The sequence below is a fragment of the Bradyrhizobium sp. USDA3010 genome, from assembly GCF_056429065.1.
Window position 1 is genome coordinate 55966 of the sequence record NZ_JBWJZD010000017.1, and the last position, 57079, is coordinate 113044.

55 protein-coding genes (1 of these 55 cut by a window edge) are annotated in these 57079 nt (G+C 64.4%); 42 read left to right on the top strand and 13 right to left on the bottom strand.

Annotated elements, in window-relative coordinates:
- The first annotated feature begins 60 nt into the window (after positions 1–60).
- The 6 genes from AC066Y_RS24250 to AC066Y_RS24275 all read left to right on the top strand — a co-directional run bounded on the left by AC066Y_RS24250 (position 61) and on the right by AC066Y_RS24275 (position 4582).
- Complete coding sequence (locus tag AC066Y_RS24250; protein ID WP_478276071.1) at positions 61–828, top strand: TenA family transcriptional regulator; 768 nt, start codon at positions 61–63, stop codon at positions 826–828.
- Between the two features lie 20 nt (positions 829–848).
- Positions 849–1193, top strand: a complete 345-nt coding sequence (locus tag AC066Y_RS24255) for a 2Fe-2S iron-sulfur cluster-binding protein (RefSeq protein WP_092124472.1) — start codon at positions 849–851, stop codon at positions 1191–1193.
- A gap of 3 nt (positions 1194–1196) precedes the next feature.
- Complete coding sequence (locus AC066Y_RS24260) at positions 1197–1493, top strand: ferredoxin (protein ID WP_092124473.1); 297 nt, start codon at positions 1197–1199, stop codon at positions 1491–1493.
- 12 nt (positions 1494–1505) lie between these two features.
- On the top strand, positions 1506–1835 hold the full coding sequence (locus AC066Y_RS24265; protein WP_092124474.1) for a 2Fe-2S iron-sulfur cluster-binding protein: 330 nt from the start codon (positions 1506–1508) through the stop codon (positions 1833–1835).
- 127 nt (positions 1836–1962) lie between these two features.
- Positions 1963–2772: a GntR family transcriptional regulator gene (locus tag AC066Y_RS24270; protein ID WP_478276072.1), complete on the top strand. Its 810-nt coding sequence runs from the start codon at positions 1963–1965 to the stop codon at positions 2770–2772.
- Between the two features lie 178 nt (positions 2773–2950).
- The gene (locus AC066Y_RS24275) at positions 2951–4582 is read left to right on the top strand and encodes a GMC family oxidoreductase (protein ID WP_478276073.1); all 1632 of its coding nucleotides are present in this window, start codon (positions 2951–2953) and stop codon (positions 4580–4582) included.
- A 155-nt stretch (positions 4583–4737) separates the two neighbouring features.
- Here the strand turns inward: AC066Y_RS24275 and hemE are convergent, their stop codons facing one another.
- Positions 4738–5784 (bottom strand): uroporphyrinogen decarboxylase, encoded by a 1047-nt coding sequence (gene hemE / locus AC066Y_RS24280; protein WP_478276074.1) that lies wholly within the window; start codon positions 5782–5784, stop codon positions 4738–4740.
- Positions 5785–5905: 121 nt separating this feature from the next.
- Here hemE and AC066Y_RS24285 point away from each other — a divergent pair, with 121 nt between their 5' ends.
- Entirely contained in the window at positions 5906–6091 is a 186-nt protein-coding gene (locus tag AC066Y_RS24285) for a hypothetical protein (RefSeq protein WP_478276075.1), read from the top strand.
- A 156-nt stretch (positions 6092–6247) separates the two neighbouring features.
- Here the strand turns inward: AC066Y_RS24285 and AC066Y_RS24290 are convergent, their stop codons facing one another.
- Genes AC066Y_RS24290 through AC066Y_RS24300 form a run of 3 tightly spaced genes read right to left on the bottom strand, consistent with a single transcriptional unit; the run spans position 6248 to position 8648 of the window.
- Positions 6248–6538 carry a PilZ domain-containing protein gene (locus AC066Y_RS24290; RefSeq protein ID WP_478276076.1) on the bottom strand — a complete coding sequence of 97 codons (291 nt, stop codon included), beginning with the start codon at positions 6536–6538 and terminating at the stop codon, positions 6248–6250.
- Between the two features lie 36 nt (positions 6539–6574).
- Entirely contained in the window at positions 6575–8233 is a 1659-nt protein-coding gene (locus AC066Y_RS24295) for a pilus assembly protein TadG-related protein (protein ID WP_478276077.1), read from the bottom strand.
- A gap of 1 nt (position 8234) precedes the next feature.
- Positions 8235–8648 (bottom strand): TadE/TadG family type IV pilus assembly protein, encoded by a 414-nt coding sequence (locus AC066Y_RS24300; protein ID WP_229166077.1) that lies wholly within the window; start codon positions 8646–8648, stop codon positions 8235–8237.
- A 396-nt stretch (positions 8649–9044) separates the two neighbouring features.
- Here AC066Y_RS24300 and AC066Y_RS24305 point away from each other — a divergent pair, with 396 nt between their 5' ends.
- Entirely contained in the window at positions 9045–9932 is an 888-nt protein-coding gene (locus tag AC066Y_RS24305) for a LysR family transcriptional regulator (RefSeq protein ID WP_478276078.1), read from the top strand.
- A 30-nt stretch (positions 9933–9962) separates the two neighbouring features.
- Here AC066Y_RS24305 and AC066Y_RS24310 read toward each other — a convergent pair whose 3' ends face one another.
- Positions 9963–10178 (bottom strand): SlyX family protein, encoded by a 216-nt coding sequence (locus tag AC066Y_RS24310; protein ID WP_050401697.1) that lies wholly within the window; start codon positions 10176–10178, stop codon positions 9963–9965.
- Positions 10171–10923, bottom strand: a complete 753-nt coding sequence (gene trhO, locus AC066Y_RS24315; protein ID WP_478276079.1) for an oxygen-dependent tRNA uridine(34) hydroxylase TrhO — start codon at positions 10921–10923, stop codon at positions 10171–10173. The genes AC066Y_RS24310 and trhO overlap by 8 nt, the downstream gene beginning before the upstream one ends.
- 185 nt (positions 10924–11108) lie before the next feature.
- Between trhO and ggt the strand changes: the two genes are divergently transcribed.
- From ggt to AC066Y_RS24335, 4 genes are all read left to right on the top strand, one after another.
- The gene (gene ggt / locus AC066Y_RS24320) at positions 11109–12695 is read left to right on the top strand and encodes a gamma-glutamyltransferase (protein WP_478276080.1); all 1587 of its coding nucleotides are present in this window, start codon (positions 11109–11111) and stop codon (positions 12693–12695) included.
- 130 nt (positions 12696–12825) lie between these two features.
- Positions 12826–14034, top strand: a complete 1209-nt coding sequence (locus AC066Y_RS24325; protein ID WP_478276081.1) for an NAD(P)/FAD-dependent oxidoreductase — start codon at positions 12826–12828, stop codon at positions 14032–14034.
- Positions 14035–14098: 64 nt separating this feature from the next.
- On the top strand, positions 14099–14557 hold the full coding sequence (locus tag AC066Y_RS24330; RefSeq protein WP_173641166.1) for an FKBP-type peptidyl-prolyl cis-trans isomerase: 459 nt from the start codon (positions 14099–14101) through the stop codon (positions 14555–14557).
- A gap of 45 nt (positions 14558–14602) precedes the next feature.
- On the top strand, positions 14603–15592 hold the full coding sequence (locus AC066Y_RS24335; protein WP_478276082.1) for a D-2-hydroxyacid dehydrogenase family protein: 990 nt from the start codon (positions 14603–14605) through the stop codon (positions 15590–15592).
- Between the two features lie 58 nt (positions 15593–15650).
- Here the strand turns inward: AC066Y_RS24335 and AC066Y_RS24340 are convergent, their stop codons facing one another.
- Positions 15651–15866 (bottom strand): CsbD family protein, encoded by a 216-nt coding sequence (locus AC066Y_RS24340; protein WP_478276083.1) that lies wholly within the window; start codon positions 15864–15866, stop codon positions 15651–15653.
- Between the two features lie 130 nt (positions 15867–15996).
- Between AC066Y_RS24340 and AC066Y_RS24345 the strand changes: the two genes are divergently transcribed.
- Entirely contained in the window at positions 15997–16521 is a 525-nt protein-coding gene (locus tag AC066Y_RS24345; RefSeq protein WP_076866333.1) for a cupin domain-containing protein, read from the top strand.
- A 54-nt stretch (positions 16522–16575) separates the two neighbouring features.
- Entirely contained in the window at positions 16576–17313 is a 738-nt protein-coding gene (locus AC066Y_RS24350; RefSeq protein ID WP_478276084.1) for an enoyl-CoA hydratase/isomerase family protein, read from the top strand.
- 94 nt (positions 17314–17407) lie between these two features.
- Here the strand turns inward: AC066Y_RS24350 and AC066Y_RS24355 are convergent, their stop codons facing one another.
- Positions 17408–18934, bottom strand: coding sequence for an amidohydrolase family protein (locus AC066Y_RS24355; RefSeq protein ID WP_478276085.1), 1527 nt, complete (start codon positions 18932–18934; stop codon positions 17408–17410).
- 216 nt (positions 18935–19150) lie between these two features.
- Here AC066Y_RS24355 and AC066Y_RS24360 point away from each other — a divergent pair, with 216 nt between their 5' ends.
- Together AC066Y_RS24360 and AC066Y_RS24365 are read left to right on the top strand one after the other, a co-directional pair.
- Positions 19151–20167, top strand: a complete 1017-nt coding sequence (locus tag AC066Y_RS24360; protein ID WP_478276086.1) for an alpha/beta hydrolase — start codon at positions 19151–19153, stop codon at positions 20165–20167.
- Between the two features lie 120 nt (positions 20168–20287).
- On the top strand, positions 20288–20710 hold the full coding sequence (locus tag AC066Y_RS24365) for a VOC family protein (protein WP_478276151.1): 423 nt from the start codon (positions 20288–20290) through the stop codon (positions 20708–20710).
- A gap of 29 nt (positions 20711–20739) precedes the next feature.
- Here AC066Y_RS24365 and AC066Y_RS24370 read toward each other — a convergent pair whose 3' ends face one another.
- Both AC066Y_RS24370 and AC066Y_RS24375 read right to left on the bottom strand, forming a co-directional pair.
- The gene (locus AC066Y_RS24370) at positions 20740–22185 is read right to left on the bottom strand and encodes a sensor histidine kinase (RefSeq protein ID WP_478276152.1); all 1446 of its coding nucleotides are present in this window, start codon (positions 22183–22185) and stop codon (positions 20740–20742) included.
- Positions 22185–22856: a response regulator gene (locus AC066Y_RS24375; RefSeq protein WP_207835567.1), complete on the bottom strand. Its 672-nt coding sequence runs from the start codon at positions 22854–22856 to the stop codon at positions 22185–22187. Before AC066Y_RS24375 ends, AC066Y_RS24370 begins: the two co-directional genes overlap by 1 nt.
- Before the next feature lie 494 nt (positions 22857–23350).
- Between AC066Y_RS24375 and AC066Y_RS24380 the strand changes: the two genes are divergently transcribed.
- The gene (locus AC066Y_RS24380) at positions 23351–25093 is read left to right on the top strand and encodes a glycosyltransferase family 39 protein (protein WP_478276087.1); all 1743 of its coding nucleotides are present in this window, start codon (positions 23351–23353) and stop codon (positions 25091–25093) included.
- 504 nt (positions 25094–25597) lie between these two features.
- A complete protein-coding gene (locus tag AC066Y_RS24385) occupies positions 25598–25927 on the top strand; it encodes a hypothetical protein (protein WP_478276088.1) in 330 nt (109 codons plus the stop codon).
- A gap of 65 nt (positions 25928–25992) precedes the next feature.
- Here AC066Y_RS24385 and AC066Y_RS24390 read toward each other — a convergent pair whose 3' ends face one another.
- Positions 25993–27147, bottom strand: a complete 1155-nt coding sequence (locus AC066Y_RS24390) for a hypothetical protein (protein WP_478276089.1) — start codon at positions 27145–27147, stop codon at positions 25993–25995.
- Here AC066Y_RS24390 and AC066Y_RS24395 point away from each other — a divergent pair.
- Positions 27136–27273: a hypothetical protein gene (locus AC066Y_RS24395; protein WP_478276090.1), complete on the top strand. Its 138-nt coding sequence runs from the start codon at positions 27136–27138 to the stop codon at positions 27271–27273. The genes AC066Y_RS24390 and AC066Y_RS24395 overlap by 12 nt on opposite strands.
- On the opposite strand, the gene AC066Y_RS24400 is transcribed toward AC066Y_RS24395, so the two are convergent.
- Complete coding sequence (locus tag AC066Y_RS24400; protein ID WP_478276091.1) at positions 27270–27758, bottom strand: FecR family protein; 489 nt, start codon at positions 27756–27758, stop codon at positions 27270–27272. The two genes, AC066Y_RS24395 and AC066Y_RS24400, sit on opposite strands and share 4 nt — an antisense overlap.
- Before the next feature lie 333 nt (positions 27759–28091).
- Between AC066Y_RS24400 and AC066Y_RS24405 the strand changes: the two genes are divergently transcribed.
- Positions 28092–29396, top strand: a complete 1305-nt coding sequence (locus AC066Y_RS24405; protein WP_478276092.1) for a phospholipid carrier-dependent glycosyltransferase — start codon at positions 28092–28094, stop codon at positions 29394–29396.
- A gap of 59 nt (positions 29397–29455) precedes the next feature.
- Here the strand turns inward: AC066Y_RS24405 and AC066Y_RS24410 are convergent, their stop codons facing one another.
- Positions 29456–30088: an OmpA family protein gene (locus AC066Y_RS24410; RefSeq protein WP_478276093.1), complete on the bottom strand. Its 633-nt coding sequence runs from the start codon at positions 30086–30088 to the stop codon at positions 29456–29458.
- 162 nt (positions 30089–30250) lie between these two features.
- Here AC066Y_RS24410 and AC066Y_RS24415 point away from each other — a divergent pair, with 162 nt between their 5' ends.
- The 22 genes from AC066Y_RS24415 to AC066Y_RS24520 form a co-directional block, all read left to right on the top strand.
- Positions 30251–30493 (top strand): hypothetical protein, encoded by a 243-nt coding sequence (locus tag AC066Y_RS24415; RefSeq protein ID WP_478276094.1) that lies wholly within the window; start codon positions 30251–30253, stop codon positions 30491–30493.
- Between the two features lie 105 nt (positions 30494–30598).
- Positions 30599–31762 (top strand): winged helix-turn-helix domain-containing protein, encoded by a 1164-nt coding sequence (locus tag AC066Y_RS24420; RefSeq protein WP_478276095.1) that lies wholly within the window; start codon positions 30599–30601, stop codon positions 31760–31762.
- Positions 31763–31965: 203 nt separating this feature from the next.
- On the top strand, positions 31966–33291 hold the full coding sequence (locus tag AC066Y_RS24425; RefSeq protein WP_478276096.1) for an MFS transporter: 1326 nt from the start codon (positions 31966–31968) through the stop codon (positions 33289–33291).
- A gap of 311 nt (positions 33292–33602) precedes the next feature.
- Complete coding sequence (locus AC066Y_RS24430; protein ID WP_478276097.1) at positions 33603–34709, top strand: efflux RND transporter periplasmic adaptor subunit; 1107 nt, start codon at positions 33603–33605, stop codon at positions 34707–34709.
- A 57-nt stretch (positions 34710–34766) separates the two neighbouring features.
- A complete protein-coding gene (locus AC066Y_RS24435; RefSeq protein ID WP_478276098.1) occupies positions 34767–37904 on the top strand; it encodes an efflux RND transporter permease subunit in 3138 nt (1045 codons plus the stop codon).
- Between the two features lie 21 nt (positions 37905–37925).
- Positions 37926–38534 (top strand): TetR/AcrR family transcriptional regulator, encoded by a 609-nt coding sequence (locus AC066Y_RS24440; protein ID WP_478276099.1) that lies wholly within the window; start codon positions 37926–37928, stop codon positions 38532–38534.
- A gap of 162 nt (positions 38535–38696) precedes the next feature.
- A complete protein-coding gene (locus tag AC066Y_RS24445) occupies positions 38697–39320 on the top strand; it encodes a flavin reductase family protein (RefSeq protein WP_478276100.1) in 624 nt (207 codons plus the stop codon).
- 269 nt (positions 39321–39589) lie between these two features.
- Entirely contained in the window at positions 39590–40855 is a 1266-nt protein-coding gene (locus AC066Y_RS24450; RefSeq protein ID WP_478276101.1) for an SMP-30/gluconolactonase/LRE family protein, read from the top strand.
- A gap of 323 nt (positions 40856–41178) precedes the next feature.
- The gene (locus tag AC066Y_RS24455; RefSeq protein WP_478276102.1) at positions 41179–43446 is read left to right on the top strand and encodes an acyl-CoA dehydrogenase; all 2268 of its coding nucleotides are present in this window, start codon (positions 41179–41181) and stop codon (positions 43444–43446) included.
- Positions 43446–44729: an acetyl-CoA C-acetyltransferase gene (locus AC066Y_RS24460; protein ID WP_478276103.1), complete on the top strand. Its 1284-nt coding sequence runs from the start codon at positions 43446–43448 to the stop codon at positions 44727–44729. Before AC066Y_RS24455 ends, AC066Y_RS24460 begins: the two co-directional genes overlap by 1 nt.
- 2 nt (positions 44730–44731) lie before the next feature.
- Entirely contained in the window at positions 44732–46828 is a 2097-nt protein-coding gene (locus AC066Y_RS24465) for a 3-hydroxyacyl-CoA dehydrogenase NAD-binding domain-containing protein (RefSeq protein ID WP_478276104.1), read from the top strand.
- The gene (locus tag AC066Y_RS24470) at positions 46810–47271 is read left to right on the top strand and encodes an acyl-CoA thioesterase (RefSeq protein ID WP_478276153.1); all 462 of its coding nucleotides are present in this window, start codon (positions 46810–46812) and stop codon (positions 47269–47271) included. The genes AC066Y_RS24465 and AC066Y_RS24470 overlap by 19 nt, the downstream gene beginning before the upstream one ends.
- Positions 47272–47436: 165 nt before the next feature.
- Positions 47437–47631, top strand: a complete 195-nt coding sequence (locus tag AC066Y_RS24475) for a hypothetical protein (protein ID WP_478276105.1) — start codon at positions 47437–47439, stop codon at positions 47629–47631.
- Positions 47632–47710: 79 nt separating this feature from the next.
- On the top strand, positions 47711–48385 hold the full coding sequence (locus AC066Y_RS24480; protein ID WP_478276106.1) for an HAD family hydrolase: 675 nt from the start codon (positions 47711–47713) through the stop codon (positions 48383–48385).
- Positions 48386–48584: 199 nt separating this feature from the next.
- Positions 48585–49415 (top strand): DeoR/GlpR family DNA-binding transcription regulator, encoded by an 831-nt coding sequence (locus tag AC066Y_RS24485; RefSeq protein ID WP_092124510.1) that lies wholly within the window; start codon positions 48585–48587, stop codon positions 49413–49415.
- Between the two features lie 437 nt (positions 49416–49852).
- The gene (glpD, locus tag AC066Y_RS24490; protein WP_478276107.1) at positions 49853–51397 is read left to right on the top strand and encodes a glycerol-3-phosphate dehydrogenase; all 1545 of its coding nucleotides are present in this window, start codon (positions 49853–49855) and stop codon (positions 51395–51397) included.
- The gene (locus AC066Y_RS24495; RefSeq protein WP_478276108.1) at positions 51394–52533 is read left to right on the top strand and encodes an ABC transporter ATP-binding protein; all 1140 of its coding nucleotides are present in this window, start codon (positions 51394–51396) and stop codon (positions 52531–52533) included. Before glpD ends, AC066Y_RS24495 begins: the two co-directional genes overlap by 4 nt.
- A gap of 12 nt (positions 52534–52545) precedes the next feature.
- Entirely contained in the window at positions 52546–53631 is a 1086-nt protein-coding gene (locus AC066Y_RS24500; protein WP_176533190.1) for an ABC transporter ATP-binding protein, read from the top strand.
- On the top strand, positions 53631–54533 hold the full coding sequence (locus tag AC066Y_RS24505) for a carbohydrate ABC transporter permease (protein WP_478276109.1): 903 nt from the start codon (positions 53631–53633) through the stop codon (positions 54531–54533). Before AC066Y_RS24500 ends, AC066Y_RS24505 begins: the two co-directional genes overlap by 1 nt.
- Entirely contained in the window at positions 54533–55339 is an 807-nt protein-coding gene (locus AC066Y_RS24510) for a carbohydrate ABC transporter permease (protein WP_342729106.1), read from the top strand. The genes AC066Y_RS24505 and AC066Y_RS24510 overlap by 1 nt, the downstream gene beginning before the upstream one ends.
- Positions 55340–55531: 192 nt before the next feature.
- Positions 55532–55858, top strand: coding sequence for a DUF2160 domain-containing protein (locus tag AC066Y_RS24515; protein WP_097672938.1), 327 nt, complete (start codon positions 55532–55534; stop codon positions 55856–55858).
- A 109-nt stretch (positions 55859–55967) separates the two neighbouring features.
- Positions 55968–57079 carry the 5' portion of an ABC transporter substrate-binding protein gene (locus AC066Y_RS24520; protein WP_478276154.1) on the top strand. The gene runs 631 nt beyond the window's last position, so only the first 1112 of its 1743 coding nucleotides appear in the window; the start codon lies at positions 55968–55970; its stop codon lies off the right edge, out of view.

Below are 57079 nucleotides of genomic sequence, written 5' to 3' on the forward strand. Positions count from 1 at the left end.
CCGAAACGGACTGATGGTCGTTGCCGGACGGCGATTTCTTCACGGCACAGGAGCGCCACGATGCAAAAGCTGATGGATCACGTGGAATTTCGAGCGGCCCTCGAAAATGCCATCAAGGGAAAGAGCGCCAACAAGGCTCCGTTCAGCGTCGCCTGGGCGAGCGGCAAGCTCAGCCGCGCGCATCTCGCGCGCTGGGCCGAGAACCACTACCACTATGTCGGTCCGTTCGCCGACTATCTCGGCTACATCTATGCGCGGATGCCGGAGCAGTATCAGGAAGCCAAGGACTTCCTGCTCGCCAATATGTACGAGGAGGAGATCGGGGGCGACCGTCACACCGATCTGCTGGTCCGCTTCGCGGAGGCCTGCGGCACGACCGCGGCGCGCATCAAGAACCCCGACAACATGACGCCGACGACGCGCGGGCTGCAGAGCTGGTGTTATGCGGTCGCGATGCGCGAGGATCCGATCGTCGCGGTGGCCGGCCTCGTGGTCGGCCTGGAGTCGCAGGTGCCCTCGATCTATCGCAAGCAGACGCCGACCCTGCGCGAGAAGTACAAATTCACCGACGAGGAAGTCGAGTTCTTCGACCTTCACATCGTGTCGGACGAGATTCACGGCGAGCGCGGCTACCAGATCGTGCTCGAGCACGCCGATACGGTCGAGCTGCAGCAGCGTTGCCTCAAGATCTGCGAGATCGGTGCACAGATGCGGTTGCTCTACACGACCGCGCTGTACCACGACTATGTCGCAAGCGACATTCCGCTGGCGGAGCTCGATCTTGCGAGCGGCGTCTCCGCTGAGGAACGCGTGCTGTTGCAGGCCTGAGCGCGGGGAGCAGCGGCGCGATGCCCAACGTCATCTTTCACCGCAACGGCGAGACCTTTGTCGGCGAGGTCAAGGAGAACACCAATCTCGTCGTCCGCGCCGGCATCCGCCAGTTTCCCTATCCCAACTTCCTTTACGGCTGCGGGATGGGGAAGTGCGGGAAGTGCGCGTCGCTGATCATCAAGGGCGGCGAGCACCTGCCGGAGCCGAACTGGAAGGAAAAGAAGCGCCTCGGTGCCAGGATCGAGCAGGGATATCGTCTCGCCTGCCAGCTCTGGCTCACGCATGACGTTGAACTGTCGCAGGAGGCAGCCCCGCTGGTCGACGTCGTCGCGCCGGCCGGCGCCGCGGTTGGGAGGACGTGATCGATGTATGTGATACTGACGAGCAAGCCGGGGCAGTTTCGCACCGAGATCGCTGACGGACTGCGGCCGCTCGCGGCCTACGACTACCTGTTCTACGGCATCAGGAAGGCGACGTTCGTGATCGCCGAGCTGGTCGAGGAGACCAAGGTCAGGGTGATCGACGAGGCCTGGTCGCCGCCGATCGTGAACGAGGTGCCCTCGAAATTCCTCGAGAAGTTCGAGACCCCCGAGCGGGCGCTGCACGAACTCGAGCACCTCATCACATTCGGTCACATGGACACCAAGCTGCGCAAGCGCTGAGCGGATGGCGGGATGATCGAAGTCACGTTTCTGACCAATGGCGGGAAAACCGTCACCGCGGCGGAGAACAGCAATCTGCTGCGCGTCTCGCTGCGCGAGCAGGGCGGCATTCCGTTCAAGTGCGGCGGCGGCCTGTGTGGAACCTGCAAATGCCTGATCGAGAAAGGCATCGAGAACACCGATGCGATCAAGCCGAAGGAGCGGAAGCACCTCACCGACGCGCAGTTCGCCGCCGGCTATCGGATGGCGTGCCAGACCTTTCTCACCGGCAGCGTGAGCGTGTCGTGGGTGCCGAAAGCCGCGGTGCCGGCGGCGCGACCTGTAGCTGTTGACGGCGAATGAGCGCGGCTTGATGGCATGCAGCCGGCGGTCTAAATACGCAGCAGCGGTCATTCGGCCAGGACTCTGGCAGCTCGTTGGACCTCCGGTGTCCATGCATTGAGCGAAGCGCGGCCGGACAGGTCGGTTCATGGCAGGCAAGCTCGGAAGCTCCAAACGTCTCGGCGACGACTACCTCTCCCTCCACGGCAGGGTGATCGAGGAGCTGCGGCAGGCGATCCTGAGCCGGCGGCTGAAGCCCGGCGAGCGGCTGGTCGAGGGCCGCCTCGCCGACGAGCTCGGTGTTTCCCGCAACCCCGTGCGCGAGGCGATCCGCGTGCTGGAGTCGGAGGGGCTCGTCGAGGTGACCGCGCGGCGCGGTGCCTCCGTCATCACGATGAGCGACGAGGAAGCGCGCGAGACGGTCGAAGTCCGCGCGCTGCTCGAGGGACAAAACGCGCGCCTGGCTGCGCGTCGCCGCGAAGAGAGCATCATCAAGCGGATCGCGGCGGTGTTGAAGCAGGGCAACGAGGCGGTCGCGGGACGGCGCTACGACCTGTTGTCGGATCTCAACCAGCAATTCCACCACGAATTGGCGGAGGCCGGCCGCAACCGCGTGCTCGCCGATCTGCTGAAGCGGCTGCGCGAACGCACGGCGATGCTGTTCTCACCCACCGATCCGGTGCGCCAGGCGCGGACCTGGGATGAGCACGCAGCGATCCTGCGCGCCATCATCGCCGGCGACGAGCGCGCCGCCGCCACGCTTGCCGCCGAGCACGTGATGCGGGCCGGTGCCGATTTTCTCTCGAGCCTCCATGTGCCCGATGAGGAGACCTCGCTGGAGGCGGCGTCAGCGAAATACGGCCTGCCGTCCGGCTCCCGCGTGGATCAGGCGGTGACCAAGCCGACGCGCCGGAACCAGCAGCGCGCCGGTACGCGACGGCGCAAAGCGGAGAGCTGAACGCGCCCGTCGCGTTGATGGCTTGTGGCCCGCCGATCCCGCGGTGAAAGGTCCGGTGGTACCGCTCCGGATCGCCAGCTAACTTTCTTGACCGTATCTGCCACGCTCGCTACGTCTCTTCCCAATGCTGGGCAGGGGCGCAACCCTGCCGGCCGCGCCGCATGGCCGGGGGAAACCAATGAACAACAACAAGGATGGCGCGTCGCCGAACGACGTCGCCGAATTTGATTACGTGATCGTCGGCGCCGGCTCGGCCGGCTGCGTGCTCGCCAACCGCCTGAGCGCCGACGGCAAGCACTCGGTGCTGCTGGTCGAGGCCGGGCCGAAGGACACCAACATCTGGATCCATGTCCCGCTCGGCTACGGCAAGCTGTTCAAGGAAAAATCCGTCAACTGGATGTACCAGACCGAGCCTGAGCCCGGCCTGAACGGGCGGCAGGTGTTCCAGCCGCGCGGCAAGGTGCTCGGCGGCTCCAGCTCGATCAACGGCCTGCTCTATGTGCGCGGCCAGCACGAGGACTATGACCGCTGGCGGCAGCGCGGCAATGCCGGCTGGGGTTATGACGACGTCTTGCCCTATTTCAGGAAGGCGGAGGATCAGCAGCGCGGCGGCGACAAATATCACGGCGCGGGCGGTCCGCTGCCGGTGTCGGACTGGCGGCACCACGATCCGCTGTCGGAAGCCTTCGTGCATGCCGCGGCCGAGGTGGGCATCCCGACCAATCCGGATTTCAACGGCGCGACCCAGGAGGGCGCGGGCTTCTTCCAGACCACGACGCGGCGCGGCCGGCGCGCCTCGACGGCGCGGTCCTATCTGCGGCCGGCGCTGACGCGTGGCAACCTGCATGTCGAGACCTCGGCGCTGGCGCAGCGCGTCCTGTTCGATGGCAAGCGCGCGAGCGGCGTCGCGTACAAGCAGAACGGGCAGTTGCGCACGGCCAAGGCGCGCAAGGAGGTGCTGGTGTCGAGCGGCGCGTACAATTCGCCGCAATTGCTGCAGCTGTCCGGCGTCGGCCCCGCCGATCTGCTGCGGCAGCATGGCATCGAGGTTCTGCTCGATGCGCCCGGCGTGGGTAACGACCTGCAGGATCACATGCAGGTGCGCATCGTCACGCGCTGCGCCCAGACTGTCACGCTGAACGACGTCATCAATCATCCGGTGCGCCGCGTGATGGCCGGCCTGCGCTACGCGGCGCTGCGCAAGGGACCGCTGACGATCGCCGCCGGCACCTCCGGCGCGTTCTTCAAGACCAGTCCGCGGCTGGCGTCGCCGGACATCCAGATCCACTTCCTGCCGTTCTCGACCGACAAGATGGGCGAGAAGCTGCATCCGTTCTCGGGCTTCACGGCTTCGGTCTGCCAGCTGCGCCCGGAGAGCCGCGGCTCGCTGAAGATCCGGAGCGCGGACCCGAGCGTGCCGCCGGAAATCCGCATCAACTATCTGGCGACCGAGACCGATCGCCGCGCCTTCATCGACGGCATCCGCATCCTGCGCAAGATCCTGGCCGCGCCGGCGCTGAAATCATACTCGGTCGGGGAAGTCGATCCCGGCGCCAAGGTGGTGAGCGACGACGATTTGCTCGATTTCTGCCGCCGCACCGGCAGCACCGTCTATCATCCGACCTCGACCTGCCGGATGGGCAACGATGCGCTCGCGGTCGTCGACCAGCGGCTCAAGGTGCGCGGGGTCGAGGGGCTGCGCGTGGTCGATGCTTCCGTGATGCCGGATCTGATGTCGGGCAATACCAACGCGCCGACGATCATGATCGCGGAGAAGGCGTCGGATATGATTTTGGAGGATGCTCGGTAACATCTCGACCCGTCATCCTGAGGAGCCGCGAAGCGGCGTCTCGAAGGATGCACGGCCCCGCATTATTCGTGCGGAGAAAGCGGGGCCGTCGACCCTTCGAGACGCGCGCAAGGCGCGCTCCTCAGGGTGACGGTGATGGAGTGGGCTACAGGGCGTTAGCCGTTATGCGCGCGGACCCGTGCGACCATCTGCTCGACATGGGCGATCGGCGTCTCCGGCAGGATGCCGTGGCCGAGGTTGAAGATCAGCCGCCCCTTGCCGAAGTTCTCCAGCACATCGTCGACCGCGCGGTCGAGCGCGGCGCCGCCGGCAATCAGGGCCAACGGATCGAGATTGCCCTGCACGGCGACGCGGCTCTGCACGCGCTCGCGGATCATCGACGGCTCGGTGGCCCAGTCGATCGAGACGGCATCGACGCCGGTTTGCTCGACATAGGCCGGCAGCATGCCCGCCGCGCCGCGCGGAAAGCCGATGATCCGGGCACCGGGGACCTGCTTGCGCACCCCGGCAACGATGCGCCGGGTCGGCTCGATCGACCAGCGGGCGAACTCGCGTGGCGGCAGCACGCCGGCCCAGGTGTCGAAGATCTGCAGGCAATCGGCGCCGGCCTTGAGCTGCCCGACGAGGTAGTGGATCGAGTTCTCGACCAGGACGTCGATGATCCCGGCGAACGCGTCCGGATGGCGGTAGGCGAGCATCCGCGCGGGGGCCTGGTCCGGCGTGCCCTGTCCGGCCACCATGTAGGTCGCGACCGTCCATGGCGCGCCGCAGAAGCCGATCAGCGTAATGTTTGGCGCAAGCTCGCGCCGGACGCGGCGCAGCGCCTCGAACACCGGCTCGAGCTTGTCGAAATTGGCCCGGGTGGCCAGCGTCGCGATCTCGCCGGGCGTTGCCAGCGGATCGAGCCGCGGCCCTTCGCCGGCCTCGAAGCGCACCGAACGGCCGAGCGCGTAGGGGATCACCAGGATATCGGAGAAGATGATGGCGGCGTCGAAGTTGAACCTGCGGATCGGCTGCAGCGTGATCTCGGTTGCGAATTCGGGCGTGAAGCAGAGATCGAGGAAGCCGCCCGCCTTGGCGCGCAGCTCGCGGTATTCCGGCAGATAGCGGCCGGCCTGCCGCATCATCCAGAGCGGCGGCACGGCTTGCCGGTGGCCCGACAGGAGGTCGATGAGCGGCTTTGTGGTGGGATCCTGGGGCACGCGAAAGTTCCTGATCACGGTCAAAATTTGGCCCCTGATACACGCTGCGGCGCAATGGGCCAAGGCGGTTCTGGAACCCCGGTTTGCGCGGGTGCGTTGTCCCCCGGAATGGAGGGACGACATGGACCAGAAATTCGATCCTGCTGCTCATGACAAGCACGCCGAGAAGCCGCACGAGGCACGGGCTGCCGACCGCAAGGCGCGCTCCCGATTGAAGGAGGGGCTGGAGGATACCTTCCCGGCCTCCGATCCGGTCAGCGCCACGCAACCCGCGCCGTCGAAGCACGACGGCAATCGGGACAATTAGCTGTTATATCCCAGCAATCGCTAACCACGATGCGAAATGGGTTCAGCCGTGCGAGGAGCGGCTCACTGCGGAGCGGTGGTTCGAAGCGCACCGCGCCCGCGTCGTGGGGCGCGATCGTCGCGGCAGGAATCGCCGAATCGTGATGCGCTGGACCGGCTAGACCGGACCACCTTCGGGGCGCGGCACCCGGTCAAACTCGAAGGTCACGCCGAGCCGGCGCTGCAGCCGCCAGACCAGAATGCAGTGCCGCCGGATCGGTTCGCTCTCGATCTCGAGATCGAATGCGAACGGAATTGCGGCATCGCTTTCCACGGCCAGCCCCGCGCCGCCGGTCGAGATGTTGAGCACAAGGCATCCGACGCTGGCGTTGCGGAAGAGGATCGTGCCGCGCTTCATCAGGACGGTTCGTTGGCTGTCGATCTTGTATCTTTTTATTGTTGTACTCACGCCAGTCTCCTACCCCGATGTGATGCCCGAACGCCCCTAGTTCACCAGCACCGCACCGTCGCAGCGGATGCCCAGCACCCAGACGTCGACCTGGCCGAGCCCGATGCCGAGCGCCGAGAGCAGGGACGCCAGCACCTGATCGATCGGACTCGTCACGGCGTTGAGAATGCTCATGACCAGCGCGCCCAAGCCCGGGATCGGAATGCCAGCGATGTTGAGCGTGAGGTTACCGAGCAGGCTTGCCGTCAGCGATGACAGGAAATTGGTCGTCGTCACCGTCTTCTTCGTCCCCGACTGGATCTCGCTGTAGCTGAAGTTGACGTTGGTCGGCGTGGTGTTGCCCATGCCGGCATGAGCGAGGCCGGTGACGGGGATGCCCAACACAGTGACCAGCGTTGCCGGCGGCGGATTGGGCTTGGTCGTGAAGTTGGTCATGTCGGCGACCGTGACTTTGCCGATCCAGGCGTCGACGATCCCCGGCGTCACGCCGATCGTCACCTGCGAGGTGTTGATGTTCGGATGACCGCAGGACACCGCATTGAGCGTCGCGGTCCCCGAGGCGACCTCGACATAGACCGGCAGATTGATCGAAGCGATGCTGCCCGAGCCGAGCACATTGATGGTCGCCAGGATCCTGGTCTGCGCGGTGTGGACGCTCACGCCCTGGGTACCCATTGCGATCCAGCTCGAGCCGACCGGTCGCTCGCCGACCGTTGCGATCACGGATACGGCGGCAAGGCCTGGCAGACCGAAATCGATCGAGGTTGCGATCTGATTGCTGCCGTTGGCGATCTGCGCCATTGTGTCGATGAGGTCGAATACCGAAACGCTGGCGCCGACCTTCGGTTTCTGGCCCACCGTCAGGTTGGCGAAGGGACCGAGATCGATCAGGGTGCCCGGCGAAATCTTGGTTGAGGAGCCGGTGACGGCCTGGGAGATCGTCGACAGTGCGGTGGTCGCGGCGCCCGCGCCGTTGGTGATCTGCTGTGTGGTCAGCGCGGCCGCCATGATATCGCCGACCTTGAGGTTGCTGCTCAAGAGGTCGCCATAGGTGACGCCGGTCAGGTTGACCCGGGTTGCCAGCGCCGACAGGAAGTCGAGGGCGTCGATCTTGGCGCTGATCAGCGAATTGTAGTCCATCACCGAGAGCGACAGCGTGGTGCCGAGCATGGAGCCGAGCAGCGCGTTGAGCGCCCCGCCGTTGACGGAGAGCAACCTCGACCCGATCGCGAACGAGGCCATTTCGGTCGACGTCGCGGTGGCGGTCGTCGTGATGTTGAAGCTGCTCGCGCCGGTCAGATAGCGCGCGAAGTAAAGCGGGGTCTTGGTCGTCAACGTGACGCGCGCGGCGTTCGGAATGCTGACCGCCGGGGTCACGAAACGGGCCTGCGGCGCGATGGCGCTGTTTGCGGTGTAGGTCCCCGTCTCGACCTTGACCAGCGCGCTGGCCGGATAGTTGTTCTGCGTCACCGTCGCGGAGGCGGCGTTGACCGGATTGCTCAGATTGGCGGCAGCGACGATCGCGGCGAGGTCGGCGGTGCTCTGGGTCTTGCGCCGGTCGGCGAAGATCGTGCCGAGATCGATGGCAAGCCCGGCGCACCCGATCAGGAGCGTCATCAGGCCGGCCGACATCATCGCGAAGTTGCCTCGTTCGTCGGCGCCGAAGCGCCGCATCAGCATGAGGATGCCGCTCATGCTAGAATCCCCCGTACTGGATCGCAGCGGAGCGGACGATGGTGCTCGCCGGAGCGGGGACGAAAGGCAGCTTGTAGATGAAGTTGCCGGCCGCGTTGTAGTTGACGGTCACGACGTAGACGTTGGCGTTCAATGGGGACGGTGCGGCATTGACGGTGAGATTGCTGGCTACCAGCAGCGGGTAGGTCGATGCGTTGGCGGTGACGTAGCTCGTCGCGAGGCTGTTGCGTTCAGTGTCGGTCATTCCGGCGATCGACGACCGCGCCGCTTCGGCGGCGAGTTGCTGGACGCCATGCACCATCGCGAGATACGAACCGAATACAATGATGCCGAAAATGAAGGCGAGAAACAGCGGCAGCATCAGCGCAAATTCGACAGCAGAAGCGCCGCTTCGACACCGAAATAACCTGGTCATGGCATACCTCGAAACGCAAACTGGGGCGCCACGTTGCGAGGCTTTGATTAAGGAAAACTATGAAAACGCTTCCGCGAATCAGTGACCTCAATCCAGATGAATGGCAGCGTTCAAACTTATTGGGTGGGCGACACGTTATGGGGCGATCAGGATTTTTGATGCTGTGTCCGCAGAAACCCGGGGTCTGATTGGGTTGAGGTGCTGCGTGTGTGTGCAGATGCAGTCGTCCGATACCGTAGCACTACGTGGCAATGCACGTAACAATACATAAGGCCTGCAATTGCAGTGGCAGCGCGACAAATTGAAACTAAACGAAAGTGCAACCAAATGTTAGTATAGCTGAATCACATACTGGAGAACGTAATTGCGTCCCGTGCTGAGATTGGAGGGCTCGCGATGCACAGACCACGTCAGCATTTGAATATTCCGACAGAGATCGTTCGCACCGTCGTTGCGATCGCAGAGACGGGAAGTCTATCGAAGGCCGGCGAGCGTCTCGGCCTCAGTCAGCCGGCGATCAGTTCGCAGGTCAAGCGACTGCAGAGCCTGGTCGGCGGCGCGCTCTTCGTCAGAACGGCGAACGGCACCACGACGACGGAGCTCGGCAAGGTTGCCGTGCAGCAGGCAAGGCGAATCCTCGAAGCGAACGACCAATTGCTTCGGCTCGGCGGCAATCACGAAGGACCGCAGCCGCTGCGGCTCGGAATAAGCACGATGCTCGCCGAGGAATTCCTCAAACTGCATCCGGCCGACGCACTCGCCGACGTGCTGGTTCACGCCGACATGTCGCCGATCGTCATCAGAGGATTGATCGACGGCTACATCGACATTGCCTTCGTCTACAGCAACCCTTCGCTGGAGAACGAACACGAGGTGACGATCGCCGCCGAGGCCGAAGAGCGCTCGGTTTGGGTACGGTCACGCGATTTTGTTCTGCGGCCGGGCGCCCCGATCCCGATCCTGGCGTGGCCGGGTGACGACTGGATGATCCGGACGCTCGCCAAGCACAACATCTCGTACAAGATCGTGTTCAGGAGCCCGAACCACCAGCTGCGACTCGAAGCCGCACGGGCCGGATACGGCCTGACGGCATGCCCCGAGCGGATGATCCCGTCCTCGCTGATCTCGGCGAAGGACTATTATCTGCCGGAGCTTCCGTTGCAGAAGCGCCTGCTATGTGTTCGCCAGGGCCTCGAGGGAAGCCGCGCGACGGCGATGGTGCAGCGGTTGTCCAGCCTGTTCTTCAGCGGCGCAAAGCCGATGCGTCAGGTGAGCAACATGTAATCCGGCGCCACCGGGCTCCGGCGATACCGATCAGTAGTGCGGCGGGCGCTCGTTGGCGGGGCCCGGCGCCTGGCGTTCGGCTTCCTGAAGCCGATCGCGCAACTCGGCGAGCTGGCGTGTCAGCGCGTCGATCTGCTTCCATTGTGCCGTGATGGTCTGGTTCAGTGTCTCGATGGCTTCATCCTGGTAGGTCAGGCGGACCTCCAGCGCATCGATCCGTTCGCTCAGCTTTGCCGCGTCATTCATGCACGGCGTCCTCGTGCCTACGTTCACGCAGGCCGTGGCCGAGCGCGACCCGTTCGTCGAATACAAAGCAGTCGCCGCGCCAGCGGCTGTCCTGCCGCGGCGTTTGCTCGAGATATTTCAGGATGCCGCCCTTGAGGTGATAGACCTCGCTGAAGCCTTGCGCGAGCAGATAGGCGCTCGCCTTCTCGCAGCGGATGCCGCCGGTGCAGAACATTGCAATCCTGCGGTGCTTCGCGGGATCGAGCTGACGCGCGGCAAATTCCTTGAATTGTCCAAAGCTCGCGATCTTGGGATCGACCGCGCCTTCGAAACTGCCCATCGCGACCTCGAACGCGTTGCGGGTGTCGAGCACCATGATGTCAGGCGAGGCGATGAGTTCGTTCCAGTCGCCGGCGTCGACATAGGTGCCGACTTGCCGCGCCGGATCGACCGTGGTGTCGCCGAGCGTCACGATCTCCTTCTTCAGCCGCACCTTGAGCCGCTGGAACGGCATCTGCGCGGCTTCGGAGAATTTCAGCTCGAGATTGTCGAGGCGGCCGCCGAACAGCGGCCCGTGCCTGAGCTCAGCGACGAAACCATCGACGGCTTCGTCGCTGCCGGCGATGGTGCCGTTGATGCCCTCATGTGCGAGCAGCACGCTGCCCTTGAGATCAAGCCCGGTGCAGAGCGCGCGCAGCGGCTCGCGCAGTGCGCGGAAGTCGGGCAGCGCGGCGAACTGGTAGAAGGCGGCGACCTTGAGGGGCATGGCCGGGGTGTTTATCAGGCCCGCCAGACCGGCGAAACCCCGCAAAGCCATGCATTATCGGGGTAATTCCTCTGGCATACCATGCATTGCCCTGCCGGGGACGAATGTGCCATGTACTTCGTATCCCCTTGGCATCCACCTGCCGCAGCAGCATCAGACCCTCACGATCAAGCGAGCTCTCCGTTATGAGGAATTTCCACTTCGCCGGCCGTTCCACGGTCCACGCCCAGAACGCGATGGTTGCAACGTCGCATCCGGAGGCGGCGCTGGTGGCCATCGACGTGATGCGCGCGGGCGGAACGGCCGCCGACGCTGCGGTTGCGGCCTGTGCGCTGCTCGGCGTCATTGAGCCGCAATCGACCGGCATCGGCGGCGACTGCTTTGCGCTGATCCAGCCGAAGGGCGAGGGCAAGATCACGGCCTATAACGGCAGCGGCCGGGCGCCGATGGCGGCCACCGCCGAGTGGTACCTCGAACGCAAGATCCATTCGGTGCCGCTGACCTCGGCGCATGCCGTCAGCATTCCCGGCGCGATCGACGCCTGGGACGTGATCCTCAGGGATCACGGCAAGTTCGGCTTCGACCGGTTGCTGCAGCCCGCGATCAAGGCCGCCGAGGAGGGCTATGTCGTCGCTCCGCGCATCGCCTTCGACTGGAAGAACGGTTTTGAGAAGCTGAAGAACGGCACCAACACCGAGCGCTATCTGCTGCCGCACGGCAAGCCCGCGGTCGCCGGCGACGTGATCCGCCAGCCCGAGCTCGGCAAGACGCTGCGCGCCATCGCGCAAAAGGGCCGCGACGCCTTCTATAGCGGCGAGATCGCCGCCGACATGGTCGACACGCTGCGCGGTATCGGCGGCCTGCACACGCTGGAGGACTTTGCGGCGCATTCGACCGAGACGACCTCGCCGATCGGCACGATGTACAAGGGCTATGACGTCTGGCAGTGCCCGCCGAACGGCCCCGGCATCACCATGCTGGTGATGCTCAACATCCTGTCGCGCTTCGACCTGACCAAGTTCAAGCCGCTCAGCATCGAGCGCTTCCACCTCGAGGCCGAGGCGGCACGCATCGCCTACATGATGCGCGAGCAGTACATCGGCGATCCCCAGCACGCGCATGTCGATGTCGCCGGTATCCTCTCCAAGGAGTTCGCCGACGAGCACATCAAGAACATCCGGATGGACCGGCTGCTCGAATTGCCGAACGTTGCGCCGCCGATGAATCCCTCGACCGTCTACATCACGGTGGTCGACAAGGACCGCAACGTCTGCTCCTTCATCAACTCGATCGCGCATTCGTTCGGCTCGGCGATCGTCTCCAACAAGACCGGCGTCCTGCTGCAGAACCGCGCCGGCGGCTTCCGCATCCAGCCCGGCCATCCGAACTGCATCGCGCCGGGCAAGCGTCCGCTGCACACCATCATCCCGGCGCTGGCCACAAAAAACGGCCGCGCGGTGATGCCGTATGGCGTGATGGGCGGGCAGTATCAGCCGGTCGGCCAGACCCGCGTGCTGACCAACATGCTCGACTATGGCTGCGACATTCAGGAGGCGATCGACATGCCGCGCGGCCTGCATTACGAGGGCGTCTACCAGCTCGAGGACAGCGTGCCGGCGGAGATCGTCGAAGGCCTGAAGCAGATCGGCCACAAGACCACCAGCGTGGTCGCGCCGCTCGGCGGCGGCCAGGGCATCTGGATCGATTGGGACAAGGGCACGCTGACCGGCGGCTCCGATCCGCGCAAGGACGGCTGCGCGCTCGGCTACTGAATGTCGCAGGTCGCAGGGCCGGATATGCGCTGCAGGAACAAGCTGTTCTCGCAGAGATTGGTGCTGGAAGCCCTTTCCCGCGAGGACCGTCATCAGCTCCCTCGATTCAGATGATACTGACCAGGCCGACTTGCGCGGCGGCGTCTCGCCGTGGTTTGTCGCCGCAACGCCACCATCGCGTCCCACGCTATCGGAGAATCTCGGCTGCGATGCGCTTATCGTCGGCGCCGGCATCACCGGCTCGCTGGTCGCCGAGCGCCTGACCCGTCAGGGGCTAGACGTCGTCATTGTTGATCGAGAGCGTCCGGGCCGGGGCAGCACTGTAGCCAGCACCGCGATGTTGTTGTGGGAGATCGACCGCCCGCTTGTCGAACTGACCGCGATGTATGGCTTCGATCGGGCTGCGCGCGCCTATCGGGCCAGCATCGATGCCGTGACCGGTCTGATCTCGCTGGTTCGTGAGCACAAGCTGCCCGGAGAGATCAGAAAGAAGCGCTCGCTCTATCTGGCGGCCGGCAGCTCCGTAGCCGACTTACTCGACGAGCATCGGCTCCGCCGCCGCGCCGGCCTGCCCGGCGACTTCCTCGATCATCGACAACTGCTCGAGAGCTACCGGATAGCGCGCGCAGGCGCGATCGTCTCGCCCGGCGCGGCAGATGCGGATCCGCTCCAACTTGCCTACGGACTGCTTCACCTCGCACGCGCGCGCGGTGCGCGGCAGTTCGATGCGGAGGCCATAGCGTTCGATCCGGCCGGCGAAGCGGTGACCGTGGGATTCGAGAACGGTCGCGAAATTGCCGCGAGGGCCGTCGTGCTGGCGACCGGCTATGTGATGCCGGATATCGTTCGGTCGACGGTCCAGGCCGTGTCCTCGAGCTGGGCGATTGCGACTACGCCGCAGCCACAGAACATCTGGAAGGATGGCGCGCTGATCTGGGAGAACGCCAAGGATTATCTTTACGCCCGGACGACGCCAGCGGGCCGCATCATCATCGGGGGCGAGGACAGCGATGAGATCATCGCGCCTGATGCCCGCGACCGCTTGATCCGGGAGAAGGCGCGGCGGCTCGTGCAACGTCTCGCCGCGCTCTGGCCGTTCGCCGCAACGGAGATCGAATACCGCTGGGCCGGCACGTTCGACACCACCAGCGACGGGCTGCCGCTGATCGGTCCGGTGCCCGGCGCGAAGCGTGTCTATGCGGCGTATGGCTATGGCGGCAACGGCATCACCTTTTCCTATCTGGCGGCACAACTGATCGGCGATCTCATCGCAGGCAGCAGCTCGCCGTTGCTCGACGATTTTGCGCTGGACCGCGATGGCGGCATGGCCGGTCATTGAAAAAGCGGCTAGGGATTTCGCCCGCGCTGGGCTAGAGACGGCCGTCCTTCACGAGAGGTGCAAGATGCGATCTTCCCGACGCACGATCATCACGACTGCGTTCGCCGGCCTTGCGGCGGCAGTCTCCACGTCCGTTGCCGGCAGGACGGCAATGGCCCAAACCGCAGGAAAGCCCATGACCACAGCTTCAGGCCTTCAGATCATCGACAGCAAGGTCGGCACCGGCGCCTCGCCGAAGACCGGCCAAACCTGCGTCATGCACTATACCGGCTGGCTCTACGAGAACGGCCAGAAGGGCAAGAAGTTCGACTCCTCGGTCGACCGCAACGAGCCGTTCGAGTTTCCGATCGGCCAGGGTCACGTGATCAAGGGCTGGGACGAGGGTGTCGCCACCATGAAGGTCGGCGGCAAGCGCACGCTGATCATCCCGCCGAACCTCGGCTACGGCGCGCGCGGCGCCGGCGGGGTGATCCCGCCGAATGCCACGCTGATGTTCGACGTCGAGCTGCTTGGCGTAAAATGACCTGAAGGCCGTCAGGTAACCGGCCGTAACAAGAGGGGCGCAGCGATGAAGATATCGATCCTCGACGATTATTTCGACACGCTGCGCACCCTCGATTGCTTCCGCAAGCTCGGCGGCTACGACGTCACGATCTGGAACGATCATGTCCAGGACGTCGATGCGCTAGCCGAACGGCTGAGCGACACCGATGCGCTGGTGCTGATCCGCGAGCGCACCCAGATCCGCACCCCGCTGCTTGAACGTCTGCCGAAGTTGAAGCTGATCAGCCAGCGCAGCGTCTATCCGCACATCGACATCGACACCTGCACGCGGCTCGGCATCATCGTGTCGTCGGGCCAGCATGCCGACACGCCGTCCTACGCCACCGCCGAATTCACCTGGGGCCTGATCCTCGCGGCGATGCGCGCGATCCCGCAGCAGATGGCGGCGCTGAAAGCGGGCAAATGGCAGATCGGCGTCGGCCATACGTTGCGCGGCAAGACACTCGGCATCTACGGCTATGGGCGCATCGGCGCGGTGGTCGCGGGCTATGGCAGGGCGTTCGGTATGAACGTGCTGGTCTGGGCGCGCGAGGCGGCGCTGGCGAAGGCGCGCGCCGATGGCTATGAGACCGCGGCCAGCAAGGCCGATTTCTTTGCCCGCTGCGACGTGCTGTCGCTTCACATGCGGCTGGTCGACGCAACGCGCGGCATCGTCAAGGCGGAAGACCTCGCGCGAATGAAAGACACCGCGCTGATCGTCAACACCAGCCGCGCGCCGCTGATCGAGCCGGGCGCGCTGGTCAACGCGCTGCGCGCCGGCCGGCCCGGCATGGCCGCGGTCGACGTCTACGAGAAGGAGCCGCTGCGCGACACGTCGGATCCGCTGCTCAACATGGACAATGTGGTCTGCACGCCGCATCTCGGCTACGTCTCGCGCGACGAATACGAGATCCAGTTCACCGACATTTTCGATCAGATCGTCGCCTACAATGCGGGTACGCCGACGAATGTCGTCAATCCCGACGTACTGACGCATTCGCGCCCGCGCGACTGACCAACCTCGCTCATGCCCAAACCGCCGGCTCGATGGGACCGGCCGTCTCGTCTCTCGTTCAGCGAGGCCAGTGAGCCGCTGCGGTCACCCTGTCGACGGCGTGCCTGACGATGCTCTTGACGCCGCCGAGCGCCTTCTGTCCCTTGCCCTTGGCTTCCAGGATCGCGCCTCTGCCCTGCATCGCCGGAGAACCGGTGATCTTGCCGAGACGCCGTTTGAATCTGCCAATCGCCTCATTGGCCGTGCCCTTGATCTTGTCGGTCGTGCTACCCATGAAATAACTCCTTCGGAATACGCTAATACAACGCGCCGGCACATGGCGATGTTCCGATTTTGCGCTCGCCTGCAGGGCCGCTTTTCGGTAGCGTTCCACGCACGAAACTTGAGCAACGAAAGCAAGAACGATGAGCGGTTCCCACGATCACACCCATTCCCACGACCACGATCATCACCATCACGACGACGAGCGCTGGAAGCACGACGGCGTCCGCGTGATTCCCGGCAATCAGCTCGATCCCAACGTGCCGTCGACCGCCGGCATGGACCGCAAGGCCGCGATCAATTTCGCCCGGGTCGGCGCGCAGAAATTGTGGGCGGGTACCGTCAGCATCAAGCCGGACGCCAAGACCGGCGCGCATCATCACGGCCATCTCGAAAGCATCATCTATGTCGTGAAGGGCAAGGCGCGGATGCGCTGGGGCGAGAAGCTGCAATTCACCGCCGAAGCCGGTCCCGGCGATTTCATCTTCGTGCCGCCCTACGTGCCGCATCAGGAGATCAATGCCAGTCCCGACGAGGTGCTGGAATGCGTGCTGGTGCGTTCCGACGGCGAGGCGGTCGCGATCAATCTCGACATCGAGCCGGTCGAGAAGCCGGAGAACGTGCTCTGGGTCGATCCGGTGCACCGGCATCCCGACGAGAAGAAATAGCGTCGCGGCGCAGCCGCCTCGAAAGACAATAACAGCAAAAGCAGGGAGGCCAGCATGTCGCTCGTTCGTTACGAGAGCGCCGACCACGTCGCGACCATCACGATGGCACGCAGCGAGAAGCACAATGCGCTCAACAACGCGTTGTGTACCGAGCTGCGTGACGCCTGGCTGCGGTTTCGGGACAGCGACGATCGTGTCGCAGTGCTGGCTTCGGCGGAGGAAAAGTACTTCTCAGTCGGCGCCGATGTTGGTGATCTCCCCGCCAACATGTGGCACGCCGTGCCCGGCCTCGGCGTCGAGCTGGACAAGCCGGTGATTGCCGCGACATCCGGCTGGGTCGTGGGTGGCGCCTTCGTGCTGGTCCAGATGGCCGATCTGTGTGTGGCGTCGGAGACGACACGCTTCATTTACCCCGAGGGAAAGATCGGCACCACTGCGGGCGGCGTCTCATCGGTGATGGCGCGGATGCCGCACAAGATCGCGATGGAGTTTCTGCTGGTCGGCGACGAGATGTCGGCGGAACGCGCCTTCCAGATCGGTTTCGTCAACAAGGTCACGCCGAAAGGTCAGCACCTCGCGCTGGCGCGGGAGATGGCTGCGAAGATCGCCGGCAATGCACCGCTGGTGGTCCGCGCGCTGAAGAAGCTCGCCCGCGAGGCGATGCCGAAGGGACCCCTTGAAACAGTCGCCGACGCGCGGCGGCTGCTCGATGAGGTCAGGGACAGCGAGGATCTCAGGGAAGGCGTGAAGGCATTCGCCGAGAAGCGCAAGCCGAAGTTTACGGGGAAGTAGCCCCGTCATTGCGAGGAGCGAAGCGACGAAGCAATCCATCCGATGCGCGGCGCGATGGATTGCGTCGCTCGCTCGCAATGACGGCGTCTGAAGACTACGCAAACACCCGGTGATCGATCGCCCCGTTCGGCACCACGTAGCCGTAGCGCGTATTCGACGGCTCCGCGCCTGCCTTCTCATACTGCGTCTTCATCATCGCAAAGCGGTCGCCCTTGATGTCCAGCATCGCGCGCTTCGGCTGGATGTTGTAGAGCCGGGCATTGTTGTCGCCGAAGACCGCCGTCTTCACCGGGCCGTCGGCGGGCCCGAGCGGCGCATAGCCGAACTTCTTCTGCATCACTTCGGGGATTTCGAGCCGCCGCAGGCCCTCGATCTGCCATTGCGGCGCGCCGGTCCACAGCGCGTCGGTGCCCCAGCAGACGTGGTCGGCGCCGAGGCCCTTGATCAGGGTCCCCATCAGCGCGGCGCAGACATTTGGCTCGGCGACCAGCGTGGTCGCGAACAATTGCCCGACATCGCCGTAGACATTGCTGACGCCGTACTGCGCAGGGATGTCGGCGAGGTCGGAGGTCCAGGCGATCCGGCCGGTGCGCTCGAATTCGGCCAGCGCGACCTTGGGATCGCCCCCGACATGGCGATAGGCCGAGTGGTAGATCACGAAGTTGAGCTGCGGCCAGTCCTTGGCCGCCTGGCCGACATCGGCAACGTCGGCGAAGCCGCGCAAATTCGGATACTGCTTCTCGATCCCGGGTGGAAACAGTCCCTTGTGCACGCATACATTCTTGATGCCCGCCTTCACCATCTTCTCATAGCCCTTGTAGGCGACCTTCTCGTCGTCCAGCCGCCACGGATAGCGGCTGATCTCCTTGTGGGTGTTGTCGCCGATCGTGTAGCCCTTGCAGGATTCCGGCCTCAAGGCCAGCGCAGCATCGAGCTCGTCGAGCCAGCCGGGCTGGCCGGGCGTGAAGATCGCGTGACAGAACACGCGGCGCGAGCCGGCCTCGTCGTTGATCTTCTTGCGCGCATCGGCCATCTGCTCGTTGGTCAGGAACCAGTCCTGCTCGATATCCGACGGCGCCGAGGAGATCAGCGCGATCTTGGTGTCGGAATCGAGAAACATCTCCTTCTTGTAGTTGTTGAACTTCAGATCCTCGATGGTCTGCTCGTGATCGTTGAGCTCCTTGTTCCAGCCGGCCTTGCCGACCGCCTTGCGCATTTCCACGAAGCCCATGATGCGGGTGTCGTCGCGCAGGAAATGCGTGTGCATGTCCATGATGAACTGGTCTTTCAATCCGTTGGCGCGCTCTTGCGCCATCGCAGGCGTTGCCGCCTCGGCCGGCGTCACGTCGAACAACGGTCCGTAGACCTGGTTCATCGCGACAAAGGAAGCGGCCATGCCGGCTGCGGTCTGGAAGAACCGGCGGCGATCGAGGCCCTGCTTGCCGCCGAGATCGTCGGCCATCGCCAGCAGACGTGCCTCGACCTCGCGCTGCCGCTCGTTCTGCGGGTCGGGATAGAACTCGTCGCTGGAGACGATCTGGGTCGGGATCGGCGTCTGGTACTGGCACAGTTCGGAGGGCATCAAGGCGGCAAGTTCTTCGTCAGTGAGATTGCTGCTCATTCTTCGCTCCCGCATCTCGCCGGATTTTTCCGGTCGGACCGCGGCGGAGACTAGGACCAAGTCCGTCCGTCGTCCGCGCCGATTGCCGGAAACCGCGTTCACAAAATCGTGCATCGCATCTGCGGCCGCGAGATGCGCCCGCTGCGCAACCGGTCATGCGTGCTGCTATGCTCGATCGCACCGGATCGGACGAAGAAATCCGGAAGGGAGCGCACCATGACGCCAGCAGATCATTCGCGGCGCACCGTCATCAAAGGCATCGGCGTTGCGACAGCAGCCGGTGCGCTCGGCGCGGCGCCGGCGCAGGCCGCGACCGCAGTTCCTGCTGAGGGAGAAATATGGAGCAACGAATACTGGGCGAAGAAGGGTGACATCCCGCTGTGGATGTTCCGCAAGCGGGTCGGTGCGCCGAAGCCGGGCGAGCCGGCGCGGCCTGTGGTGTTCTTCGTGCACGGCTCGTCGGTGACGTCGAGGGTGTTCGACCTCACGGTGCCCGGCAAGGGCGAGTATTCGCTGCTCAATGTCTTTGCGCGCTACGGCTTCGATTGCTGGACCATGGATCACGAGAACTACGGCAAGTCGGGCCGCACCTCAGGCAATGCGGATATCGCGAGCGGCGTCGAGGATCTGAAGGCCGCGGTCGAGGTGATCGCGCGCGAGACCGGCGAGCGGCGATATCACTTCATCGGCGAATCCTCCGGCGCGCTGCGGGCAGGTGCCTTCGCGATGGCCGCGCCCGAGCGTATCGATCGCCTGGTGTTCGCCGCCTTCACCTACAAGGGCGAGGGCTCGCCGACACTGGCGAAGCGCGCCGAGCAACTCGCCTACTACCGCAGCCACAACATGCGCACGCGCGACCGCGACATGATCCGCTCGATCGCGACCCGCGACAGGCCGGGCACGTCGGACCCCGCGGTGGTGGAAGTGTTGGCCGATGTCGAGATGCAGTTCGGCGACCAGATCCCGACCGGCACCTATCTCGACATGACCGCCAATCTGCCGGTGGTGCATCCGGAGAAGGTGCTGGCGCCGGTGCTGCTGGTCCGCGGCGAGTATGACGGGATCGCGGCGGTCCCCGATCTCGAGGAGTTCTTCAACAAGCTGCCGAATGGCGACCGGCAGTTCATCATCCTGCCCGGCACCGCCCATTCGGTGGCGCTGGCCATCAATCGTGAGCTGTTCTGGCATGTGACACGGGCATTTCTGATCATGCCGACGCCGATCGTGACCTGAAGCAGCCTGCGGCAGGACGCCGCAAGAAAAATCTGCGCGGCGATGTCGGAATCCGGATATGCGGTTCGTCCTCGGGGCACAACCCCGCCAACAGGAGTTCTTCGCGTGGCCAATCCCAAAATGATCTTCGTCAACCTGCCGGTCAGCAACCTTGCCCATGCCACCGCCTTCTATGAGGCGATCGGCGCGACCAAGAATCCGCAATTCTCCGACGAGACTGCCTCCTGCATGGTGATCTCCGACACCATTTTCGTCATGCTGCTGACCCACGACAAGTTCCGGCAGTTCACGCCGAAGAAGATCGCCGACGCCAAGACCACGAGCGAAGTGCTGGTCTGTCTCTCCGCCGACAACCGCGACGCAGTCGACGGCTACGTGACCAAGGCGAAGGGCGCGGGCGGCACGGCCGATCCGTCGCCGAAGCAGGATTTCGGCTTCATGTACGGCCGCAGCTTCGAGGATCCCGATGGGCACATCTGGGAAGTGATGTGGATGGACCTCGAGGCCGCAACGAAGGCGCAGGCCGCGGCGGCCACCGCCTGAGCCGCCGCACGATGCATTAAGACAGCACCTCAGGCTGCGGAGATGCCGTCCGGCCGGACTTCGGTCATGGCCTGGGCGGCTCTTCTCCCCTGAGGCAGGTCGGCTTGCCGGCAGCCCGGGACCGGAAAGTTCAGTTCGACCGTGGTGCCGCCTCCAGGCGTCTCGCAGAGGGAAACGGTGCCGCCATGGGTGGTCATCACCTGGGAGACGATCGAAAGCCCCAGCCCCGTTCCTTCCGTGCGGGTGTTGCCGCGCTTGAAGGGCTCCAGCAGCAGCTCGGGCTGACCGAGTTGGAGTCCCGATCCGTAGTCAATCACGCTCAACCGCGCTGGTGCTCCGACCTCGATGAGAACGGAGCCACCTGCGCTGCCATGCGTCACGGCGTTTCGGATCAGGTTCGAGAGCGCGACGGCGATCGCGGTTTCCGAGCCACGCACCCAGACAGGGTGACGAGGCTCGGTAAACTCGATATCGCTTCCGTTCTTCAGCGCCATCGGCACGTGTTCGGCCGCAACCCTGCGCGCCAGCGCCGCAAGATCCATCTCGATCAGTTCGGCAGGTTCCGCAGAGATGCGCGCGAGCTGGAGCAGCATGGTGACGATCGACGACAGCTTCTGGTTCTCGGCTATCAGCCTGGCGCGCAACGGAGCGTCCTCGACCTGCTCGAGTATGGTGCGCGCATTGGTCAAGGGCGTACGAAGTTCGTGTGCCGCATTCGACAGGAAATTTCGTTGCGATTTCGACGCGACGTCTATTCGCGATAGCGCGCGATTGAAAGCCGCGACGAGGGGCAAGAGCTCGGCTGGTGCATCCTGTTCCGGCAGTCGGCGGCCGTCCGAAACGCCATCGATCATCTCGGCGGCCGCTGCTACGGCCCGGACGGGGCGCGCAATGAGCGTCGGCACGAAGACCATCGCGGTAAACGCCGTCGCCGCCAGGACCAGGATGATAGGGAGCGCAACGATCGTCGCATCGGTGAGCATTCCGGTCGTCAGTTGCGCGGCCGTATAGGCCACGCCGCCGGTCTCAATCCACACCTCACCCACAGGCGTATTTCTGACCGCCGACATCTTCTTCAGATTCGTGGTTTCGCCGTCAAACGCGTAGGCGAGGAAACTCGTTCCGTCACGCGATGTCTGGGTCTTTTGTGGACGCCACTTCGGGATCGGGCCGTAGCTGACCTCTCCACTCTTGTCGGACACGACATACCAGAATGTCGGGAAATTGCGGGTGATCTCGTCCAGCCTCGAGGTCCGTTTGAGAGCCAGCTGCCCGGTCTCGTTGCGGATGACAGCTTCCTTCAATGCATCGGCGACGTCGGCGGCGGCCCAGGTGCCGTCATCGTCGCCGCCAAATCGGATCAGCAGCGCCGCTGCACAGAGCAGCATGATGGTCGTCACGGCGCCGATCAGCGTCGCGGACAGCACCGCGATTGAGCGATGGACCCGCTTGAGCCTTTGCCACTTCAAAATCATCATTCGCCACTCAGCAGATATCCGAGGCCACGGACCGGTTTGATGACGACCTTGCAGTTGGCCGCGCGGAGGCGACGGCGCAGCCGCGAAACGTGAGCCTCGATCGCGTTTGATTGAATCTCGTCGTCAAAGCTGTAAGCGGCAACTTCAAGGGTCTCGCGCAGGACGACGCGCCCAATGCGCCGGACCATCGCTTCCAGAATCGCCAGTTCACGCCGGGGGACAACAATGGGCGCGTGATCGACGCAGACCTCGCGATTGAGGACGTCGTAGCTCAGATTGCCGATGCGAACGATCGCCCCTCGATCCAGAAAGAGACGTCGCAGCACCGCCTTGGCTCGCGCGATCAGCTCGATCGGTTCGAATGGCTTGGCCACGTAGTCGTCCGCCCCGCCGTCGAGGGCGCGCGCAATATCAAGGGGGTCATCAAGCGCCGTCAGCACGATCGTCGCGGGGCTGGGCTTCTGCTGCTTCAGGTCGCGCAGCAAGGCCAGACCGTCGCCATCCGGCAGCCCACGGTCGATCACCACGAGTTCAAAGCTTCGCACGGCGACTGCGGCGCGACCCTCCTCAAGCGTCGTGACCATGTCGGATGCGCCGAAGGCCGTAGCCAAGGTATCCCGCAGCCATGGCCCAAGCTGAGGGTCATCCTCCACGACCAGAACTCGCACCGCATTCTCCCAAGCATAAACCCCGGCTTCTACCATTACGGACGGATTACAATAAGATTACGGCTGGCAAGAAAACTGCGGTGTCCACACGAATGCGTTGATGTGATTGGCATTTTTTGTGGCTCGATCGGCCATCCGCGAATGACCGTGGTGATCGGATCGACCCCTGATCGGGGCCGGTCCGAAAGACTCAATCAGGGGCACCGCACACGTCAATGCTCCAGAGCCGATCAGCGTCATGACAGCGAGCGAGCTTTCGCATGCGCATCCCCTCTCGGCGATTTCCCCGCCAGAGACGTCGATCAACATGACCGGCGAATGGCGGTGCTTCGGCGCGCGCAAGATTACGTTGACTGAGGCATGAACGGACCCACGTCAGGCTATCGTAATGGTCGCTGTGAAAAGCATGGCGGACAACGCGGCTCGCATCGCGCTTTCCGATCTCCGTCCCCAGGCTTCCGAACAATATGCCGGTCGATTTTGCGTTCTCAGCGATGGCCAAGCGGTCAGATCGCAGCCCGGCGTCATGGCGCCGTCCGTTCAATCGATGGCTGGAGGGAATAGAGGCAGGGTGGTCGGCGCCGCTGCTGCTCGCCTGCTTCGTCGGCATCTGGACGGTGTACCTGTCAGTCGCCTATCACGGCGCCGGCCTGCATCCGGACGTGCTTGAGACCTGGACGTATGGCAGGCATTTCGCATGGGGTTATCCCAAGCATCCGCCGTTGATGGGGTGGACGACGGGTGCGTGGACCTCGGTCTTTCCGCTCACCGACTGGTCGCTGCAACTGATGGCGATGACAAATGCAGCGTTGGCGTTGTGGTTCGTCGACCTCATTGCAAGAAGGTTCGTGACCGGGCACAAGCGCCTGATCGTGCTGCTCCTGCTGATGCTGACCCCGGCATACCAGTTTCATGCGCAGCGCTTCAACGCCAACGCCGTGTTGCTCGCGGTCTGGCCGCTCGCAACCTACTGCTTCCTGCGCGCCTTTGAAACAAGGGCGCCGCTCTGGGCGATTGCTGCGGGGGGCACGGCGTCGCTTGCAATGCTGGGCAAGTATTACTCCTTCTTCCTGATCGCCAGCTTCGCGTTGTCGGCAATCATCCATCCCTCGCGGCGAGCCTATTTCACGTCCAGTTCGCCCTGGATCTCCACTGCTGTCGGGCTGATTGCGCTATCTCCGCATCTGCACTGGCTGGCGACGACAGGCGCGGAGCCTGTCCATTATGCCGCGACGCATGTGGGAGCCGATTTCCCCCACTCGCTGCGGGATGCCGTCAATTTCCTGTTGGGCCTTGCCGCGGCGACAAGCGTGTCCGCCGTGACGTGGGCGATGATCGCCGGGTATCGGATCAAGCGCCTTCCGCGGGATCTCGCTGCGGCGGATCCCAATCTGAAGCTCATCGGCCACGTCGCGATCGGCACGATCGCTCTTCCTTTCATCACGTCCATATCGCTCGGCACCGACCTGCCGTCGCTATGGGCGCTTCAGGGATTGTTCCTGCTCGCCGTGCCGGTCGTGTGCAGCACGCGCTATCCGATCGAGCGGTTCTATACGGTCAATGCAGCGCTCCTGGTTGCCGGAATAGCAATCGTCGCCGCCGTGATGGCGGCCCCAGCCCACGCGCTCTACCGCAACAGCTACGGCTATGAGGAAGGGCGAAACGTCTATCACCAGGCCGCAGACAAGCTCACCCGCCTGTGGCACGAGCAGATGGGCACGCCGCTGTCGATCGTCGGCGGCAACGATAGCCTCGGGGTTGCGGTGGCCTTCTACAGCGCCGATCACCCGCATTATGGCGACCCTTTCGCCTACCAATATTCATTGGCACTGCCTCGCGAGGTGACACTGGAGCGCGGCTGGGCAGCGCTCTGTTTCGATGACCAGGACGATTGCCTTGAATGGACCGGGCGAATGGCGGCTCACGCCGGAAGCTATGTCAAACGCGAGTTTTCCGTTCAATCGAGCCTGTTCGGAATTCCAGGCATCAAGCGAAACCTCGTTGCATTCCTGGTGGCGCCGCTTCGTGAGCCGGACGATGCACCGTCAAGCCTCGTCAACGATGCCGGTCAGGGCGGAGGACATGTTTCTCCGCAAACAGATCCGCCACTCCGCACGGAGCCGGATGTCGCGCTGCCGGAGAATCAGCCGCTCGGAAATGCGCCGCAGACGACCGATCCAGGAGCCAACATGCTGGTGGATCATGGAGCAGCAACGCTCTTCGTCGTGCTGCGTTGATCCGGCTTATTCCCGGAATGCCGCCGTGATGATCGCGTCCGTAATCTTGCGGTAATCGGCTCCCGCTTTATCGGCGGCGGGGTCAAGGGCGTCATATCACGAAGGATAGCGGTCCATGCTTATCAGGTTGGTTTGCATCAGCCTCGGCGTTTGCGGAATCATCGGTGCCACCGCGGTCGCGCAGACATCTCCATCAATGACCGGTTCAACTCACCCGGCAACCGCAACGCGGCCGTCGATCGGTCGCGCCGACAAGATCAACCTCAACACTGCTCCTGTCAGCGAGCTAGTGAAGCTTCCGCACCTTAGCGTGCGCGGCGTCACTGCGATTACCGAGGCGAGAGCAAAGTCAAAGTTCAAGGATTGGAATGATTTCGTGGCCCGACGGGTTGTGCCGCGATTCGTCAGGAGCGAGCTCAAGGAGCTCGTCACGTTCTAGAGGGGCTCTGTCGATCGCCGCCTAAAGGCGGCGCGGTTGTTGAACGCGAACAAGGATATGCTTCAATGAAACGAGTAGCTGTTTTTGCGACCGTGGCGGTGATCGTCACGGGATGTCTTGCGTCGACAGAAGCCACGGCACGTGGCCGGCGGGGAGATGCGGTGGCCGTCGGCATCGTCGGCGGCTTGGCCGTGGGCGCCCTGTTAGGCTCCACCATGGCTGCCGGTGCGGCTCCAGCCTATGTCTACGAGAGGGACTATTATTCGCCGGCCCCTGTCGTCCACTACCATCGTCACGTGTACGAATACGGCGACGAATATCCGGGCGGATATGACTACGGTTATCGATCCGGGTACCGGGAAGGCTACTCGGATGGCTATTGGGATAACGATTGAATGGAGACCGGCGTCGTCGCTGATCCGGTCGCTCGACGGTGCGGGTCCGGATCAGCGGCCCAGTCCTAATAACTGATCCGCAGCCCCACGCCGCCGTGAAGCGTGTTGCTGACCGGCTGCGGTCCGGCGGTGCCGTTGAGGAAGAGGTCGGCGATCCAGCCCTTGGTGATGCGGAAGCCGACGCGGCCGCCATATTCGAACCAGCCCTGGTTGCCAATCGTCGGCACGATGGTGCCATCGCCGGTGACGGTGGCGACGATGCCGGAATGGGTGGCGAAGGATTGCACCCACCCGCCATTGATGTTGGTTTCGATGTTCGATCCGAACAGATGCGTCCACTGGCCGCCGATCTTGACCAGGCTGGTGCGATCGGTGCCGTCGGCGATGGTCGCATCGAACGGGTTGAAGGCAATTGCGGGATCGCTGTAGCCCTTGACCCGCTGCCAGAGCTGCCAGACCTCGATCGAAGCCGCGACCTCGTCGCGCGCCGACAGCCGGTTGATCCAGCCCGCCCGTCCATAGACGCCGTAATTCTCGCTCGAGGTCTCGCCGGTGACCGACACCGGGCCGAGGCTGGTCGCGTAGCTGCGGGTGTAGCGCACTTTCTCCGACGGCGAGAGGATGGTGCCGATATCGAAGAACGGCCGCGACGAGCCCCAGTCGACGAAGTCGTAGCGCAGCGCGAAGGCGCCGATCGGCGCGCTGGTGACGTTGTAGCCGCCCTCACCATATTGCGTGTAGGCGATGCCGGCGAGTAGCGACAAATTCGGCGTGATGGTCTTGCGGCCATGGATACCGGCCGAGAAAGAGCCGGCGGAGCCGAAGGCACTGATGCAGTCGTCGCAATTGACCTGCTCGTTGACGCCGAGCAGCACCGATCCGAGCACGCGGTTGGTGATCATCTGGTTGAAGCGCTGGTCGGCGAGGTTGTTGATCGAACTGCCGCTCGACGGCGCGCCGGTGATCGGTGTCGGCGACGGGCTGGGCGTCGGTGTCGGCGTGGGCACAGGCGTGGGGGTCGGCGTTGGCGATGGTGTGGCAGTCGGTGTCGGCGTTGGGGTCGATGTACAGTTCGACGACGCTGACAGCGTATCGGGATTCGTACAGTTCGGCGTCGGACTCTGCGCCTGAGCCGGCGCAGCGCCCGCCTGCAGCATCGTGAGCGACAGTGCCATGGTCAGGACCGCCGACAGGACCAGGTGATGGATATGCCGCACCATGCTCACCGTCCGCACAGCATGCCGGTCGGGTCGTCCGCGACCGGCGGCGTCACCGGCGACGCGTCCGCGAACTGGGTGACGGTGCAGAGCCCCGCGGCCTGGGTGCAGGTCGCAGCGAAGGTCTAGGGCGGGTTGTTGGTCTTCTGGATCGTGGTGCGGCCGCCGCCCGAGGTGATGATCGCGGTGTCGCCGGGCTGCGTCAGATCGATGCATTGCCGGTTCGAGGTACACACCGTCGATGCGCCTTCCTGCAACACCACGGTGGTCTTGCCGCGCTGTGAGAGGATATCGAGCACCGTGCCGCGAACGCCGATGGTCGCAAGCGGCGTCGTGATCGTGTAGGCGGCCTTCTCCGAATGGCCGGTGACGAAGCGAAACGCTCCCGAGGTCAGGCGGATCGCAACATCGCGATAGTGATGCTCGTCGTCGAACACGGTGCGATCGAGCTTGAGCGAGGCATTCGGTCCGAGCGACAGGTTGGTGCTGTCGGCCATCACCAGCCGCGCGGCGCTCTCGAGGCCGGTGCGCACCGTCTCATCGCGCAGCAGCGCGTCGCCCACATTGATCGGCGTGGTCGCGGCCGCAACGCGGACGACCTCGTTCTTCACCATGGCCGCTTCGCCGACACGTGTTTGCGCCTGAACGGGAGTCAGTGCGACCGCAAGACCGAGTGCAAGTAAGGAGAAAAAGCTGTGGCGCGAATTCATTGCAATACCAATCGACTTAACCCTCTCATCGTACCGGATCGCAGACGCAGCTGATATTGTATAATTGTCACAAGCCGTGTTGAGTTGCGCCGGATGGTGAGTGTCGATGGATTCGAAAATGCTCGCGGCTGCGGACATCAACGTGAGATTTGATCACACTCGTCACATACATCACACTCGTGGCCGTCGTAGCTCACACTTCGCTCACACTGGTTCCCCTCGCAGCGTGCTCGCCCTTTGATCATCGCATCCGAATCTCCTTCTGTTCTGCGGCGTCCAGTCGCGCGCACGGCGATCGTCGCGGCCATCATCTTCGTCGTCGCCCATGTCGTGCTGCTGCTCGGGATCACCACGCCGGACAAGCTCTATTTCGATGAGGTGCATTACGTGCCGGCGGCGCGCCAGATGCTGTTGCCGGTGATCGAGGGCCCGATCCTCAACCCGATGCATCCGCCGCTCGCCAAGGAGATCATCGCGCTGTCGATCAAGGCATTCGGCGACGTGCCGCTCGGATGGCGCTATCCCGCGGCGCTGTTCGGTGCGCTCGTGCTGGTCGCCGTCTATCTCGGTGCCCTCGCGCTGTTCGCCTCGCAGGAGCGCGCGATCGCAGCGGTGCTGCTCGCCTTCTTCAACCAGATGCTGTTCGTGCAGTCGCGGATCGCGATGCTGGATATTTTCGCGCTTGCCTTCTGTCTGTTCGCGATCGCGGCCTTCATCCATGGCTTCAGGCAGAAGCGGCCGCAGGCTGCCTTCGCGCTGACGGGAATTTTCGCGGGGCTTGCCTGTGCCTGTAAATGGAGCGGGCTGTTCATGCTCGCGACCTGCATCGCGATCGTCGCGGCGATCCGCCTGATGCAGGGCTGGCGCACCCGCTTCGCCGACGCCAATGCCGAGGACTGGTACCGGCCGGACCTGTGGCCGGATTTCCGTGTTCCCCACTTCATCGTCTGTTTCGTGCTGATCCCGTCGGCCGTCTACCTCGCGAGCTTCGTGCCGCTGTACGGCTTCTCGTTCACCGACCTCGTCGAGGCACAACGCCGCATCTTTGCCGACAACACCACGACCGCGATCGCGGGCCATACCTATATGAGCGCATGGCCGTCCTGGCCGTTCCTGATGCGACCGGTCTGGTATCTGTTCGAGAAGGCCGGCGATGACAGGTTCGCCGCGGTCGTGTTTCTCGGCAATCCGCTGATATTGTGGCCGGCGCTGATCGCGCTGATCGTCGCGCTACGCGACTGGATCGTGACCCGCAGCCGCGATGCGTTTCTGGTGCTGGCGTTCTATCTCGGCCCGTATCTCGCCTGGGCGCTGCTGCCGCGCACGCTTGGCTTCATCTATTACTACCTGCCGGCTGCGACCACCGCGAGCTTCGTGCTGGTCTACGCCCTGACGCGGAAGGGGGCGCCGCGCTGGCTGTTGTGGGCCTTCGTGGCGGTGGGATGCGCGGGCTTCATCGCGATGCTGCCGATCACGGTTGCCGCTATCGGGACGTCGATGGCGACCTTCAATCGGCTGATGCTGTTCCAGAGCTGGATTTGAATCTCTCGGAACAAGCGATCCGCCGGCCGGCGCGGCAAGCGGATCGGAAGTTGGGGAGATTACTGCGACGCCGTCTTGGTATCCATGTTGACGACCTGCGCGCGGCGGTTGGTCGGGTCCATCGGCGCGCTCGGATCCTTCGGCCGGGTCTTGCCGTAGCCGACGGTCACGAGATCAGAGCCGTTCAGGCCGTAATGCTCGACCAGATAGTTCTTGATGGTGTCGGCGCGGCGCTCTGAGAGATCCTGGTTATAGGCCTCGCTGCCGATCGCGTCGGTGTGGCCGGCGACGATGAAGGTCGAGCCCTTCATGCTGGCGTCCGACAGCGCCTTGCCGAGCTCCAGCACCGCCTGGGTCGAGCCCTTGGCGATGTCAGCCGAGTTGTAGTCGAAGTGAATCTCCAGATCGATCTTCGGCTTGTTGGCGGCGATGTCGGCGATCTCCTGGCGTTCGCCCAATGACAGCGAACGGGTCTGCCGGTTGCGAACGGTGTTGAGGAAGCTCGCCTCCTTGGCCGACGCGGCCGGGTCGACCTGCGTGCCGGCGGAGAGGCCGCGGGTGGCCGACTTCGGCTTCAGCGCATTGAGGATCTGGGCGGCCGGAACGGTGTCGCTGCCGGCCAGTGCGACGCCCGCCGTCATCGACAGCGCAGCGCCGATCGTCAATAGAGACAGAGAAAGGGAGCGGGTCATGGATTTCGTCCTTAAATGTCAGGCCAGCCAATCCGGCTGTTGTCGTTTTGATGCTGGGAACCTAGGACCGGTTCAACGCACGGAATGTGATCTGGATCACAGTTGAATATACCGGGCCCTGTCCCTTACCAGCTAGGGGCAAACGACGGAGAGGAGAGCACCTTGGCCCACGTCAATCGCGTCCTCCGCTCGATCAACGACGAAGGCGCTTCGCGTTGCGTCGATATCTTCGTTCGCCCGGAAGGGACCATCGGCTTCGAGGAATATCGGCGGGACGTGGAAGATGGCCGCGGCTGGTTTCCGGTTGGCGGTCATTCGTCCCGGGTCTTTCATGAGGAAGGCGCCGCGCTCGAGGCGGCGATGGCGGACGTGCCCTGGTTGCGGCGGGCCGTTGGATCGCAGTAGCCGGTCCGAAGCGCCCCACACGTCCAGGTGCGGATGATCATGCGCGGCTGATTTGCGCCGCTCGGCTCTCCACAGCTGCGCGAATCTCACTACATTGCCTGGGCAATGCCCCGCGCCGCCGAACCCTTATCCCTGAACAATGCCGCCGCCCGCCATATCTGGCTGCGCGCGCAACGGCTCGATACAACGGCGCCGTTCGGGGACGGGGCGTCAGCCGTGGCCGCCGCCGTCGACCATCTCGGCTATGTGCAGATCGACACCATCAACGTGATCGAGCGCTGCCACCACCACATCCTGTTCACCCGCATCCCGGACTATCGCCGCGCCGATCTCAAGCAGGCGCAGAGCCAGGACAAGAGCGTGTTCGAATACTGGACGCACGCGCTGTCCTACATTCCGTCCAAGGACATCGGCATCTTCCTGCCGGCGATGAAAGCGCACAAGCGCGACGGCCACAAATGGTTCTCGTCGGTTACCCCGGCTGACATGCGCAAGGTGCTGCGGCTGTTGCGGGCCGGTCCGCTGACCATCCGCGACATCGATGACGACGTGCTGACCGAGAAGGAGCATCTCTGGCAGAGCCGCAAACCCTCGAAGCGTGCGCTGCAACTCGCCTTCTATGGCGGCGTGGTCACGATCAGCGAGCGCGCCGGCATGCTGAAGACCTATGAGCTGATGACCAGGCATTTCGGCTGGGACAAGCCGCCGAAGCCCGCACCGGCCTCGGCCAGAACAGCCTATCTGCTCGACCGCGCGCTGCGCTCGCAGGGCATCGTTAGCCTGGACTCGATCTGCCACCTGGACGCGCCGAGCAAGAAGGCGGTGCGCAGCCTGATCGAGGCGAGGGTGCGCCGCAAGGAGCTTATGCGGATCGCGCTCGATGGCGCCGGCAAGCAGGAGCATTGGGCGCGGCCCGAGGTGTTGGAGGAGACCGGCGAGGGCGATCCTGCCCTGGTTCACATCCTCTCGCCGTTCGATCCGCTGATCATCCTGCGCAAGCGCACCGAGCTGTTCTTCGGCTATGGCCACAGGTTCGAGGCCTATGTGCCGAAGGAGAAGCGCCTGTTCGGCTATTTCGCGCTGCCGGTGCTGGTCGGCGACGATATCGTTGCCGCCCTCGACCTGAAGACCGACCGGCAGAACCGGAAGCTCCTGATGCAGAAATGGAGCTGGGTCGGCAACGGCAAGAAGCAGGCGGGTCGCAAGGAGCTGAAGCGCCGGATCGAGGAGGAGCTCGACCGCTTCGAGCGTTTCCAGCTGGCGGACTAGGGCTGGCTCGCCGTCATTGCGAGCGCAGCGAAGCAATCCATCGCGCCACAAGCGGAGAAGTGGATTGCTTCGCTGCGCTCGCAATGACGCCGTGGAAAACGCCCCGGGGTCCCGTCTGGCCTGTGTGCTATGAGTTTTTGCCATTGCTCAATGCGGGGCCACCCAATAATCCTCAAGGCAAGCAATAGCTTTGGGGGGAACAGATGAGCCAGACCGCAACCGTCGCGCCCGATCGCGGCGCCCGCAGCGAGATCGAGACGTCCACGATCCGCGCGATCTCCTGGCGGCTGATCCCGTTCCTGATCCTGGCCTACTTCTTCTCCTATCTCGACCGCGTCAATCTCGGCTTCGCCGCGCTGACCATGAACAGCGAGCTGAAGTTCTCGCCGGTGGTGTTCTCGTTCGGCGCCGGCATCTTCTTCATCGGCTATTTCATCTTCGAGGTGCCGAGCAATCTGGCGCTGGAGCGATTCGGCGCCAGCAAGTGGATCGCCCGCATCATGGTGAGCTGGGGCATCCTCTCGGCCCTGATGGCGGCGGTCTATGACGAGCACAGCTTCTACGCATTGCGCTTCTTCCTCGGTGTTGCCGAGGCAGGCTTCTTCCCCGGCATCATCCTCTATCTCACCTACTGGTATCCGGCCGAGTATCGCGCGCGTTTCCTCGCCGCCTTCGCGCTCGCGGTGCCGATTTCGACCGTGATCGGCGCGCCGATCTCCGGCCTGTTGCTCGGGCTCGACGGCGTGATGGGGCTGAAGGGCTGGCAGTGGCTGTTCGTGATCGAGGGCATCCCCTCGGTGCTGCTCGGCATTGTCACCTGGTTCTATCTCACCGACCGGCCGGAGAAGGCCGATTGGCTCTCGGCCGAGCAGAAGGCCTGGCTGAAGGCGAAGCTCGATGCCGAGGTCGCGGCCAAGCAGGCGGCGCAGCACTTCACGCTCGGCCAGGCGTTGTCCTCGCCGAAGGTGCTGGCGCTGAGCGCGATCTATTTCGGCTTCGTCGCCTCGCTCTACGGCATGCAGTTCTGGCTGCCGCAGATCGTCAAGGCGTTCGGCCTCACCAACGCGCAGACCGGATTCGTCACCGCGATCCCCTATGCGTTCGGCACCGTCGCGATGATCCTGTGGGCGCGCCGGTCCGACGCCGTGCGGGAGCGCGTGTTTCATGTCGGCGCGCCGCTCTTGCTCACGGCGCTGGCGCTCGCCGTCTCCAGCTACATCACCGATCCGGCCATGACCATGGTCGTGCTGACGGTCGCCGCGATCGGCGTGTTCTGCACCTTCGCGGTGTTCTGGACGCTGCCGACCGCCTGGCTGTCAGGCACCGCCGCCGCCGGCGCGATCGCGCTGATCAACTCGATCGGCAACCTCGCCGGTTTCGGCGGGCCCTATCTGATCGGCTGGGTGAAGGAGACGACCGGCAGCACGTCGACGGGCCTCCTGGTGCTGTCGCTGTTGCCGCTCGCGGCGGGCCTCCTGGTCTTCCTCGGCAGCCACGAGACCAAGACCGAGTTCGCGAGCGCGAAGTAGCGATTGCCTGCGCAGGGTCCGGCTGATCCTCCGCAGTCCGGACTGCGCTGTTTCGCTTCGCCCTACGACATCTGACGCGGACATGCCGGGCGCATGGGACCGGTGTTTGCGTGATCCAGCCGCCGGGCTCGAAAAAATCGAAAACAACCTCATGCACAGTCCCGGATTTCGCTCCGCTCATCCGGGCTAGCACCGCAAATACCGCCGCGATCACGGCCGTCCTCACGAATTGGTTATCACTGACGAATATTGACATTCATCAGTGATAAATCGATACTCTTCATCAGTCGTCAGCCCGATGGAGATTTCAGATGTTCGTTCGTTCCGTTTTGTCGAGCTATTACAGGCTCTTGACCGGAGCAACGCTGGCTTTCGCGGTGTTCGCGCTGACCGGCTGCAATGAAAAGGCAGCCGAAAACGCCGATCCCGGACGCCCCGTTCTGGTGGCGACCGTCCATTACGAGGCCGAAACGCCTGAGCGCAGCTTTGTCGGCACCATCAAGCCCCGTATCGAAGCCGATATGGGCTTTCGGGTCGCCGGCAAGGTGGCCAAGCGGCTGGTCGAGGTCGGACAGACAGTCGACGTCGACCAGCCCTTGGCCACCCTCGATGAAGTCGATCTGAAGCTGCAGGCCGAGCAGGCGGAGGCGGAATTCCGCGCCGCCACCGGCGTGCTGGCGCAGGCCGCAGCCGCCGAGCAGCGGGCCAAGGACCTGAAGGCCAAGGGCTGGACCACCGACGCGGCGCTCGATTCCGCCAAGGCCGCCGGCGACGAGGCGCGGGCGCGGCTGAACCGCGCCGAGCGCTCGGTCGAGCTGACCAAGAATTCCCTCTCTTATGCAACGCTGGTGGCCGACACGAGGGGTGTCGTCACCGCGACCATGATCGAGCCCGGCCAGGTGGTTGCCGCGGGCCAGGCCTCGATCCGTGTCGCCCGACTTGGCGAGAAGGAAGCTGTCGTCGCGATCCCCGAGACGCTTCTCGCTCGTGCCAGGTCGGGCGTTGCCACGGTGACGCTGTGGTCGGATGCCAAGAAGACCTACGCCGCCAAGCTGCGCGAGGTGGCGCCGCAGGCCGATCCCGCCACCCGCACCTATCTCGCGAAGTTCTCGCTGCCGGACGCCGACGAGGCCGTCTCGCTCGGCATGACCGCAACCCTGACCCTGGCCGACAAGGCGACCGAGCGGGTCGCCAAGCTGCCGCTGTCGGCGCTGTACAGCCAGGGCGGCGATCCCTCGCTCTACATCGTCGATGACAAGGGCGACATCGCGCTGAAGCCGGTCAAGGTGAAGGCCTATGAGAGCAACAACGTCGTCATCTCCGGCGGCGTCGACGATGGCGCCAAGGTGGTCGCTCTCGGCGTGCAGAAACTCGATCCGAGCCAGAAGGTCCGGGTCGTCTCGTCGCTGTCGTTCTGATCCTCGCAATATCAGCAGAAACGGTTCTGGGACCTGGTCTAGAACTTGGAGAGTTCGATGAAGCGCTTCAACCTTTCGGCCTGGGCGGTCAGCCATCCGACGCTGGTGCTGTTCCTGATGATCATCCTCGGCGCCGCCGGCTTCTTTTCCTACGAGAAGCTCGGCCGTGCCGAGGATCCGTTCTTCACCGTCAAGGTGGTGAACGTCTCGGTGATGTGGCCGGGCGCGACCTCGCAGGAAATGCAGATGCAGGTCGCCGATCCCATCGAGAAGAAGCTGCAGGAGTTGCCGTTCTTCGACAAGGTGCAGACCTATTCCAAGCCGGGCTTCACCGCGATGCAGGTCTCCTTCAAGGACTCGACCTCGCCAAAGGACGTGCCGTATTTCTTCTATCTGTTGCGCAAGAAACTGGCCGATGCGCAGGGCGATCTGCCGTCCGGCATCCTCGGTCCCGTGGTCAACGACGAATTCTCCGACGTCGATTCGATCCTCTATATGATGACCGGCGACGGCGCCAACTACGCGCAGCTCAAGAAGGTCGCGGAAGGCTTCCGTCAGCGCCTGCTGAAAGTCCCTGGCGTCACCAAGATCGATCTCTACGGCACCCAGGACGAGCGCATCTTCGTCGAGTTCTCGCATGCCAAGCTCGCCACCCTCGGCATCACGCCGCAGGCGTTGTTCGACTCGCTCGCCAAGCAGAACAATGTCACCCCGGCTGGCACCGTCGAGACCTCGTCGCAGCGCGTGCCGCTGCGCGTCACCGGCGCGCTTGACGGCGTCAAGGCGGTTGCCGAAACCCCGGTCGAAAGCAACGGCCGCGTGTTCCGGCTCGGCGATATCGCAACCGTCAGCCACGGCTATGTCGATCCGCCGACCTTCAAGGTGCGTCAGGAAGGTAAGCCGGCGCTCGGCATCGGCGTCGTCACCGCCAAGGGCGCCAACATCCTCGAGCTCGGCAAGGAAGTCCAGCAGGCGACCGCCGAATTCCTGAAGGCGGTGCCGCAGGGCGTCGACATCCAGCAGATTGCCGACCAGCCCAAGGTGGTCGAACACGCCGTCGGCGAGTTCGTGCACTCCTTCGTCGAGGCGCTCGCGATCGTGCTGTTCGTCTCCTTTGTCGCGCTCGGCTGGCGCACCGGCATCGTGGTGGCACTCTCGGTGCCGCTGGTGCTCGGCATCGTCTTCATCGTGATGAACGCGATGTCGCTCGATCTGCACCGCATCACGCTCGGCGCGCTGATCATCGCGCTCGGCCTTCTGGTCGACGACGCCATCATCGCGGTCGAGATGATGGTGGTGAAGATGGAACAGGGCTGGGACCGCATGAAGGCGGCGTCCTTTGCCTGGGAATCTACCGCGTTTCCGATGCTCACGGGGACGCTGGTCACAGCCGCTGGCTTCCTCCCCATCGGCTTTGCCAATTCGGCGGTCGGCGAATATGCCGGCGGCATCTTCTGGATCGTGGCGATCTCGCTGGTTGCGTCCTGGTTCGTCGCGGTGATCTTCACGCCCTATATCGGCGTCAAGCTGCTGCCGAACATCAAGCTGCACCAGAACCACGATCCGCACGCGATCTATGAGACCCGGATGTACCGCGGCCTGCGCAGCGTGGTGCAGTGGTGCGTCGATCACCGCATCAAGGTGGTGGTAGCGACCGTCGGCGTGTTCGTCGCCTCGATCGTGGCCTTCGGTCATGTCCAGCAGCAGTTCTTCCCGCTGTCGGAGCGGCCCGAGCTATTCCTGCAGCTTCGTCTGCCCGAGGGCACGGCCTTCAACGTCACCGAGAAGGCAGTGAAGAAGGCCGAAGGGCTCTTGAAGGGCGATGACGACATCCAGACCTACACCGCCTATGTCGGCCAGGGCTCGCCGCGCTTCTGGCTCGGCCTCAACCCGCAGCTGCCGAACGAGGCGTTTGCCGAGATCGTGATCCTCGCCAAGAACGTCGAGGCGCGCGAGCGCGTCAAGGCCAAGATCGAGCAGGCCGCCGCCGACGGCGCACTGAACGAGGCGCGCGTTCGCGTCGACCGCTTCAACTTCGGTCCGCCGGTCGGCTTCCCGGTCCAGTTCCGCGTGATCGGGCCCGACGCCAACAAGGTGCGCGACATCGCCTACCAGGTGCGCGAGGTGATGCGCCAGAACAAGAACGTCAAGGACGTCCAGCTCGACTGGAACGAGCAGTCGCCCTACCTGAAGCTCGCCGTCGACCAGGATCGGGCGCGCGCGCTCGGCCTGACCCCGCAGGATGTCTCGCAGGCGCTGGCGATGCTGATCTCGGGCGCGCCGGTCACCACGATCCGCGACGGCATCGAGAAGGTCGGCGTGGTCGCCCGCGCGGTGCCGTCCGAGCGGCTCGATCTCGGCCGCGTCGGCGATCTCACCATCACCACGCGCAACGGCGTGGCGGTGCCGCTGCAGCAGATTGCGAAGATCGAGTATGCGCATGAGGAGCCGATCCTGTGGCGGCGCAACCGCGACATGGCGATCACCGTGCGCTCCGACGTCGTCGACGGCGTGCAGGCGCCCGACGTCACCAACCAGATCTCGCCGAAGCTGAAGGACATCCAGGCCCATCTCGAGCCGGCCTACCGGATCGAGCCGGGCGGGGCGTTCGAGGAATCCGCCAAGGGCAATGCGTCGATCTTCATCCTCTTCCCCGTGATGGTGATGGTGATGCTGACGCTGCTGATGATCCAGCTGCAGAGCTTCTCGCGCCTGTTCCTGGTGTTCCTGACCGCGCCGCTCGGCATCGTCGGCGCCTCGCTGGGCCTGAACGTCGCCAACCAGCCGTTCGGCTTCGTGGCGCTGCTCGGCCTGATCGCGCTCGCCGGCATGATCATGCGCAACGCGGTGATCCTGGTCGATCAGATCGAGAGCGACGTGTCCTCCGGCCTGACCCGGCGCGAGGCGATCGTGGAGGCCACCGTCCGGCGCGCCCGGCCGGTGGTGCTGACCGCGCTCGCGGCGATCCTCGCCATGATCCCGTTGTCGCGCTCGGCGTTCTGGGGCCCGATGGCGATCACCATCATGGGCGGTTTGTTTGTTGCGACTTTCCTGACCTTGCTGTATCTGCCGGGCCTTTACGCCCTCTGGTTCCGCAAGACCCTGGACGAAAGCGGCCCCGAGCAAGTCAATACTGCGCCGCAGCATGCGGGTGAGGGGCAACTCGCATTTCCACTTGCTGAGGCGGCCGAATAATTGAAGATTGAGCAGGCCAACATGACACTGATCTCGGAACATAGCGAAACCGACACCCGCGAGCGGATTCTCGTGGTGGCGGAGCGCTTGTTCCGGCAGATCGGCTATCAGAAGACCACGGTCGCCGACATCGCCAAAGAGCTGCGGATGAGCCCCGCCAACGTGTATCGCTTCTTCGATTCGAAGAAGGCGATCCACGAAGGCGTGGCGCGCGGCCTGATGGGCGGGGTCGAGGTTGAGGCCCAGCGCATCGCGCGATCGGAAGGGCCGGCAGCGGCGCGCATGCGCCAAATGATGAAGACGATCAATCGCATGAATACAGAGCGCTATGTCGACGATTCCAAGTTGCACGAGATGGTCGAGATCGCGATGCAGGAGGATTGGCAGGTCTGCGTCACCCATATGGAAACGATCGGCCACACCATCGGCGAGGTGATCGCGCAAGGCGTGGCGACGGGCGAGTTCGAGGTCGACGACCTCGAAGTCGCCGCGCTGTGTGCCGGCACGGCGATGATGCGGTTTTTCCATCCGCAGATGATCGCCCAATGCGCGACCAAGCCGGGCCCGACCATCGACCAGATGATCGATTTCGTGATCGCCGGCCTGTCGCCGCGCATCCCCGCCAATTGAGCGCCGGCACTGACGTTTTCGTCAGTTGACTCTTCCCGCATTGCAAGCGAAGCGAAATCGTAGCCCGGATGGAGCGCAGCGCAATCCGGGGATGCTTCCACGTGTGAGACGAGTCCCGGATTGCGCTGCGCTCCATCCGGGCTACCGTGAGAGGGGCCCAGCGTGACCGCCAAAGACCTGCATTTCTACGAGCCGAAGAATGGCCACGGCCTGAAGCACGATCCGTTCAACGCCATCGTGGCGCCGCGGCCGATCGGCTGGATCTCCTCGCGCGACAAGGGCGGCAACATCAACCTCGCGCCCTACAGCTTCTTCAACGCCTTCTGCTACGTGCCGCCGATCATCGGCTTCTCCTCCACCAACTGGAAGGACAGCGTCGCCAACATCCAGGACACCGGCGAGTTCGTCTGGAACCTGGCGACGATGGATCTCGCCAAGCACATGAATGCGACCGCGGCGCATGTCGCGCGCGATGTCGACGAGTTCAGGCTCGCAGGGCTGACGCAGGTTGCCGGCAAGCTCGTCAACGTGCCGCGCGTCGCCGAGAGCCCGGTGTCGTTCGAATGCAAGGTGAGTCAGATCGTCCAGCTCCAGGGCGCCGACGGCAAGAAGGCCGAGGCCTGGCTGACGCTCGGCGAGGTGGTCGCCGTCCACATCGACAAGGCCTTCATCAAGGACGGGGTCTATCAGACCGGTCTCGCCCACCCGATCGTCCGCGCCGGCCGCCGCGGCGACTATTTCGAGATCAAGCCGGAAAACATGTTCGAGATGATCCGGCCGGATTGATATTGTCCGTCCAGCCGTCATTGCGAGCCAACGGGTCGCGCGAACGCGCGCCCGATGACAGGCTCTGCGAAGCAATCCATCTCTCCGCACAGGGATGGATGGATTGCTTCGTCGCTTCGCTCCTCGCAATGACGGAAGCGGGAACCACGACAATGTGAAATTTCGGCGCCCAGTGATGAAAAACCGTCACTCGCAACCTCAGAGCGAGCGGTCTAACCTCCCGCGCGCCAGGCCGGATCAACGGCCGGCCAACACAGTGGGAGGATGCGATGACACGCCAGGAGCGGAGCGGTTCAAACGGCGCGCACAGCGGTCAGAAACAAGAACGGCGCGATCCGAACGTTTCACGTCGAACACTCGTCCAGGGATTGGCGGTGGGGGCGGCCGCTGCCGCAGCCGGCGTCAGCAGCGCGCTGGCCCAGAACGCGCCCGCGCCGGTCGGACCGCCGACAACCATCACCAGCCCGCCGCGCGACTTTAGTCCGCGCGGTGCGCCGACCACCTATTTCTGGGACCCCGACATCATCGCGGTCGATCCGTCCTTCGACGATCTTGCCCAGCCCAACACCTCGATCAAACGTCTCCATACCGGGCTGTTGTGGGCGGAGGGCCCGGCCTGGAGCTCGCAGGGCCGCTATCTCCTGTGGAGCGACATCCCGAACAACCGGCAGATGCGCTGGTCGGAGGATGACGGCCATGTCAGCGTGTTCCGCACGCCGTCGAACTACTCGAACGGCAATTCGTTCGACTTCCAGGGCCGCCAGCTCTCCTGCGAACATCTCACCCGCCGGGTGACGCGCTACGAGAATGACGGCACTGCGACGGTGCTGGCCGATAACTATCAAGGCAAGCGGCTGAACTCGCCGAACGACATCGTCGCGCATCCCGACGGCAGCTATTGGTTCACCGATCCGCCCTATGGCGGCCAGCTCTACGAGGGCGAGCCTGACGCGGCGGGCGGACCGGGCAATTCCGCCGGCAAGCTCAATCCGCGGATCGGCCAGCCGGCGGGCTTCGTGGCGGCCAAGCGCGAACTGCCGACCAATTGCTATCGCATCGATCCCTCGGGCCGCGTCGATCTCGTGGTGAGCGAGGATCAGGTGCCGGATCCGAACGGCCTCTGCTTCTCGCCGGACTACAAGAAGCTCTATGTCGTCTCGACCGGCAAGGGACCGGGCGACACCGGCCGGGGCGGCAAGGGCGACGTCTTCGTGTTCGATGTCGGCGCCGACAACAAGCCCGTCAACGGCAAGCGGTTCAGCGACTTCATGATCGACGGCGTGAAGTGCGGACCGGACGGCATCCGCTGCGACGTCAACGGCAATGTCTGGTGCTCGAGCAATGCCGGCCGCGCGGTCGGTTACAACGGCGTGACGGTGTGGTCGCCGGAAGGCAAACTGCTCGGCCGCATCCGGCTGCCCGAGGTCTGCGGCAACATCACCTTCGGCGGCCCCAAGCGCAATCGCCTGTTCATGGCCGCAAGCCAGTCGCTCTACGCGGTCTATACCGCGACCCAGGGCGCCGGGCCGGCCTAGCCGCGATCTTTACTCCACCTCTCCCCAGCGGGGAGAGGTCGATTTGCGCAGCAAATCGGGTGAGGGGGCGCTGCTCTCACGAGAGACCGTAACCCCTCACCCGGCGCTGCGCGCCGACCTCTCCCAAGGGAGAGGTGAATTCGCCACCCCTTCGGCTACCTGATTGTCGCAGCTCAGCTTTCGGAACTGAACGCGCGGCCTGCCGTTAACAAACGGCGGCCTGGCCGCGTCAATTTCGCTTTATTTGCAGGGCGAAGTGTTCACCCGTGACCGGCACTTTCCGATAATATCAGCTACCCGCGCCGATCCATGAGGACCCCACCATGAGCTTCCGCCGCGATTACCTTTCCAAGCCGATCTTTTCCTGGGCGCGTGGCGTGCTGCCGACCATGTCGGATACCGAGCGCGAGGCGCTGGAAGCCGGCGACGTCTGGTGGGACGCCGATCTCTTCACCGGCAATCCCGACTGGTCGAAATTGTTGGCGTTCGCGCCGGCCAAATTGACCGACGAGGAGAACGCCTTCCTGCACGGTCCGGTCGACGAGCTCTGCGCGATGCTCGACGAGTGGAAGATCAATTGGGAATGGCGCGATCTGCCGCCGGAGGTCTGGGCCTTCATCAAGGCGAAGAAGTTCTTCGGCATGATCATCCCGAAGGAATTCGGCGGCCTCGGCTTCTCGCCTTATGCGCATTCCGAAGTGGTGCGCAAGATTTCCTCGCGCTCGCTGACCGCGGCCGTCACCGTGATGGTGCCGAACTCGCTCGGGCCGGGCGAACTCCTGATGCGCTTCGGCACCAAGGAGCAGCAGGACAAATGGCTGCCGCGTTTGGCCGCGGGCCAGGACATTCCCTGCTTCGGGCTGACCAGCCCGGAGGCCGGCTCGGACGCCGCCTCGATGATCGACACCGGCATCATCTGCAAGGGCAATTTCGAAGGCCGCGAGGTGCTTGGGCTGAAGCTGAATTGGCACAAGCGCTACATCACGCTGGGGCCAGTGGCGACGCTGCTCGGCCTCGCCTTCAAGGCCTATGATCCCGATCACCTGGTCGGCAGCGAGGACGAGCTCGGCATCACGGTCGCGCTGATCCCGACCCATCTGCCGGGCGTCTCGATCGGCCAGCGCCATCTGCCGGCGATGCAGGTGTTCCAGAACGGTCCGAACTGGGGCCGCGACGTCTTCATCCCGCTCGACTACATCATCGGCGGCCAAGAGCGCCTGGGGCAGGGCTGGAAGATGCTGATGACGGCGCTCGCCGCCGGCCGCGGCATCTCGCTGCCGTCGCTGTCGGCCGCCGGCGCCGCCTACGCCGCGCGCACCACCGGCGCCTATGCCCGCGTCCGCGAGCAGTTCGGCATCTCGATCTCGAAATTCGAGGGCATCGAGGAGCCGCTCGCGCGCATCGCCGGCACCGCCTATCTGCTCGACGCCGCGCGGCGGCTGACCTGCGCCGCGCTGAACGAGGGGCATCACCCCGCCGTCATCTCGGGGATCATGAAGCTGCACGCCACCGAGCGGATGCGGATCGCGATCGACGACGCCATGGACATCCATGGCGGCAAGGCTGTCATCGACGGGCCGCAGAACTATCTCGGCGGGCTCTACCGTTCGGTACCGGTCGGTATCACGGTCGAGGGCGCCAACATCCTGACCCGCAACCTGATCGTGTTCGGGCAGGGCGCAATCCGCGCGCATCCCTATCTCTTGCAGGAGATGAACGCGCTCAGCGAGACCGATCGCGACAAGGGCCTGACTGCGTTCGACACCGCGTTCTGGAAACATGTTGGCCACAGCTTTGCGACCATGTTCCGCGCCTGGGGCCGCAGCTGGAGCTTTGGCCTGTTCGCACCGGCGCCGGATGCCGGTGACGCAACGGAGTTCTATCGCCAGCTCTCGCGCTACTCGTCGGCGTTCGCGCTGTGCGCCGATATGGCGCTGCTCACGCTCGGCGGCGCTCTGAAGCGCAAGGAGATGCTGTCGGCGCGTTTCGGCGACATCCTGTCGGAGCTTTACTTGCTTTCTGCCGCGCTCAAACGCTGGCAGGACGAGGGGCGGCAGAAGGAGGATCTTCCCGCGCTCCAATGGTGCATGGCATCCGGCTTCAAGACCATCGAGAACCGCTTTGCGGAGATCCTCGCCAATCTGCCGAGCCGCCCGGTGGCATGGATGCTGAAATTCCTGATCCAGCCGTTCGGCGCGCGCGTCACGGGGCCGTCTGACCGCGTCGTGCATCTCTGCGCACAACTCGTGCTGTCGCCGTCGGCGGCACGCGACCGCCTGACGCCGGATCTCGCCTTTGTCGAGGATGACGGCGGCATCGCGCGGCTGGAAAAGGCCTTCCGCCTTGTCACCGAGTCCGAGGATGCGGCCAAGCAGCTGCGCGCGGCGCGGCTGCACGACTGGAAGGAGGCCGTCAAGAAAGGCGTCATCACCGAGGCCGACGGCGAGAAGCTCGCCGCCGCCCATGAGGCCGTGGCCAAGGTCATCGAGGTCGATGATTTTGCGCCCGAGGCGCTGTCCCCGATTTACAAGAAAACCGCCGACGTGCATCAGTTCTTCCAGGAGCTTGGTGAGCAGAGGGCGGCGAGCTGATGGCGCGACCAGTCTTTATCGTCGACGGCAGCCGGACGCCGTTCCTGAAGGCGCGTTCCGGTCCCGGCCCGTTCACCCCGGTCGATCTCGCCGTGCAATGCGGCCGGCCGTTGCTGGCGCGGCAGCCTTTCGCGCCCACCGCTTTCGATCAGGTCATCCTCGGCTGCGTCAACGTCATCGCCGACGAGATGAACCCGGCGCGGGTCGCAGCCCTCCGGCTCGGCATGGGCGAGCAGATGGTCGCCTTCACGGTGCAGATCAATTGCGGCTCCGGCATGCAATCGATCGACACCGGCTACCGCTACATCCGCGAAGGCATCTCCGACCTGATCCTCGCCGGCGGCGCCGAGGCGCTGAGCCACGCGCCGCTGGTCTGGCCGAATTCCGGCGTGCGCTGGTTTGCCGGCTTTGCCGGCGCCAAGGGATTAGGAGCCAAGATCGCGGCGGCACTGAAGGTGAAGCCGAGCTACTTCAAGCCGATCATCGGCCTCGAGCGCGGGCTGACCGATCCGATCACCGAACTGAACATGGGCCAGACCGCCGAGAAGGTCGGCCATCTCTTCGGCATCACCCGCGCGCAGTCCGACGCTTACGCCTCCGAGAGCCATCAGCGGCTCGCCAACGCGCAGAAGCAAGGCTTCCTCAAGGGCGAGGTCGAGACCGCGTTCTCCCGCGACGGCAAGTTCTACGACCATGACGACGGCGTCCGCCCGGACTCGACAGCCGAAACGCTGGCAAAGCTGAAACCGGTGTTCGAGCGCCCGTGGGGCCAGGTCACCGCCGGCAATTCCTCGCAAATCACCGACGGCGCCTCCTGGGTGATCCTGGCATCCGAGACTGCGGTGGCAAAGCATGGGCTGACGCCGAAGGCCGTGATCCTCGACAGCCAGTGGTCGGCGCTCGATCCGTCGATCATGGGCCTCGGTCCAGTGCTGTCGGCGAGCGCACTGCTCAAACGCAACGGGCTGACCTTGCAAGAGGTCGAGACCTGGGAGCTGAACGAGGCCTTTGCGACGCAGGTGCTCGGCTGTCTCGCCGCCTGGAACGACGACAAATTCTGCCGCGAGATTTTGGGGCTCGACGGCGCGGCCGGCGAGATCGACCGCGCGAAGTTGAACGTCGACGGCGGCGCGATCAGCCTCGGCCATCCCGTCGGCACCAGCGGCAACCGTATCGTGCTGCATCTGGTCAACGCGATGAAGCGGCTCGGCACCAGGCGCGGCGTCGCCACCGAATGCATCGGTGGCGGGCAGGGCGGCGCGATGTTGATAGAGACGGTGTGATCATGGATTCACGGATCATGGACGTTCTCGCCGATCGCGTGCTCGAGCTCGGGCCGAAGCCGGCCGCCGACAGCCCGTACAAGAATTTCAAGCTAACGCGCGACGAGGACGGCATTGCCTGGCTGCTGTTCGACCGCGCCGGCACCAGCGCCAACACGCTGTCCGCCGATCTGCTCGAGGAGCTCGATGCCGTTGTCGCGGCGCTGGAGAACCAGCGGCCCACCGGCCTCGTGGTGCGCTCCGCGAAGAAGAGCGGCTTCATCGCCGGTGCCGACGTCAATGAATTTCGCGGCGCCAGCGACCCGCGGGCGGTCGAGACCGAGATCGGCCGCGCCCATGCGGTGATCGACCGGCTCGAGGCATTGCGCGTGCCCTCGGTCGCCGTGATCCACGGTTTCTGTCTCGGCGGCGGCCTCGAGGTCGCGCTGGCCTGCCAGATGCGGATCGCGATCGACGATGCCAGATTCGGCTTCCCCGAGGTGATGCTCGGCCTGCATCCCGGCCTCGGCGGCACGGTGCGCTTCACCGAACTGGTCAACCCGATGCAGGCGATGACCTTGATGCTGACCGGCAAGACGATCGACGCGCGCCGCGCCAAGTCGCTCGGCCTGGTCGACGCGATCACCCAGGAGCGCCACGTCCGCAACGCGGTGAAGGATGCGGTGTTCGGCCGGCTGAAGCGCGCCAAGCCCGGCATGCGCAATTCGATCCTTAATCTTGGTCCGGTCAGGGGCTTGCTTGCCTCGCGGATGCGCAGCGAGGCGGAGAAGGCCGCGCCGCGCAAGCATTATCCGGCGCCCTATGCGCTGATCGAGCTCTGGGAGAAGCACGCCGGCAACCGCTCGGCGATGCTGAATGCGGAGAAGGCCTCCTTCGCCAATCTGATGGTGACGCCATCAGCGCAGAATCTGATCCGGGTGTTCTTCCTGCGCGAGCAGATGAAGAAGGCGGCCGGCGGCGGCAACAAGGTTGCGCACATCCATGTCATCGGCGCCGGCGCGATGGGCGGCGATATTGCGGCCTGGTGCGCCAGCCAGGACATGCGCGTCACGCTCGCCGACATGAAGGCCGAGCCGATCGCGGGCGCGATGAAGCGCGCCGCCGAGCTGTTCGGCAAGATCATGCGCAGGAAGATCGACCAGCGCGACGCGCTGGACCGGCTGATCCCCGACATGGACGGCGAGGGCGTTCGCAACGCCGATCTGATCATCGAGGCGGTGCCGGAGAAGCTCGAGCTCAAGCAGAAGGTCTATGCCGGCCTCGAGCCGAAGATGAAGCAGGGCGCGATCCTCGCCACCAATACGTCGAGCATCCCCTTGCAGGATCTGCGCACCACGCTGGCACGGCCGGAGCGGCTGCTCGGCCTGCATTTCTTCAACCCGGTGTCGCGGCTGCAACTCGTCGAGGTCGTCAGCCATGACGGCACCGATGCCGCGATGCTCAAGGAGGCGCTTGCGTTTGTCGGCGCCATCGATCGCCTGCCGCTGCCGGTGAAGAGCTCGCCGGGTTTCCTCGTCAACCGCGCGCTGACGCCCTACATGCTGGAAGCGATGATGATGCTGGACGAGAAGACCGACCAGCGCCTGATCGACGCGGCTGCCGTCGAGTTCGGCATGCCGATGGGGCCGATCGAGCTCGCCGACCAGGTCGGCCTCGATATCTGCCTCGATGTCGGCGACATGCTGCGCTCGAAGTTCGGCGACAGCCTGCCGCCGACGCCGGCCTGGCTGCGCGAGAAGGTCGCGAAGGGCGAACTCGGCCGCAAGACCGGCAAGGGCTTCTACACCTGGAAGGACGGCAAGGCGGAGAAGGCGCCGCTGCCGGAGACCGGTCCGAAAGTGAGCGACGAGATGATCGATCGGCTGGTGCTGCCGATCTCCAATGTCTGCATCGCCGCCTTGCGCGAGGGTATCGTCGACGACCCCGATATGGTCGACGGCGCGATGATCTTCGGCACCGGCTACGCCCCGTTCCGCGGCGGTCCGCTCAACTACGCGCGCACGCGCGGCGTCGAGGCTGTCGTATCCGCGCTGCGCGCGCTGACGCAGAAGTTCGGCGATCGTTTCGCACCCGATGCAGGCTGGGAGACCTTCAAGTGACCGATACCCAAGCGCCTGAAACGCATGTTCACGCACCGCCGATCAGCGGCAACGAGCCGCAGGGCGATCTCTGCATCCGCACGCTGGCGATGCCGGCCGACACCAACGCCAATGGCGACATCTTCGGCGGCTGGCTGCTCAGCCAGATGGACGTTGGCGGCGGCGTGTTCGCTTCCAAGCTGGCGAAGTCCCGCACCGTGACGGTCGCGATCGAGGCGATGAACTTCCGCAAGGCGGTCTATGTCGGCGATCTCGTTTCGGTGCACGCCAATCTGGTGCGCGTCGGCCGCACCTCGATCACGGTGCATCTCGAAGCCTGGGTGCTGCGCCGCCGCGAGCAGCAGTCGATCCTCGTCACCGACGGCAATTTCACCTACGTCTCGATCGACGATCAGGGCCGTCCGCAACCGATCCAGCGCGATGGGGCGACGATTTCGACCTGACGTCTTTTGCGCGAAAACGCCGCTGATTCGGCGCAAGAGAAAACGCGTCGAAACTGAGACTGGAGCGCGGCGTGGCTGCAAAAAATGGCGCTTCGCTTCGCAAAAAACTCAGGAACAAACGGGCGGCGATGCCGTTGTCGGCGCGGAATCAAACCGAGGCCGATAATGTCAGACTGCTACGTCATCGAAGTAAGTTCCGAGACCGCGGGTATCGTGGTGCGCGATACCAGGGGTTACGCGTTTTTCGCGGCTTCGCGCCGGTTCCAAGCCCTGGAGGGCCAGATCTTCCGCAACGCACGCGAGGCCGAGCGCGCGGCGCGACGGCTGGTCGCCGGCGAGGATCTGCAGATGGCCTCCTGATGAGGAGCCACGCGATCCGCCGTTTGCGCGCGCCGCGAGAGTCTGTATTGATGCATCCGAACTCACGGAACTTTTTCGGATGCCGCACACACGAGGCAAGGCGCTGCTGTTCGATATCGACGGCACGCTAGCCGACACCGATCCGCTGCATCTGGCGGCGTTCAACCGGGTGCTCGGCCCCCATGGACACAGCTTCGATCACGCGCGCTTCGGCAAGGAGCTGCAAGGCTTCTCCAATGCGTCGATCGGAGAGCGTTTCCTCGCCCACGAATCGCCCGACCGCCGCGCCAGCATCCTCGGCGAGAAGGAGCGGATCTTCCGCGAATTGGTCTCCGGCCAGATCGTGCCGGTGCCGGGGCTGATGGCGCTGCTCGACCGGGCCGATCGCGCCGGCGTGCCGATGGTGGCGGTGACCAATGCGCCGCGCCCGAACGCCGAACTGCTGCTCTCGGGACTCGGTATCGCGCACCGTTTCAAGGCGGTCGTGATCGGCGATGAATTGGCGCACGGAAAGCCGCATCCATTGCCCTATCTGGAGGGGCTGCGCGTCGCAGGCGCGTTGGCGCAGGCTTCGCTCGCGTTCGAGGATTCGCGCTCCGGCATCCAGTCCGCGACGGCGGCGGGCATCGCGACGATCGGGATGCGAACCGGGCTCGGTCATGCCGATCTGCTCGCGGCCGGCGCGGTTGCCAGCGCGGCGGCATTCGATGATCCGGAATTGATTCGCCTGGTTGCATCCGCCATGTCTTGGTGAGGAAATGGCTTGGTGAGGCATTGTGCCGAAACGTTGCCGGCTCGACATTGCTGCAACGCAGTCCTTAACCCCGTCGATGCTTGCTCGTTGACCTCCGTGCCGAACGGTCGCACCATGGGCTAGAGCACGATCCGGAAAAGTGGAAGCCGGTTTTCCGAAAAGATCGTGCTCCAACCGTCGCCGTTTCAAGGGGGCCGCCGTGGCCGGACTCTCCCATCGCCAGACTGAAATCCTCAACATTGCACGCGCTTTCGGCCGGGTCATGGTCGAGGACCTTGCCAAGCGATTCGAGGTGTCGGCGCAGACCATCCGCAAGGACCTCAACGATCTCTGCGACGAGCGGTCCCTGACCCGCATCCATGGCGGCGCGATCATCGCCTCGGGCGTCGAGAACCTCGCCTATGAGGCGCGCCGCTTCGTCGCCGCCGAGGAAAAGAAGGCGATCGGCGCCGCCGCGGCCGCGCGGATTCCGAACGGCTGCTCGCTGTTCATCAATATCGGCACCACCACGGAAGAGGTCGCCAGCGCGCTGACCTCGCATGAGGACCTGCTGGTCATTACCAACAACCTCAACGTCGCGATGCTGCTGTACCGTCATCCGCGCATCGAGGTGGTGGTGGCCGGCGGCACGGTGCGGCGCGCCGACGGTGCCGTGGTCGGCTCCACCGCGACGCAGCTGATCGGCCAGTTCAAGGTCGATTACGCGATCATCGGCGCGTCCGCGATCGACGAGGAGGGCGCGCTGCTCGACTTCGACTATCGCGAGGTGCAGGTGGCGCAGGCGATCATCGCCAACGCGCGCAACGTGATGCTGGTGTCCGATGCGACCAAGCTCCGCCGCAGCGCGCCGGTGCGGATCGCCCATATGAGCCAGATCCAGACCTTCGTCACCGATTCGCCCTTGCCCGCAGGCCTCGCCAATATCTGCCACAGCCGCGGCATCGAGGTGGTCGTCGCGATGGACAAGCCGCAGGCCGATATCGACGACAACGGCGCCGACGCCGCACCCGCGACGCTGCGCAGCGCGTAATTCGCATTCTCTCGCTGTCGTCGCCGGCTCGACTGGGCGATCCAATATTCCAGAGACATTCGCGCTTGAGCCGCGACGCCGCGGGCGTACTGGATGCCCTGCTTGAAGCGGGGCATGACAGCCGAATGCGACGCAGCCGCACGCAAAGCTTTCTCCCCGTCATCCTGAGGAGCGCGCTCTTGCGCGCGTCTCGAAGGGTGAACGGCCAACACTGCGGCCGCGCACCCTTCGAGGCTCGCTGACGCTCGCACCTCGGAGCGACGGACCTGCTGCCGGGGAACGCCGAACCAGTTTGCTGCCCCTGCGGCGATCACGTCGCCCAAAAAATCCCCAGCTAAAGTTCCCCATTTTCACTTTGCTTTCGTTTTCGGTTGTGATCTACTCCAATCCGAAAGTAAAACCGTCAAAGCGAAAACGGTTGCCGGGGGAAGCGTTCTTTGGACCGAATTTACGACCTCGCCATCATTGGAGGCGGCGTTAATGGCTGCGGCATCGCGCGCGATGCGGCGGGCCGGGGCAATTCTGTTTTCCTCTGTGAAATGAATGACTTGGCCAGCGGGACGTCGTCCTGGTCGACCAAGCTGGTGCATGGCGGTCTGCGTTATCTCGAGTATTACGAGTTTCGCCTGGTGCGCGAGGCGCTGATCGAGCGCGAGATCCTCTGGCAGATCGCGCCGCATATCATTCGCCCGCTGCGTTTCGTTTTGCCGCACCACGCCGGCCTGCGCCCGGCCTGGCTGCTGCGGCTCGGCCTATTCCTCTACGACCACATCGGCGGCCGGCACCTGCTGCCGGCGACGCGCTCGGTCGACCTGACGCGCGACGTGGTCGGCAAGCCGCTGATCCCCGGGCGCTACACCAAGGGCTTTGAATATTCCGATTGCTTCGTCGACGACGCGCGGCTGGTGGCGCTGACCGCGCGCGATGCCGCCGATCGCGGCGCCGAGATTCGCACCCGCACCCGCGCGGTGGAGATCAGGCAGATCGACGGCGTCTGGCACGTCACGGTCGAGGACGGCGCCACCGGCGCGCGCGACACCATCAAGGCGCGCGTGCTGGTCAACGCCGGCGGTCCCTGGGTCGAGCAGGTGCTCGCCACCGGTGTCGGCGTCAACGCGCGGGCCAAGGTGCGGCTGGTGCAGGGCTCGCATATCGTCGTGCCGAAGCTCTACGACCACGACCGCGCCTACATCTTCCAGAATGCCGACGGCCGCATCATCTTCGTCATTCCCTACCAGAACGATTTCTCGCTGATCGGCACCACCGATCGTGACTATGACGGCGATCCGGCCAAGGTGAAGGCGACGCGCGAGGAGATCGAGTATCTCTGTGCCTCCGCCAGCGAATACCTTGCCAAGCCGGTGAAGCCCGAGGACGTGGTCTGGAATTACTCCGGGGTGCGTCCGCTCTATGACGACGGCGCGAGCGAAGCCAAGGCCGCGACCCGCGACTATGTCTTCGAGCTCGATACGCCCGGCGGTGCGCCGCTGCTGTCGATCTATGGCGGCAAGATCACCACCTATCGCCGCCTCTCCGAAGAGGCGCTGGAGCGGCTGTCGCCCTATCTCCGCGGCGCGAAAGCGCAGGAGGGTTGGACCGGCAAGGCGCCGCTGCCCGGCGGCGACATGGACGTCTCCGCGGTCGCCGCGCTGAGCGCCGAGCTGGTTCGCAACTATCCGTTCCTCGCACAGTCCCACGCCAACCGTCTCGCCCACGCCTATGGCACGCGCGCCAACAAGGTCTTGGGCAATGCAGCAACGGCTGATGATCTCGGCCGCGCCTTCGGCGCCACCTTGACGGAGAGTGAAGTCCGGTACCTGATGGCGAACGAATGGGCGCGGACAGCGGACGATGTCGTCTGGCGACGATCCAAGCTGGGCTTGCGAATGGCGGCGGGTGAAATCGCCGCGCTCGACGAGTGGATGGTCGCCAACCGCGCGTCAGGTGAACGTCCCCTCCGCGAAGCGGGAGGACGGGCATGAGCGTTACACTGCAGAACGTCACGCGAACCGTGGATGGCATCCAGACCATCCGCGATGTTTCGCTGACGCTGGAGCGTGGCACGCTCAGCGTGCTGCTCGGGCCGACGCTCTCGGGCAAGACCTCGATCATGCGGCTGCTCGCCGGCCTCGACAAGCCGACCACCGGCCGCGTGCTGGTCGACGGCAAGGACGTCACCGGCGCCGACGTGCGGCAGCGCTCGGTGGCGATGGTCTATCAGCAGTTCATCAACTATCCCTCGCTATCGGTCTACGAGAACATCGCCTCGCCGCTGCGGGTGCAGGGCAAGCCGAAGGCCGAGATCGAGCAGCGGGTGGCGGAGGCGGCCAGCCTGTTGCGGCTCGAGCCCTATCTGAAGCGGACGCCGCTGCAGCTCTCCGGCGGCCAGCAGCAGCGCACCGCGATTGCGCGCGCGCTGGTCAAGGGCGCCGACCTCGTGCTGCTCGACGAGCCGCTCGCCAACCTCGACTACAAGCTGCGCGAGGAACTGCGCGCCGAGCTGCCGCGGATCTTCGAGGCATCGGGTGCGATCTTCGTCTACGCCACCACCGAACCGTCGGAGGCGCTGCTGCTCGGCGGCGACACGGTGTGCATGTGGGAAGGCCAGGCGCTGCAGGCCGGCGCCACGCCGAAGGTCTACCGCCATCCCGATACGCTGCGGGTCGCGCAGGTGTTCTCCGATCCGCCCCTCAACATCATCGGCATCGAGAAGAAGGGCGACCGGGTGATCTATGCCGGCGGCGAGCAGGCGCCCGCGGTGGGGCTGTACGCCAATCTGCCTGACGGCACGTACAAGATCGGCTTCCGTGCGCACCAGCTCGAGGTCGGGAGCGTCGTGCCCGGCCGCCACAAATTCTCCGCCGCCGTGACGGTCACCGAGATTACCGGGTCGGAGAGCTTTGTGCACGTTCACGTCCACGATTCGAACTGGGTCGCGGTGCTGCACGGCGTGCACGAATATGAACCCGGGCAGGTGCTCGAGGCCGCGCTCGATCCAGAGAATATCTTTGTGTTTGACGCCGCCGACCGCCTGGTCGCGTCGCCCGCGACCGCGTTTGCTAGCGAATTGTACGGCAGTTCGCTTGCGGCACGCACGTCAGCCGGCAAGAGCAATTGAGGGAGATGCCCGATGGCTCGCATTGACCTCGTCGATCTCGCGCAATCCTACAGCGGCAATGACGCGCCGCTGGAATCCTTTGCGCTGAAGCCGGTGACGATGACCTGGCGGCAGGGCGGCGCCTATGCGCTGCTCGGGCCCTCCGGCTGCGGCAAGACCACGCTGCTGAACCTGATTTCCGGCATCGTGACGCCGTCGCGCGGCAAGATCCTGTTCGACGGCCAGGACATCACGCCGCTGTCGACGCAGAAGCGCAACATCGCGCAGGTGTTCCAGTTCCCTGTCATCTACGACACCATGACGGTCGGGCAGAACCTGGCCTTCCCGCTGAAGAACCGTGGCGTGGCAAAGGCCGAGGTCGATGCGCGGGTCAGGCAGATCGCCGATTTGCTCGACCTCACGCCGTACCTCAACCGCAAGGCGACGCGGCTCACCGCCGACGCCAAGCAGAAGATTTCGCTCGGTCGCGGCCTGGTGCGCTCCGACGTCGCCGCCGTGCTGTTCGACGAGCCGCTGACGGTGATCGATCCCGAGCTGAAATGGCAGCTGCGCTCGAAGCTAAAGGCGCTGCATCGCGAGCTCGACCTCACGATGATCTACGTCACCCACGACCAGACCGAGGCGCTGACCTTTGCCGATACCGTCGTCGTCATGCATGACGGCCGCGTGGTGCAGAGCGGCACGCCGGCCGAACTGTTCGACAAGCCGGCGCACACCTTCGTCGGCTACTTCATTGGCTCGCCCGGCATGAACATCGTGCCCGCCGAGGTCTCAGGCCACGAGGCGCGGATCGACGGCCATGTCATCGGGCTGCATCGAAACTATGGTGTGCTGCCGGCCGGCAAGAAGATCGAGATCGGCGTGCGGCCTGAATTTGTCGATGTCGCGGCACCCGCGTCGGGGCTGCTGTCGGCCACCATCGAGCGGATCGACGATCTCGGGCGCATCCAGTTCGCCCGCGTCCGCGTTGGCAACACCAAACTTGCGGCGCGCGTGCCGCCGGGCTTCTCGATCTCCGGCGATACCGCCGGCCTGATCTTCAATCCCGCCAACGTCCACGTCTATGCCGACAGCCATTTGGTCGAAGGGGTCGCCTGATGGACAAGACGATCAACCAGAAAGCCTGGTTCCTGGTGCTGCCGGTGTTCCTGGTGGTGGCGTTCTCGGCGGTGCTGCCGCTGATGACCGTCGTGAACTATTCGATGCAGGACACCTTCGGCAACAACCAGTTCTTCTGGAACGGCGTCGGCTGGTTCAAGGAGCTGCTCGATCCTTCGACCGATCTCGGCGGCCGCTTCCTGGCCTCGCTCGGCCGCAACCTGTTCTTCTCGGCCGTGATTCTTGCGATCGAGGTGCCGCTCGGCATCATCGTCGCGTTGTCGATGCCGCGCGAGGGCTGGAGCGTCGCGGCCTGCCTCGTCACCCTCGCATTGCCGCTGCTGATTCCGTGGAACGTGGTCGGCACCATCTGGCAGATCTTCGGCCGGCCCGATATTGGCCTGCTCGGTTATACGCTGAACCACCTCGGCTTCAACTACAACTACGTCTCCAACGACATCGACGCCTGGGTCACGGTGATCGTGATGGACGTCTGGCATTGGACAAGCCTGGTCGCGCTGCTCTGCTACGCCGGCCTGAAGTCGATCCCCGACGCCTATTATCAGGCGGCGCAGATCGACGGCGCTTCGCGCTGGGCGGTGTTCAAGGCGATCCAGCTGCCGAAGATGAACCGCGTGCTGCTGATCGCGGTGCTGCTGCGCTTCATGGACAGCTTCATGATCTACACCGAGCCGTTCGTGGTCACCGGCGGCGGCCCCGGCAACTCGACGACCTTCGTCTCGATCGAGCTCGTCAAGATCGCGCTCGGCCAGTTCGACCTCGGCAAGGCCGCCGCGCTCTCGCTGGCCTACAATCTCATCATCCTGATCGTGTGCTGGGTGTTCTACACCGTGATGACCAATGCCGGCAGCGAGCGTCCGGTCAAGGGAGGAGCGGCGTGATGCATTCGATCCCCGGCCGCCGCCTGATCATGGCGCTGTTCCTGATCTTTCTGCTGTTGCCGATCTACTGGCTCGTCAACATGAGCTTCAAGACCAACGCCGAGATCGTCTCGACGATGACGCTGTGGCCGCATACGCCGACGCTGCAGCACTACCGGCGCATCTTCACCGACGAGAGCTGGTATTCGGGCTACATCAACTCGCTGGAATACGTCGTCATCAACACCGTGATCTCGATCGCGGTGGCGTTGCCGGCAGCCTATGCGTTCTCGCGCTACCGCTTCCTCGGCGACAAGCACCTGTTCTTCTGGCTGCTGTCCAACCGCATGGCGCCGGCGGCGGTCTATGCGCTGCCGTTCTTCAACCTGTACTCGGCGATCGGCCTGTTCGATACGCCGTGGGCGGTTGCGCTCGCGCACTGCATCTTCAACGTGCCGCTGGCGGTGTGGATCCTCGAAGGCTTCGTCTCCGGCGTGCCGCGCGAGATCGACGAGACCGCCTTCCTGGATGGCTATTCGTTCCCGCGCTTCTTCATCAAGATCCTGGTGCCGCTGATCGCGAGCGGCATCGGCGTCGCCGCGTTCTTCTGCTTCATGTTCTCCTGGGTCGAGCTGCTGCTGGCGCGCACGCTGACATCGGTTGCCGCCAAGCCGATCTCCGCAGTGATGACGCGGACGGTATCGGCCGCCGGCATGGACTGGGGCCTGCTTGCCGCGGCCGGCGTGCTCACCATCATCCCCGGCGCACTGGTGATCTGGTTCGTCCGCAACTACATCGCGCGCGGCTTCGCGCTCGGCCGGGTGTGAGGGATGACGATGCGATCACGCTGCGGCAGCACAACGCCGGGTTTCGCCTCTCCCAAAGGGAGAGGTCGGATTTGGCGCAAAGCCGCAAATCCGGGTGAGGGGTTTCACTCTATCGATGGACCGTACCCCCTCACCGCAGCCCTCTCCCCATGGGAGAGGGGGCGCAGCATGCCGTACGGAAGGAGCTGAGACATGGACAGCATCGCATGGATGGCATGGACCTGGCCTACCGCGGTCTTCTTCGTGCTGCTTGCCTCTACGCTCGGGATGATGACCTGGCTCGCGATCGCCTATCCCGAGGCGGAGCGAGTCGGCGTGCTGCGCATTCCGACCACGCGCGGCGACCGCCTGTTCGTCTCGCTGGTGCTGGCGGCGGTGATCCACCTGCTGTGGATCGGCCTCGTCGGCACCGATCCGATTTTCACCCTGCCGATCGGTGAGGGCGTCGAGATTTCGAGCCTGTGGCTCGGAACGGTAATTTCGCTTCTTTCAGCCGTGGTGATTTTTCGCACCGTCTGAAGAACGCGAAAAAGAGCAGATCCGGGGTCTACCCGGGCCTGAATTTAGTCGCTGCAACCGGAGGAATCTAATGCGACATTTACGAATGACTAAAGATAAGCTTTTGACGATGACCAGCGCGGTCGCGCTCGTCGCAGCATCGGTCACGCTTGTCGCGCCGGCCCGCGCCGACGAGGCGGCCGCGAAGAAGTGGATCGACAGCGAATTCCAGCCGTCGACCCTCTCCAAGGACGACCAGATGAAGGAGATGCAGTGGTTCATCAAGGCCGCTGCCCCCTTCAAGGGCATGGAGATCAACGTCGTCTCCGAGACGCTGACCACCCACGAATATGAGTCCCGCACGCTCGCCAAGGCGTTCGAGGAGATCACCGGCATCAAGGTCAAGCACGACATCATCCAGGAAGGTGACGTCGTCGAGAAGATCCAGACCCAGATGCAGTCCGGCAAGAACGTCTATGACGGCTGGATCAACGACTCCGACTTCATCGGCACCCACTTCCGCTATGGCCAGGCCGTCGACCTGACCGAGTGGATGAAGGGCGAAGCCAAGGACGTCACCGATCCGATGCTCGACGTCGACGACTTCATCGGCAAGTCGTTCACCACGGCGCCGAACGGTCACCTCTATCAGCTGCCCGACCAGCAGTTCGCGAACCTCTACTGGTTCCGCTACGACTGGTTCACCAACCCGGACTACAAGGCCAAGTTCAAGGCCAAGTACGGCTACGATCTCGGCGTTCCGGTGAACTGGTCGGCCTATGAGGACATCGCCGAGTTCTTCACCAACGACGTCAAGGAAGTCAACGGCGTCCGCGTCTATGGTCACATGGACTACGGCAAGAAGGATCCCTCGCTCGGCTGGCGTTTCACCGACGCCTGGCTGTCGATGGCCGGCAACGGCGACAAGGGTCTCCCGAACGGCCTGCCGGTCGACGAATGGGGCATCCGCATGGAAGGCTGCCGTCCGGTCGGCTCGTCGGTCGAGCGTGGCGGCGACGTCAACGGTCCGGCGTCGGTCTATTCGATCGTCAAGTATCTGGACTGGATGAAGAAGTATGCTCCGCCGCAGGCACAGGGCATGACCTTCTCCGAGTCGGGTCCGGTGCCGTCGCAGGGCAACATCGCCCAGCAGATCTTCTGGTACACCGCCTTCACCGCCGACATGGTGAAGCCCGGTCTGCCCGTGATGAACGCGGACGGTACGCCGAAGTGGCGTATGGC

Bases quoted from the DNA above. Each gene is read 5' to 3' on its own strand.
- AC066Y_RS24475 (WP_478276105.1), top strand. From the start codon at position 47,437: ATGTCAGACTGCTACGTCATCGAAGTAAGTTCCGAGACCGCGGGTATC.
- AC066Y_RS24370 (WP_478276152.1), bottom strand. From the start codon at position 22,185: ATGATTTTGAAGTGGCAAAGGCTCAAGCGGGTCCATCGCTCAATCGCG.
- AC066Y_RS24460 (WP_478276103.1), top strand. From the start codon at position 43,446: ATGGCGCGACCAGTCTTTATCGTCGACGGCAGCCGGACGCCGTTCCTG.
- AC066Y_RS24275 (WP_478276073.1), top strand. From the start codon at position 2,951: ATGAACAACAACAAGGATGGCGCGTCGCCGAACGACGTCGCCGAATTT.
- AC066Y_RS24400 (WP_478276091.1), bottom strand. From the start codon at position 27,758: ATGGTGAAGAACGAGGTCGTCCGCGTTGCGGCCGCGACCACGCCGATC.
- AC066Y_RS24300 (WP_229166077.1), bottom strand. From the start codon at position 8,648: ATGACCAGGTTATTTCGGTGTCGAAGCGGCGCTTCTGCTGTCGAATTT.
- AC066Y_RS24450 (WP_478276101.1), top strand. From the start codon at position 39,590: ATGACACGCCAGGAGCGGAGCGGTTCAAACGGCGCGCACAGCGGTCAG.
- AC066Y_RS24250 (WP_478276071.1), top strand. From the start codon at position 61: ATGCAAAAGCTGATGGATCACGTGGAATTTCGAGCGGCCCTCGAAAAT.
- AC066Y_RS24430 (WP_478276097.1), top strand. From the start codon at position 33,603: ATGTTCGTTCGTTCCGTTTTGTCGAGCTATTACAGGCTCTTGACCGGA.
- AC066Y_RS24270 (WP_478276072.1), top strand. From the start codon at position 1,963: ATGGCAGGCAAGCTCGGAAGCTCCAAACGTCTCGGCGACGACTACCTC.
- ggt (WP_478276080.1), top strand. From the start codon at position 11,109: ATGAGGAATTTCCACTTCGCCGGCCGTTCCACGGTCCACGCCCAGAAC.
- AC066Y_RS24495 (WP_478276108.1), top strand. From the start codon at position 51,394: ATGAGCGTTACACTGCAGAACGTCACGCGAACCGTGGATGGCATCCAG.
- AC066Y_RS24440 (WP_478276099.1), top strand. From the start codon at position 37,926: ATGACACTGATCTCGGAACATAGCGAAACCGACACCCGCGAGCGGATT.
- AC066Y_RS24345 (WP_076866333.1), top strand. From the start codon at position 15,997: ATGAGCGGTTCCCACGATCACACCCATTCCCACGACCACGATCATCAC.
- AC066Y_RS24420 (WP_478276095.1), top strand. From the start codon at position 30,599: ATGCCCCGCGCCGCCGAACCCTTATCCCTGAACAATGCCGCCGCCCGC.
- AC066Y_RS24260 (WP_092124473.1), top strand. From the start codon at position 1,197: ATGTATGTGATACTGACGAGCAAGCCGGGGCAGTTTCGCACCGAGATC.
- AC066Y_RS24330 (WP_173641166.1), top strand. From the start codon at position 14,099: ATGCGATCTTCCCGACGCACGATCATCACGACTGCGTTCGCCGGCCTT.
- AC066Y_RS24355 (WP_478276085.1), bottom strand. From the start codon at position 18,934: ATGAGCAGCAATCTCACTGACGAAGAACTTGCCGCCTTGATGCCCTCC.
- AC066Y_RS24385 (WP_478276088.1), top strand. From the start codon at position 25,598: ATGAAACGAGTAGCTGTTTTTGCGACCGTGGCGGTGATCGTCACGGGA.
- AC066Y_RS24310 (WP_050401697.1), bottom strand. From the start codon at position 10,178: ATGAATGACGCGGCAAAGCTGAGCGAACGGATCGATGCGCTGGAGGTC.
- AC066Y_RS24500 (WP_176533190.1), top strand. From the start codon at position 52,546: ATGGCTCGCATTGACCTCGTCGATCTCGCGCAATCCTACAGCGGCAAT.
- AC066Y_RS24395 (WP_478276090.1), top strand. From the start codon at position 27,136: ATGCCGCACCATGCTCACCGTCCGCACAGCATGCCGGTCGGGTCGTCC.
- AC066Y_RS24350 (WP_478276084.1), top strand. From the start codon at position 16,576: ATGTCGCTCGTTCGTTACGAGAGCGCCGACCACGTCGCGACCATCACG.
- AC066Y_RS24365 (WP_478276151.1), top strand. From the start codon at position 20,288: ATGATCTTCGTCAACCTGCCGGTCAGCAACCTTGCCCATGCCACCGCC.
- AC066Y_RS24425 (WP_478276096.1), top strand. From the start codon at position 31,966: ATGAGCCAGACCGCAACCGTCGCGCCCGATCGCGGCGCCCGCAGCGAG.
- AC066Y_RS24335 (WP_478276082.1), top strand. From the start codon at position 14,603: ATGAAGATATCGATCCTCGACGATTATTTCGACACGCTGCGCACCCTC.
- AC066Y_RS24390 (WP_478276089.1), bottom strand. From the start codon at position 27,147: ATGGTGCGGCATATCCATCACCTGGTCCTGTCGGCGGTCCTGACCATG.
- AC066Y_RS24465 (WP_478276104.1), top strand. From the start codon at position 44,732: ATGGATTCACGGATCATGGACGTTCTCGCCGATCGCGTGCTCGAGCTC.
- AC066Y_RS24295 (WP_478276077.1), bottom strand. From the start codon at position 8,233: ATGAGCGGCATCCTCATGCTGATGCGGCGCTTCGGCGCCGACGAACGA.
- AC066Y_RS24360 (WP_478276086.1), top strand. From the start codon at position 19,151: ATGACGCCAGCAGATCATTCGCGGCGCACCGTCATCAAAGGCATCGGC.
- AC066Y_RS24435 (WP_478276098.1), top strand. From the start codon at position 34,767: ATGAAGCGCTTCAACCTTTCGGCCTGGGCGGTCAGCCATCCGACGCTG.
- AC066Y_RS24255 (WP_092124472.1), top strand. From the start codon at position 849: ATGCCCAACGTCATCTTTCACCGCAACGGCGAGACCTTTGTCGGCGAG.
- AC066Y_RS24515 (WP_097672938.1), top strand. From the start codon at position 55,532: ATGGACAGCATCGCATGGATGGCATGGACCTGGCCTACCGCGGTCTTC.
- AC066Y_RS24285 (WP_478276075.1), top strand. From the start codon at position 5,906: ATGGACCAGAAATTCGATCCTGCTGCTCATGACAAGCACGCCGAGAAG.
- AC066Y_RS24340 (WP_478276083.1), bottom strand. From the start codon at position 15,866: ATGGGTAGCACGACCGACAAGATCAAGGGCACGGCCAATGAGGCGATT.
- AC066Y_RS24410 (WP_478276093.1), bottom strand. From the start codon at position 30,088: ATGACCCGCTCCCTTTCTCTGTCTCTATTGACGATCGGCGCTGCGCTG.
- AC066Y_RS24510 (WP_342729106.1), top strand. From the start codon at position 54,533: ATGCATTCGATCCCCGGCCGCCGCCTGATCATGGCGCTGTTCCTGATC.
- AC066Y_RS24380 (WP_478276087.1), top strand. From the start codon at position 23,351: ATGGCCAAGCGGTCAGATCGCAGCCCGGCGTCATGGCGCCGTCCGTTC.
- AC066Y_RS24505 (WP_478276109.1), top strand. From the start codon at position 53,631: ATGGACAAGACGATCAACCAGAAAGCCTGGTTCCTGGTGCTGCCGGTG.
- AC066Y_RS24305 (WP_478276078.1), top strand. From the start codon at position 9,045: ATGCACAGACCACGTCAGCATTTGAATATTCCGACAGAGATCGTTCGC.
- AC066Y_RS24265 (WP_092124474.1), top strand. From the start codon at position 1,506: ATGATCGAAGTCACGTTTCTGACCAATGGCGGGAAAACCGTCACCGCG.
- AC066Y_RS24480 (WP_478276106.1), top strand. From the start codon at position 47,711: ATGCCGCACACACGAGGCAAGGCGCTGCTGTTCGATATCGACGGCACG.
- trhO (WP_478276079.1), bottom strand. From the start codon at position 10,923: ATGCCCCTCAAGGTCGCCGCCTTCTACCAGTTCGCCGCGCTGCCCGAC.
- AC066Y_RS24455 (WP_478276102.1), top strand. From the start codon at position 41,179: ATGAGCTTCCGCCGCGATTACCTTTCCAAGCCGATCTTTTCCTGGGCG.